The following is a 57,671-nucleotide window of genomic DNA, read 5'->3' as shown; positions in this document are numbered from 1 at the left end:
ACTCCTCGTCGTGCCCCTCGGCGCGCAGGCTCCGGGCGGTCTCCTCCGGGCTGAGCCGGACCACCGCGACCTCCCGGCCGATCGCGGTGGACAGCCGCTCGGCCTGCTCGGCGGGGGTCAGGGGCTCCGGGCCGCTGATCGGGTACGACCGCCCGCCGTGGCCGTCCTCGGTGAGGGCGCTGACCGCCACCGAGGCGATGTCGGCCTCGTGCACCATGGCGCTCGGCTGGTCGCGGGACACCCGCATCAGGCCCTCGGCGCGGATCTCCTCGGCGTACGCGAGGAGGTTGGACATGAACTCGACCGGGTTGAGGAAGGTCCAGGCGAGCGTGCTCCCGCGCAGGGCCTCCTGGACGCCGCCCTCGTGGAAGTCGGACAGCACCGTCACCCGGCGCACGCCCGCGGACGCGGCCAGTTCGACCAGGCGCGGCCCGGTCTCCAGCGCCGCGTAGTCGTCGCCGCCGAAGGTGATGAGGTGCAGGCCCTCGACGCCCCTGAGGTGGGGCACGAGCGAGTCGGGGTCGGTGAGGTCGCCCCGGACCGCCTCGGCTCCCTCGGGCAGTGCTCCCCGCGCGCGTTCGGGGTCACGGGTCAGGGCGCGCACGGGGTGTCCGGCGGCGACGAGCTGCCGGACGATCTCGCGGCCGACGGTGCCGGTGGCCCCGGCGATGAGAAAGGTCAAGACGCATCCTTCCGTAGTGCGTACAGTACATCGTACGGTAAGGATCAGGCGGGCTTGGCCGGGCAGTCCCGGAGGTGGTCGTCGACCACGCCGGTGGCCTGGAGATAGGAGTACACGATGGTGCTGCCCACGAAGTTGAAGCCGCGCTTCCTGAGGTCCCGGCTGATCCGGTCGGACAGGTCGGTGGTCACCGGTACCTCCTCCGGGACGGACCAGTGGTTGACCACCGGTTCGCCCTCGACCCAGCCCCAGAGGTAGGGGTCGAAGCCGCCGAACTCCTCCCGGACCCGCTGGAAGGCCTGGGCGTTGCGCACGGCGGAGGCGACCTTGAGGCGGTTGCGGACGATGCCGGGGTCGGAGAGGAGCCGGTCCGTCTCGGTCGGTCCGTAGGCCGCCACCCGCTCGAAGTCGAAGCCGTCCATGGCGTTCCGGTAGTTCTCCCGCTTGTTCAGCACCGTCGACCAGGACAGACCCGCCTGGGCGCCCTCCAGGACGAGCATCTCGAACAGGTAGCCGTCGTCGTGCGAGGGGCGCCCCCACTCGTGGTCGTGGTACTCGGTCATGAGCTCGGAGGCGTTCCGGGCCCAGGCGCAGCGGCGGGTGTCGGTCATGGGTGCTCCTCGAAGGGGTGGTGCGGACGGGCACCCATCGTCGCGGAGACCGGTGACGGTCGGCGGGAACCGGGTGCCCAGGGGCGTGGAAAAGGAGAAACACGTTGTGCGGACGGTGCGCCCGGGAAAGGATGGAACGGTGACAGACGCGCCGAGTACCCCACCGTCCCGCTCCACCGCCCCCAGGGTGCGGCTGGTGGAGATGACCGAGCCCGTGCTCGCCGCGCTGGCCGAGGGGGACACGGTGACGGCCAGCACCCACGTGGGCGTCGGACTCGGAGAGCACTTCGCCACCGAGGAGATGCGCTGGCTGAGCCGGTACCGCCTCGGGCAGCTCCAGGCGGTCCCCGACCGGGCGGGGTGGCTGACCAGCGTGGTCGTGGACGACGACCACGGTTGGGCGGTGGGCCACGCCGGGTTCCACGGTCCGCCGGACGAACGCCGGATGGTCGAGATCGGGTACTCCGTGGTGCCGGAACTGCGGCGCCGGGGCTACGCGCGGGCCATCCTGGTCGAACTGCTCCGCCGGGCCGACGCGGAGCCGGAGGTCGCCGTGGTGCGGGCCTCGATCCGGCCGGACAACGCGGCCTCGAACGCCACCATCGCCGGGTTCGGCTTCGAGCACGTGGGCGAGCAGTGGGACGACGTCGACGGCCTGGAGTACATCCACGAACGCCCCTCCCCGCGCCCGGATCCCGCTCCTTAGCGGACCCGACAGCGACATCCTGAGGACGGCTCGTTCCGAGTCCCGGCCGGACGCCGTGGAGGTGCCTTCGGGTACGTCCCCGCAGAGGCCCGGTCCCGGACACGGGAGACCCCACCGCGACGAGCTGAGGCCCCGCCCGCGAGCCCCGCCCGCGAGCCCCGCCCGCGAGCCCCGCCCGCGAGCCCCGCCCGCGAGCCCCGCCCGCGAGCCCCGGCCGGAGACCGGGGAGGCGCCCTTCGCTACCGTCTGAACCGTGCCCTTCCCCCACGGCACGCCCCTGCCCCCGGCTGCCCGCTCCGACCATGACACCCCCATCTCCTCGGAGGAGCCAGCAGCACGTGAGTGCTCTTGAGATCACCGGCCTCAGACGTGTCTACCAGCGCAAGGGGCGTGATCCCCTGGAGGCGCTGCGCGGGATCGAGCTGTCCGTTCCCGAAGGGGAGGTCCACGGGCTGCTCGGCCCCAACGGCGCGGGCAAGACCACCCTGTGCAAGATCATCTCCACCGTCCTGCTGCCCACCTCCGGCACCGTCCGGGTCCTCGGGCACGACGTGGTCACCGGCACCGCCGAGGTCAGGAGCTCCCTCGGGATCGTCTTCGGCGGGGACAAGGGTGCCTACGACCGGCTCACCGCACGGCAGAACCTCGCCTTCTGGGCCTCGATCTACGGCCTGAGCGGGGCCCGGCGCCGTCGCAGGGTCGAGGAACTCCTCGAACGCGTGGGCCTGGCCGACCGGGCCAAGGACCGGGTCGGCGGGTTCTCCCGGGGCATGAAGCAGCGTCTCCACCTGGCCCGGGGCCTGGTCTCCGACCCCGGCGTGCTCATCCTGGACGAGCCCACCGTGGGCATGGACCCGGTGGCCGCCCGCGACTTCCGCGCCCTGGTGGGTGAGCTGCGCAGCGGCGGCACCACCATCCTGCTGACCACGCACGACATGGCCGAGGCGGCGGCCCTCAGCGACCGGGTCTCCCTCATCGACCAGGGAGCGTTGGTGATGACCGAGACCCCGCGGACCGTCGGTGACCTGGTCTCCGCCTATGAACGCGTGGACGCGCGCGACGTGCCCGAGCCGCTCCGACGACGGCTGGCCGCGCTGCCGGGCGTGGTCTCGGTGACCGACACCGAGGAAGGACTGACCCGGGTGGAGACCGAGACCCCTCAGGCCACCCTGTCCGTGCAGCGCGCTCTGGTCGACGCGGAGATCCGCGACGTGTCCCTCAGCCGCCCCAGCCTGGAAGAGGTGTACCTGCACCTGGTGGGCGACCGTGGGATGGCGGTGGAGTCGTGAGGCGGCCGCTGACCTCCTTCACCCTGGGTTTCGGATTCCAGACCCGGGCCATGTCACGCAGCGCCGACACGTACTTCTCCCTGGTCGGGACCCCGTTCACCACGGCGGTCCTGATGTCCATGGTCCTGTACTCCGGCCGCTCGGACCTGGCCGCGTACGCGGTGGTCGCCCCCACCCTGATGTCCCTGTGGACCGCCGCCCTGATGTTCTCCGGCGAGATGATCAGCGAGGACCGCGAGAACGGTCGGCTGGAGCCGCTGGTGGCCTCCCCGGCCTCCCTGCCGTCGCTGGTCTTCGGTCGCCTGTGCGGGGCGATGCTCGTCTCCCTGCCCGCGTTCGCCCTGGCCATCGCCGTCGCCGGGCTGGGTTTCGGCCACTGGATCACCGTGCACCACCCGGTGGTGTTCGTCCTGGCCATCGTGGCCACCGCCCTGGGCACCGCCGCGACCGCCACCGCGCTGTCGGCGCTGTTCATCGCCGCACCCAACGCCAGGATCGTGCAGAACACCCTGTCCATGCCCGTGTTCCTGCTGGCCGGTGTGATGGTTCCGGTGGCGCTCTACCCCGGTTGGGTGGAGGGGATCAGCCGGGTGCTGTACCTGTCCTGGGCCGCGGACCTGTTCCGCGACTCCCTGCTGCCCGGGCCGGTCGAGGCGGTCGTCCCCCGGTTGGCCGCCGTGCTCGGCCTGGGCGGAGCCGCCCTGGCGGTGGGCTCGTTCACCCTGGTCCGCTTCCTGCGGCGCGCCCGCGCCGAGGGCACCCTGTCCCGCGTCTGAAGAGGGGAAGAACAGTGATCTCACCCGTCCAGGCCGTGCGCACGGTGCGCCACAGCGCGGTCATCGCCCGGGCCGACCTCCGGAACACCTACACCTGGAGGACCTGGCTGTTCGGCTGGCTGGTCCGGCTCCTGTGCCAGGTCGTCTTCTACACCGCGATCGGCCTGCTGGTCGGCGATCCGGAGTACACCCGGTACGTCGTGCTCGGCGCCGCGCTCCTGACCTGCGTGGCCGAGACGACCATGGCGGTGGCCTCCACCTGCTGGGACCGCCATGCGGGGACGATGGGTCTGCTGGCCGCGTCCCCGGTCGAACCCGGGCTGCACTTCTTCGGCCGCAGCCTCCAGATGCCGGGTTCCGCGGTGGCCACCACCTCGATCGCGGTCCTCGCCCTGCCGCCCCTGTTCGGGATCGTCTGGACGGGGTGGCAGGTACCCGTGCTGGTCGGAGTCGTGGCGCTCACGGTGCTGGGCACCTACTGCCTCACCCTGCTCCTCGGCGCGGCGGCCCTGCTGTTCACCGAGGCCCGCAACGTCATCAGCGCGATCACGGTGCTGTGCACGACCGCGATCTGCGGCGCGATGGTTCCGGTGGAGTTCTGGCCGGTCCCGCTCCAGTGGGTCGCCCAGACCCTCCCGGTCACCCACGGTCTGGCCGCCGTGCGGGCGGTCGAGTCGGGCGCTCCGGCCGTGACGGTGCTGGGCTCCGTGGGACTGGTGCTCCTGACCGCCGTCTGTTGGCTGGCCCTCGCCTTGGCGGCCTTCCGCCAGGTCTTCGCGCGGGCCCGTACCGGGAACGGCGTGCTGGACTGAACTGAACCGGCCCCCGCCCCGTCCCGCTCCTGGCACGGCACCGTCAGTCGGTGCCGTGCCAGGAGCTCCACAGGGCCGCGTAGGCGCCGCCCGCCGCGATGAGCTCCTCGTGCGAGCCCAGCTCCGTGACGCGCCCGTCCTCGACCACGGCCACCCGGTCGGCGTCGTGCGCCGTGTGCAGCCGGTGTGCGATCGCGATCACCGTCCGGCCCTCCAGCACCGCGGCCAGCGACCGCTCCGTGTGCCGCGCCGTCCTCGGGTCCAGCAGCGAGGTGGCCTCGTCCAGCACCACCGTGTGCGGGTCCAGCAGCACCACGCGGGCCAGCGCCACCTGCTGCGCCCGGGCCGGGGGCAGGGCCTCGCCGCCCGAACCCACCCGGGTGTCCAGGCCGTCCGCGAGCCCCCGCACCCAGTCGGCGTCCACCGCGTCCAGGGCGCTCAGCAGGGTGCCGTCGTCCACGTCGGCGCCCTCGGCGGCGGCGATGGCCAGGTTCTCCCGCAGGGTCCCGGCGAACACGTGGTGCTCCTGGTTGACCAGGACGATCCGCTCACGCAGCACCTCGGGGGCGAGCTCGGCCACGGGCACCCCGCCCAGCGACACGTGCCCGGAGCCCGGTACGTCCGCCCCGGACAGCAGACGGCCGAGCGTGGTCTTGCCCGCCCCTGACGGCCCCACCACGGCGAGCCGTTCCCCGGGGCGCACGCTGAGGTCGATCCCGCGCAGCACGTCGTGGCCGGGCACGTAGGCGTAGCGGACGCCGGACAGTTCGATCCGGTCGTCCGCCGGGACCAGGCCCGGGTCCGACGACTCCTCCGGCAGCCGCTGCACGCCCCGCAGACGCGCGAACGACGCCCCGGCCCGCTGGAGCTCCTCGATCCTCTGGGTGACGCCGATCGTCGGGTCCACCATCTGCTGCACGTACAGCAGGCAGGTCACCAGGGTGCCGAGGCCGATCCCGCCGTTCAGGTACAGCGCTCCGCCCACCAGCAGGGTGACGGAGACGGGCAGCACGAAGACGGACTCCGCGACGGGGAACAGCACCGACCGCAGCCGCAGACTGCCCCGGCGGGCCCGGTACAGGACGCCGACGTCCCGGTCGGTCACCGCCCGCCGGTCCTCCTCGATCCGCAGGGCCTCCACGGTGCGGCCGCCCTCGGCGGTGGCGGTGGTGCCCTCCAACGCGGTGGAGAGGGCCGTCCCCTCGGCCAGGTAGGTCTCGCGGGAACGCCTCAGGTACCAGCGCGCGGCGGGCCACACCAGGGGGAAGCCGAGGAGGGCGCACAGCCCCAGCAGCGGGTGCAGCCAGGTGATCGCCGCCACCAGCACCAGGATCTGGAGCAGGCCCATGCTGATCTCCGGCAGCGCGCCGCGCAGGCTGCCGCCCACGTTCCCCACGTCGGCGGAGACGCGTGTGGTGAGGTCGCCGGTGCCCGAGCGCTCCACCACACGGGTCGGCAGGGACAGCACACGGCCCACGAAGTCCTCGCGCAGGCGCCGCAGGACGTGCTCCCCGAACCGGTAGACGGCGCGGCGCGCGTACCGGGTGAGCAGGAGCTGCACGAACGCGGCGGCGAGCACACCGGCGGCCAGCCGGTCCACCGCGCCCAGGGTGGCGGTGCCCGCCTGCACCATGTCGACGATCCGGCCCAGGAGGTAGGGGCCGACCAGACCGGCGCCGGTGGCCAGGCAGGTCAGCAGGACCACCCGGGCCACCCGCCCGCGTTCGGAGCGCAGCAGCAGGAGGGTGTCCCGACGGACCTGGGCGCGGTCCGCGACGGGGAGTCGATGGCTCATTGAGGGGTCCCTTCGTCGGCGCCGACCCGGCCGTTCTCCTCGTCGGAGGCCCCACGGAAGACCAGCGTCCGGTAGTCCGGTCGGTCGAGCAGTTCACCGTGGGTGCCGACCGCCGCGGCCCGCCCGTCCACGAGCAGGACCACCCGGTCCGCCCGGTCCAACAGGAGCGGTGAGGTCCCCGCGACCACGGTGGTGCGTCCGGAGCGGGCCTCGTGCAGCCGCTCGGCCACGGTGGACTCGGTGTGCGCGTCCACGGCCGAGGTCGGTTCGACCAGCAGCAGCACCTCGGGGTCGCAGAGCAGCGCCCGGGCCAGCCGGACCCGCTGGCGCTGACCGCCGGAGAGGTTGCGGCCCTGCGGTTCGACGGCGGAGTCCAGTCCGTCCGGCATGGAGGTGACCACGTCGTCGGCGCCCGCCACGTGCAGGGCGGCCTCGATCGCCGTGTCCGCGTGGGTGCCGTGCGGGTCCAGGACCTCGCGCAGCGAACCGGCGAACAGGTGGGACTCGTTGTCGGACACCAGCAGGCGCCGACGCACCTCCCCGACCTCCACGTCGCGCAGCGGGATCCCGCCCCACAGGGTGTCGGAGGCCGTGTAGCGGCCGAGCCGGTCCACCACGGCGGCGGCTCCGGCGTCGGCCGACACGAGGGCGGTGGTCAGGCCCGGCGGGACGCGCACACCCGAGTCGGGTTCGACCAGCTCCGCGCCCTCCTCCGGGCCGGGCAGGTCCCGGCCGCTGCCGGTGGGCGGGGGGTCGAGGGTGAGCAGGTCGAGGGTCCGGCGCACGGACACCAGGCCCTCGATGATGGCGCCGGCCCCCTCGATGAGGAAGAACACCGGCAGGATGAGGATGGCGACGTAGGCGTAGACGGCGACGGTCTCACCCACGGTGATCTGCCCGTTCACCGCCAGGCGCGCGGCCACCCAGGTGACGGCCCCGAGGAAGACCACCGGCAGGCAGGCGCTCACCGCGTGGAACCAGCTGGTGGTCTCGCTGACCCGGTAGCCCTGGTGCAGCAGCTCCCGGGACCGGTCCTCGTAGCGGCGGGCGAAGTGCTCCCTGCCGCCGATCCCGCACAGGACCCGCAGGCCGGACACGATGTCGGCGGCCAGCGCGGTGGTGCGCCCCTGGTGTTCGCGGTAGACGGTCTGGTGTCCGTGCAGGCGTCCCATCAGCGGTCCGATGACGGCGGCCAGTACCGGCACGCCGAGTACGACGATGGCGGCGAGCAGCGGCGAGATGGTGAACAGCAGGACCGAGACGCCCGCGTAGGCGACGACCGCGCCCACTCCGGGGCCGGTCAGGGTGAGGATCTGGGCGATGTGCAGGACGTCCGAGGCCTGCACCGTGGAGAGCTCACCGGAGGAGACCCGGCGGGACAGGGACGCGCCCAGCACGGTGGAGTGGCGGGTGATCACGCGCATGGTCCGGTGCGCGGCGTCCGTCCTGACCAGGGACATCGTCCGGTGCCGCAGGATCGACACGGTCGCGGTGGCCACCGCCACCAGGGCGCCGGTCCCGGCCCACAGGACGAGGACGCGGGGATCCTCGGCGCGCAGCCCGTCGTCGATGGCGCGGGCGAGCAGGTACGGCGGGAACACCAGCCCCACCATCCACAGGGTGCCGTAGAAGGAGCCGCGCAGCACCCGCCACGGCTGGGAGGAGATCAGCCACCACACGTAGCGGAGGGGGCCGCGCAGGTCGGGATCACCGGTGGGGGGAAGGGCCGAGCGGGGGAGCGGGCGGCTGCCCCAGGGGCCGGGGACGCCCGTGGTCTCGGGCAACTGACACCTCCGTGTGCGCTGGATCACGCCCATCAAACCAGGGTGCGGGGCCGTGCCAGGGACGAACCCCGTAGGGACCCGCGCGGCCCTGGTCGGAACCGTCCCGAGGAGGGCCGGACCCGGCCTCGGTGACCGGACGTCACCCCTGGGTAAGGGGATGACAGGTGGTCGGCGGCACGGTAGAACGGCACGAGCGTCCCACCCTCAAAGAACCGAGGAGCACCACCCCTTGACCGCCAATCCGTTCCTGTCGCCCAGCGAACTGCCCTACCGTCTTCCCGACTTCGCGGCGGTCCGCGAGGAGCACTTCCTGCCCGCCTTCGAACAGGGCGTGGCCGAACACCTCGCGGAGGTCGACGCGATCGCCCGCGACCCGGAGCCCGCGACCTTCGACAACACCATCGCCGCGCTGGAGCGCTCCGGCGCGACCCTCATGCGGGTGGAGGTCGTGCTCAACACGCTGACCGGCTCCGACGCCACCGACGGCATCCGTGAGATCGAGAAGCAGGTCGCCCCCCGTGCCACCCGGCACCGGGACGCCATCTCCCTCAACCGCGACCTGTGGGCGCGCATCCAGCAGGTGAGCACGGACGACCCCCAGGAGGCCTGGCTGCTGGAGCGGTACCGCCTCGACTTCGTCAACGCCGGAGCCGACCTCGGTGAGGACGAGCAGGAGCGGCTGCGGGAGCTCAACGCGCGCCTGGCCGAGCTCGGCACCGAGTTCTCCCGCAACGTCGTCCGGGCCACCGGCGAGTCTGCCCTGGTCACCGCCGACGTCTCCGACCTCGACGGCCTGGACGAGGCGCGGATCAGCGCGATCCGGCAGGGCGACGAGTACGTCCTCCCGCTGCTGAACACCACCGTGCAGCCCGCGCTGGCCCAGCTCACCAACCGCGCCACCCGCGAGCGCCTGTACACGCTCAGCGCCGAGCGGGCCCCGGAGAACCTGGAGATCGGCGCCCGCATGGCCGAGCTGCGCGCCGAGCGCGCCCGGCTGCTGGGCTACCCCGACCACGCCGCCTACAAGGTCGCGGACCAGACGGCGAAGACCGTCGAGGCGGTCGAGGAGCGGCTCGGCCAGCTGGTCGGCCCGGCCCTGCGCAACGTCGAGAAGGAGGCCGAGGCGCTCGCCGAGCACGCCGGTCACGACATCGAGCCGTGGGACTGGCCGTACTACACGGAGCAGGTCCGCAAGGCCCGCTACGACTTCGACGAGAGCGTGCTGCGGCCCTACTTCGAGCTCGGCCGGGTGATCGAGGACGGCGTCCTGCACGCGGCGACCCTGCTCTACGGCGTCACGTTCACCGAGCGCCCGGACCTCGCGGGCTACCACCCCGACATGCGCACGTGGGAGGTGTTCGACGGCGACGGAACCGCGCTGGGCCTGTTCCTGCTGGACCCCTACGCGCGTCCGACCAAGCGCGGCGGCGCGTGGATGCACAACCTGGTCGACCAGTCGTACCTGCTGGACGAGCGGCCGGTGGTGGTGAACAACCTCAACATCGCCAAGCCCGTCTCCGGGCCCACCCTGCTCACGTTCGACGAGGTCGAGACGGCCTTCCACGAGTTCGGCCACGCCCTGCACGGCCTGCTGTCGGCGGTCCGGTTCCCCCGGGTCGAGGGCACCAGCGTGCCGCGCGACTTCGTGGAGTTCCCCTCCCAGGTCAACGAGATGTGGGCGCTGTGGCCGGAGGTCCTGTCCCACTACGCGCGCCACCACGAGACCGGTGAGCCCGTGCCCGCCGAACTCGTGGAGCGGCTGACCGCCGCCAGCCAGTTCAACCAGGGGTTCGGCACCTTCGAGTACCTGGGCGCGGCGCTGCTCGACTGGGCCTGGCACCGCCTGGCCCCCGGCGAGACCGTCGAGGACCCGGCGGCCTTCGAGGCGCGCGCCCTGGAGGCGGCTGGCGTCCTGCACCCGCTGGTGCGCCCCCGCTACCGGAGCGCGTACTTCCAGCACATCTTCTCCGACGACGGCTACAGCGCGGGCTACTACTCCTACGTGTGGAGCGAGGTGCTGGACGCCGAGAGCGTCGAGTGGTTCAAGGAGCACGGCGGACTCACCCGCGCGGGCGGCGACAGCTTCCGGGAGAAGGTGCTCTCCAAGGGCGGGAGCGTCGACCCGATGGCGGCGGTCACCGACTTCCTCGGCCGTGAGCCCGGTATGGGCCCCCTCCTCACCCGCAAGGGCCTGAACTAGGGAGCGTCCCCCCGCGGCCCGCCCACCACGGCGGGCCGCAGGGGGCGGGGGGCGTGATCAGCCCTTCGGCGCGCGGGGCTCACCCAGCCCGGCGCGCTTCCGCGCTCGACGGCCGACCCCCTCCACCGCGCGCAGCGCGTCCCGCACGTCCCGGTGGGACGGGGTGAACGGCAGGTTGTGGATGGTCTCCTCCGGGGCCGTCGCGGCCGCGACCACCCGGTCCAGCAGCGCGTCGTCGGCGTTGCCCAGCCCGGCCTCGGTGAGGGTGGTGGGCAGACCCGCCCTGGCGGTGAACTCCGCGAACTCCTCCACCTCGGAGGTGGGGGCGCCCTCCAGCAGCAGCTGGGTGAGGGAGCCGATGTTGACCTTCTCGCCGTGCGCGAGGTGGTGGGTCTCGTCGACCGCCGTGAGGCCGTCGTGCACCGCGTGTGCGGCGGCGAGGCCGCCCGACTCGAACCCGAGGCCGGAGAGCAGGGTGGTGGCCTCCACCACCGCCTCCACGTCCGGGGTGACGAGGTCGCGGTCCACGGCGTCCAGCGCGGGGAGCGCGGACTCCCACAGGATGTCCCAGGAGAGCCGGGCCAGGGCGGTGCCCGCGCGGGTGGGGCGTCCCCCCACCATGTTCGTGGCGTCGGAGCCCCGCAGGGCCCGGGCCTCGATCCAGGTCGCCAGGGCGTCGCCCACCCCGGCGGCCAGGAACCGCGTGGGCGCCTGGGCCACCAGCTGGGTGTCGACCACCACCAGAGCCGGGTTGCGGTCGTAGAAGCGGTAGGACTCGAAGGCGCCCTTCTCGGTGTAGACCACGGAGAGGGCGGAGGTCGGGGCGTCGGTGGAGGCCACCGTGGCGGCGCTCACCCAGGGGACCCCGGCGTTGGCGCCCGCGGCCTTGGCGGCGTCGATCGCCGCGCCGCCGCCCAGGCCGACGATCACGTCGTGGTCCTGTGACCCGATGACCTCACCGACCCGCTCGGACTCGGTTCTGGTGGGTATGCCGCCGAAGCGCTCGAAGGTGAGCGGGACCCCGGCCTCCGCGAAGGAGCGCTCCAGGGTCGCGCCGACCAGCCCCCGCACGACGTCGTCGGCGAGCACCAGCGGTCTGCTTCCCACGCCTCCGACCAGGGTGCCGAGCCGCTCCATCGCGCCCCGGCCCTGGACGTAGCGGCCGGGCGAGGCGAAGACGCGCAGGGACGGAGTGTTCTGGGCCATGGGAGTTCCCCCTGTGGTTGGTGGTTCTCCTCCCGGCCTGGCCGGTGGACGGGCCACCCAAACGTCATGCACCACAGGTTGCCCCGTTCTTTGCCCCACCCTCTCCGGCCGGGTTCGGGGACCCGGCCCGAGTGCCCCGCGCACGAGGCCCCCGGACGCTGAGCCCCCTTCCCCGCTGAAAGCGCGGGTCTGGGTCCCACGGGAGCGAGTGGGGCCACCCACGTCGACGTTCACACGTGCTGGACTCCCTCGCCTCGGGTTGCGAGCCGGGCGATCGCGTCGGCGCTCGGGCTGCCGGGGTCCGGAGTGTACATCACCAGTTGCAGTTCGGTGCCGGGTAGCAGCAGGATCTGGTGCTCCAGCTCCAGCTCACCCACCTGGGGGTGGCACAGGCGTTTGCGCAGCGTCGGCAACGGGCGCACGTCGTGGTCGCGCCAGCTGGCGGCGAAGTCCGCGCTGAGCGCGGCGAACTCGTTGACCCGCTCACTGAGGGCACTGTCGGCGGGGTGACGGGCGCTGGAGGCGCGCAGCTGGGCCGCGGACCGCCGGATGAACTCGCCTTCCGTGCTCGCTGGTGCCGAGCAGAGGGTGCCCCGAAGCCGAAGGGCCAGTTGCACGACGTTGCGTTCCTCGGTGGGCAGGAGCCCGAAGTCGGTGATCAACGCGGCTGCGGTGGCGTTCCAGGCCACTATGTCCTGACGCTGGTCGACCAGGTAGGCGGGTATCGGGCCGAGCCGCCCCAACAGCCGTCGGGCGTCGGCGGGCACCGGCTCCCGATCAGTGTTCGTGCCGACGGGGATCTGACCGGCCAGCCGCGCCAGGTGTTCACGCTCCGCGACGGTGAGCCGCAGTGCCGCGCTCAGCGCCGTCAACACCTCCGGGGAGGGACGCGAGGCGCGGGCCTGCTCCAGGCGTTCGTAGTAGTTGACCGAAACACCGGCCGCTTCGGCGACCTCCTCGCGGCGCAGCCCCGGAGCGCGCCGGGCGCGTCGTCCTGGCGGGTGGGCCGTCGACACCTGCTCCGGACGTAGCGAGTCCCGCCGACGGCGCAGGAAATCGCCCAGGTCATCTCTGCTCACCCGGTTCATGGTGGCACGGGGCGCCCGGTCCATCCACGGACTGCTGGTCCGGGGCTCAGCCGTCCGTTCCCCGACTGCGGGTTCGCGTCCAGTGTGGTCTTCACAGCCCGTTGAACACTGGGGGAGACCATGCCTCACACCTGCGAGGAAACGATGTACCGAGTGCCGGATCCGGTGCTGGCCATGGCTACGGACACCGCTGTCCCGTGGACGAAGGACGGCACCGCCGTGCCCCTGTCCGCCGCCGGGGCCTCGCTGCGCTCGGGAGCTGCCCGGTGACCGGCGTCCTGGTGACGGGCGGCACTGGGAAGACGGGTGGCGCGCTGGTGGGACTACTGCGCGGCGACGGCGTACCGGTGCGGGTGGCCAGCCGCCACCCGTCCGCCGACGACCCCGACGCGGTCCGGTTCGACTGGGCGGACCCGACCACCCACCCTGCCGCACTGCGCGGGATGGACCGGATCTTCCTTGTCCCTCCGGTGAACTCCGTGGACCCGATGCTGTCGGTCGGTCCGTTCCTGGCCGAGGCGCGACGCCTCGGCGTGCGCCGGGTGGTACTCCTCGGCTCCGCCATCGTGCTGCCGAACGCTCCCGGTGCTGTGGAGATGGCCGAGCGGGTGCGGGCCCAGCCAGGTGGGGTCGTGCTGCGCGCGTCCGGGTTCATGCAGAACTTCCTGAGCCCCCATCCGGTGGGCGAGCGGATCCTGCGCCACGGTGAGGTGCACACTGCCGCCGGTGAAGGCGCGGTGGGTTGGATCGACGCGAGGGACGTCGCGGCCGCCGCCTCCGCCCTGCTGGCCGATCCCGGCGTCGAGCCCGACAGCCAGCGTGACTACCTGCTCACCGGGCCGAAGGCCCTGAGTTACCGGGACGCGGCGGCGATCATCACCGCCCGCACCGGTCGGGCGGTCCGGGTGGTGACGGTCGGGACCGACGAGCAGGCCTCCGCCTACCGGGCCGCGGGAATGTCCGCCGAGTTCTCCGCCGCCATCGCCGCCGTGGAGGACGGCATCAGGAGCGGTCTGCACGACCAGGTCAGCACAGCGGTGTTGGACCTGACCGGCCGTCCGCCCCGCACCTTCGACGAATTCGTCCAGGAGCACGAGACCAGGTGGTGGGACAACGGGGGTCCGACCACTGATCGGCGGAGGGCAGAGGGAGGGCGGCCCCTGCCCGTCCCCGTAGCGCGCCCACCGCCCTCTCCGGCGGCCACAGCGGACGATCCCGCCCCCCGGAGAGGTACCCACGCGGCATGGCGACCAACGTGGGGGTCGGACTGGCGCGTCGGCCCCGTCACCGGACCATGGCGCAGGTCACGGCTCTACCGCCGAATCCCCTGGTAGTCCTCCTCGCCCCCTGTCCACCCCTGTTGGCGTCGAACCCGCGCCGACCGGTTCCGGCTCGGGGCCTCGCCCGGCCGGTCCGGTCGCGGCTCCGGAGGCCGCACGGCTCGTGCGTCCCTTGGCCTTCTGCCGCCTGGCCAGCGGTTTCAGAGTGCGCTGGACGATGAAGTACTCCGCCACGAGCACGTTCACCAAGAAGGAGGCCCAGGCACTCGCGTGGTAGATGTCGTCGAAGGTCAGGGACGGGAAGAACCTCTCCTGGAGCGCCAGGCCGGTCATCAGATAGATCCGCAGGCTCACCGCGGCGAAGGTGAGCGCGTAGTTGCGGATCATCCAGACACGGTGCAGTCGGACCTCACCGCGGCGGATGGTGGTGTAGGCCTGGTAGAGGGTGTAGAGCCAGGCCGCGGCGAGGATGTAGAAGGCCACCTGTACCGAGAACCCGCTGACCGAGTAGGTCGCGGCGAACAGGGCCGCGATCGAACCCAGGACGATGGAGACCATGTAGATCTGCCCGGCGGTCCGGTGCGCCTTCGGGTAACGGACGCGAACCCGGGTGAGGAACTGGAACGGGCCGATGAGCAGCGCCAGCGAGCTCGGGACCGCGTGCACCGCGATGGTCACGTAGTGCGAGGCGAACAGGTCGTTGAGCGGGATCTGGTTGCGTTCCACGCCACCGACCAGATAGGTCTGCGCCGAGTAGACGGCGATACCGACCGCGGACGTGGCCAGAAGACCCCACAGGGCCCACCACCATCGTCGGCGCGTCGACTTGGTCATGCTGGTCAAGGTCTCCCCCACGTAGGAGTAGCAGGCGGCTGTCACCGACATGCTGCTGCGTGGGCGGGTTCGTTCGCGTCGGTGATCGTCGCCTAATCGACCGATTCCAACGGTTGATCCAGTTCGGGCAGGTCCTTGAGCTGCCTGCGGGAGGTGATGTCGAGCTTGCGGAAGATCCTGCGCAGGTGGGCGTCGATGGTCCGCGGGCTCAGGAACAGCCGCGCGGCGACCTCTTTGGAGGTGGCGCCCGCCGCCACGTACCGAGCGACGTGGACCTCCTGCATGGTCAGGCGGTCCAGGGGCCGCTCGGAGCGCTGGCCCACTACCTCACCGGTCGCCCGGAGCTCGTTGGCCGCCCGGTGGGCGAAGGCCTCCATCCCCAGATCGGAGAGCATCCGGTGTGCGGTGCGCAGCTGCTCTCGTGCGTCGCGGCGGCGGTTGCGGCGGCGCAGCCATTCCCCGTAGCGCAGGTGTGACCTGGCCAGTCCGGGTATGGCGGGGCTGCGTTCCAGCTCTTCGATGCCCTTGCGGTGGTCGGCCTCCGCTTCGGTGACCAGAGCCCGGGTGCTTGCCAGAACGCCCTGGGCCCAGCTGGTCTCCACCGGCTCGGTCCGCTCGGCCAGGGACTCCAGTGCGTCGACGGCCAGGCTCTCGTGCCCGCATCGGGCTGCGGCCTCCACCAGTTCGGGAAGAATGATCCCGGGTAGGAACAGCCCCGCGCCCTGCGTCCCGCTCACGGCCGCGTCCAGCGCGCGCGAGTAGTCTCCGAGTCCGTTGTTGAGCACGGCCCTGGCCCAGTGCATGTTGGCCGGGAGCTGCCCCCGGCCTCGGCGCTGCGCCTCCTCCAGGAGTCGGAACGCCTCCTTGTCGCGGCCGCGTATCGCGGCCAGGTGGAGGCGCGGGTACATCTTCGGTGCGTCTTCGAGGGCGTCGGCGATCGCCTCCTCCTCGGCGATGGCGGCGTCGGCCCGCCGGAAGTCGCCGGTGAGCACCGCGGAGATGGCCGTCTGCGCGAGGGCGAGCCTGGTCAGGGTCAGCGATCCGCTCTGCCGTCCGGTGCGCGTCATCCACTCGGTGATGCTGGTGTGCACGCTGTGGTCCCACAGATCGGCGGAGAGCAGGCTGGCCAGCCCCGGGTGGTGGGCCCACGCGGCGGCCTCCCCGGTGAGCACACGGCGGACCGTCGGCACGCCTTCCCGGTAACGCCCGGAGGCGAGCAGGCTCAACGCGTCCAGGAGGTCGGGGGCCCGGTTGGTCGAGGGGGCGGTGTGCGCGGCTTCGAGGACCTGCTCCATCACCCCGGCGGGTCGGCCGGTCAGTAGTGCCGTTTCCAGGGCGCTCACCAGGGAGGAGCGAGTCAGCTCCGGGTCGGTGGCGGCCAGGCGGCGGGCCGCTCGCAGGAGGAGGCGCGGCCCGTCCTGGGCCTCCTGTCCGCCCCTGAGGAGGGCGAGCTTGCCGCGCAGCAGGTCGACCGAGGCTCGCAGGGGTGCGTCCAGGGTGTCGGTGTCGACGCTGTTGAGCAGGTTCGCCGCGGTGTCCGCCGTGCCCGCGTCGAGGGCTGCCCGGGCCGCCGCGAGTGTGCGTTGAACGCGTGGTCCGGGGGCCAGGGACAGGGCCGCCGCGCGTTCGAGGAAGGCGGACGCGGCCGCCACACCTCCGCGCGCCTGGGCGCGTGCGGCCGCCGATTCGAGCTCGGTGGCCACCTCCTCGTCCGGTGCGCTGCTCGCCTGGGCCCGGTGCCAGGCCCGTCGGTCCGGAGCGGTGACCGGGTCGGTGACCTCGGCCAGGGCTCGGTGTGCGGCCTGGCGGCGCTCCAACCCGACCCCCCAGTACACGGAGGAGCGAGCCAGGGGATGGCAGAAGCGGACGCGTGTGCCGAACTCGACCAGTTCGGAGGCCTCAGCGGCGGGTGCGGCCTCTGCCACGTCGATGCCCGACCGTCGGGCCGCGGCCCAGAGCAGGTGCGGGTCTCCAGTGGGTTCGGCTCCGGCCAGGGTCAGAAGTCGCCGCGCGGGTTCGGAGAGCCCCCCGAACCTGGTGTGGAAGCTCTGCTGTACGCGTTGCGCGACCGGGGAGGGGGTGGGCGGGACGAAACCGCCGGCCTTGGGCAGCTCGATCAGGGCGAGCGGGTTGCCCCGGGCTTCGCTGAGGAGGCGTTCGCGTACCTGTGTGTCGAGTGTGGTGGTCTTCTCCGCGCTCAGAAGAGAGCGGGCGTCGGTGTTGTCCAGACCGCCCAGGGTGAGACCTGGCAGCTCGTGCAGGCGGGGTTCGGCGGTCCGGGTCGCGAACACCATGGCGAGGGGTTCGGCGGTGATACGCCTGCCCAGGAACACCAGTGCCCGGGCCGATGCGTGGTCCAGCCAGTGTGCGTCGTCGATGACGCACAGCACTGGTTGTTCCCGGGCGGCGGTGGAGAGCAGGTCCAGAGCCGCGAGGCCGACGCGGTGCGGAGCGGGGTCACCACCGGTCAGGCCGAACGCCACCTGGAGGATGTCACGGTGGTCGGTGGGGAGCTGGTCCAGGTGGGTCAGGACCGGCGTGCACAGTTGGTGGAGCCCGGAGAAGGGCAGTTCCTTCTCGAACTCTGATCCGGTGCCGTGGAGGATCCGGAATCGCGGCGCGGCGATGTGCGCCGCGTGGTCCAGCAGCGCGCTCTTGCCGATACCCGGTTCGCCGCGCAGGACGAGAACGCCTCCCCGGCCCCGTTCGGTGGCGTCGAGCAGGGTTCTCAGGCGGCCGGTCTCGACGAGCCTGCCGACAAGAGGCCGGGGAGGGGCAGTAGGCATACGCAGAACGATAGTGACCTGGAACGTGGGGTCTGGTCCGTGCTCTGTCCCTGTGGGGGTGTGACGACGGAGTACCCGAACGTGCTGCTCGCCATCCAACGCGACCCCGGGTTTCCACTCACCCGGAGCGGACCTCAAACGGCCGCGGCGGCCTCGGCCTTGGCCTTGCGGCGGCGGACGGCGGCGGCTCCGACCGCACAGATCAACACCAGCAGGGCCGTCCCGCCGACCACGGCCATGACACGGCCACGCGTGGGCTCCATCGGCATGTCCAGGGCGAACTGCTCGGCCTCGGCCCCGCCCCCCGACCGCGGACCCATCTCCCTGGTCAGCGCTCCCACCGGGTCGAGGAACCCCGTCCCGAAGGCGGCACCGGCGTCCGGGTAGGCCGACATCACCAGGCGCTCCGCGGTCTGCGCCGCGCTCAGCCCGGGGTCGTGGGAGCGCAGCAGAGCGGCCACACCGGCCACGAACGCCGCCGCGACCGCGTCCCCCTCCGCGACGGCGTGCCCGTCCCCGCCCGGGGCCAGGCTCATCACGGACTGGCCGGGCGCGCTGAGGTCGGGCGCCGAGATCCGACCGTCCGCCGTGGCGGGCGGCGGCGTCAGCGGGGCGCCCTCCGTGCCGGTCGCCGTCACCCCCAGCACCTCGCCCCTGGTCGCCGGGACCGCCGCGTAGGCGTCCCGCTGGACCATGGCCGTGGACGGCGCCACCACCAGGACGTCCTCCTCGACGGCGGTGTCCACCGCCGCCTCGAGCCCGGAACTGCCCAGGGGGACGGCGACACCCACCAGCACGACGTCCGCTCCGCCGGAGACCGCGTCGTTGATGCCGTCCGCGACCGCGTCGGCGTCGGCGCCGCCCCAGTCGTCGGTGACGGGCACCGACAGCACACGGGCCTCCGGGGCCACCCCGACGAGACCGCTGTCCGGCTGGGGCCGCGCGGCGACGATCCCGGCCAGGAAGGTCCCGAACCCGGTGCAGTCCTCACCGGCCCCCTCCACCGCCCCCTTGAGCGCGGCGGAGGAGTCGTCCACGGGCGAACCCACGACGGCCACGGTCGTTCCGGCCCCGGAGGAGGTGGACCGCGCCCGGGGGAGCCCCAGGGCGTTCTCGGTCCACAGCTCCTGGTCCACCGTCTCCTCGGAGGACGGCACACACTCGTCCCCCGCCAGTTCGGGCGCCACCTGCGGCAGCGCGGGCGCGGCCTGGTCCGCCGCCGCTGGCGCGGTCGCCACCAGGAAGAGCGCGGCCGTCAGGCACACCCCGGCCCCGAACCGAAGCCGCTTCCGTTCCGCTCCGTTCGACACGGGGCCTCCCGTTCCTCTCCACCGACCGCGGGGCGGTCGCTACCTTGTCGGGCCACTCCTCGGACGCCCGTCAGTCGCGGGCGGCCGCCTCCTCCGTCTCGGGGTCGAGCGCCAGCTGCACCTTGACCGGGTCGCGCCGGTCGAAGCGCAGCGCACGGCCCGGAGGCATACGCTGCGGGCGCAGCGATCCGAACAGCACGCCCTCGGAGGGCGGGCAGGACAGCACCATGCTGGGGGTGTTCGCGTCGATGAGCATCCGCAGCGCGGGCTCGCCCATGGCACGGCTGAAGCCACCGGCACCGCGCGCCAGGATCAGGTGGAACCCGATGTCGGCGCCGTGGGGCAGCATCTCCATGAGCGGGGACAGCGGACCGCCACCGCCCGCCGAACTCAGCAGGTCGTAGTCGTCGATGACCACGAACAGCTCCGGGCCGGTCCACCACGAGCGCTCGCGCAACTGCTCCGGAGTGACCTCGGGGCCGGGCAGCCGGGGCTTGAGCGCCTGGGCCGCCGCCATCATCATCTCCCGGGCGCTCTCACCGGTCACCGCGTAGCCGAGGCGCTGTTCCTCGGGGATCGCGTTGAACAGGCCGCGCCGGGGGTCCACCACGACCACGCGGGCGTCGGTGGGGCTGTACCGCTCCCGGATGGTGCGGGTGATCAGACGCAGCAGGTTGGTCTTGCCGCTCTCGTTGTCCCCGACCACCAGCAGGTGCGGCAGCACGGAGAAGTCGTGCCACAGCGGCTCCAGGCGGCGTTCCTCCAGACCCAGCGCGATCTTCGGTCCGTCCTGGGGCGGAGGCAGGTCCGACGCGGGAAGCGACAGGGGAAGCAGACGCACCTGGGGAGCGGACGGACCGTCCCACCGCTGCTTGACCGCCTCCACGACACCGGCCACGGAGGCCTCCGGCCCCTCCTCCATCTGGGGGAGCGCGGACAGGAAGTGCTTGTACTCGGCGGTGAGGCCGCGACCGGGGATCCGGGGCACCTTCTCCGCCTGGCGCATGTTGATCGCGGAGTCCACCGCGTCGCCCAGACGGAGCTCGAACCGGGTGACCAGCAGGTCGCGCAGGCTGGACTGCACGTCGGCCCAGCGCGGGGAGGCCACGATCAGGTGGATGCCGTAGTTGAGGCCGCGCTGGGCGATCTGCGTGATCTCCGCGATGAGGTCGATCATGTCCGCACGCACCGTGGCCCAGCCGTCGATGACCAGGAAGACGTCACCGTAGGGCTGGTCGGAGAACTCCCCGGCCGCCCGGCGCCGACGGTAGGCGCCGATCGAGTCGACGCCGTGCTCCGCGAAGAACTGCTCGCGGCGCCCCAGCAGCGCCGTCATCTCCGCGACGGTACGGGTGACGCGTTCGAGGTCCATGCGCCCGCAGATACCGCCCACGTGCGGCAGGTCCGCCACACCGCGCAGCGTGCCGCCGCCGAAGTCCAGGATGTAGAACTGCACCTGCTCCGGGGTGTTGGTGAGCGCCAGCGCGGAGATCAGCGAGACCAGGAGGGTGCTCTTGCCGCTCTGCGGACCACCGATGACGGCGGTGTGCCCGCCCGCGCCGCGCAGGTCCGCGGTGAGCGGGGTGCGCAGCTGCTCGAAGGGGCGGTCCACCAGGCCCACCGGCACGGTCAGCACCGGGTCGGAGCCCCACGCGGGCAGCGAGGGCGCGCCCTCCGACCGCAGCATCTCCGCCACGGTGGGGGCCTGGTCCAGGGGAGGCAGCCACACCTGCCGTGCGGGCGGACCGACGTCGCGGACCGCGTCCAGCGCGGTCTCCAGCAGACTCGTGTCCGACTCCTCCACCGGTTCCGGCTCGGGCACCACGACCGAGGCGGGCGGCCCGGCCACGTACCCGGGCAGGAAGGGGGTGATCTCGCGGGCGGCGGTCGACGCCCGCGCCGCGCGGCGCTTGGCGCGGTAGGGGCCCGAGACGTACGCGGCCTTGAACCGCGTCAGCTCCTCGGTGTCGGACTTGAGGTAACCCGATCCCGGTGCCGGGGGGAGCTGGTGGGCGTCGGCCACACCGAGCACGCCCCGGCTCTCCATGGCGGAGAACGTGCGCAGCGCGATCCGGTAGGAGAGGTGGCTCTCCAGCTGGTGCATGCGGCCCTCGTCCAGCCGCTGGGAGGCCAGCAGCAGGTGCACGCCCAGGCTTCGGCCCAGGCGGCCGATCATGACGAACAGCTCCATGAAGTCCCGGTGGGCCGCGAGCAGCTCACTGAACTCGTCCACGATCACGAAGAGCGTGGGCATGGGCTCCATGGTCGGGTCGCTCCGGCGGCCCTTCTCGTACTCGTGGACCGAGCTGAAGTTGCCCGCCGAGCGCAGGAGTTCCTGGCGGCGGATCAGCTCGCCGTGCAGCGCGTCCTGCATGCGTTCCACGAGGGAGGTCTCGTCGGCCAGGTTGGTGATCAGCGCCGAGGTGTGGGTCAGCCCGTCCAGGCCGATGAACGTGGCACCGCCCTTGAAGTCCACCAGGACGAAGTTGAGCTTCTCGGAGGAGTGGGTGAGCGCCAGGGACAGCACGAGCGTGCGCAGCAGCTCGCTCTTGCCGGAACCGGTGGCGCCGATCAGCATCCCGTGCGGGCCCATCCCGCCCAGCGCCGACTCCTTGAGGTCGAGTTCCAGGGGGGCGCCCGAGGCCGCGATGCCGATGGGCACCCGCAGGCGGCTCTCCGGGCGCTCGCGCTCCCACTCGCGGGCGGCGTCCCAGGTGTGCAGATTCGGGATGCCCAGCAGGGTGGTGAGGTCGAAGTCGGTGGTCAGGGGTTCCACCACGTCGGCGGCGACGCTGACGCGGTAGGGGGCCATCATGCGGGCCAGGGAACGGGCCCGGGGGAGGTCCAGGGAGTCGGGCCGACCGAGGTGGGAGAAGGATTCCCGCCCGGAACGGTCCAGCTCACACATCTCCATGGAATCCTTTTCGACCCTCAGCGAGAGTGTGTGGGGTGCTCCGTCCCACATGCGCTCGGTGCCCACTTCGATCACGATCGCGTTGCGGAAGCCCCCGCTGAGCAATCTCGAACCTTGCGGCACGGATCCGCCGTCGACGATGATGACGGTGAACGGCTCGTCACGCCCGGGCACCGCCTGCGGGTCGAAGGGCGGCCGGTCCGCCAGCGCGGGACCGACGAGTCTTTCCAGCTCAATGGCGTCGGAGGCGATCAGACGGACGGGGCCCGCTCCGTCCCGCTCCGTCGGGTGCATGCAATGCGGAAGCCATTTCATCCATTCCCAGTCCGCCATTCGCTCATCGTTCACACAGGCGACCACACGCAATTCATCCGGCGCGTGAAAAACTGTGACCTGTCCCACGAGTGCGCGCACCATTGCACGGATGGATTCGGTTTCCCCGCGCAGTCCCAGATGTGCGAATCCCCGCAGATAAAGCGAGACCGGCAAGTCCGCGACGGTGCCGTAGGCGTTGATGAAACGGCGTAGCGCGTGCGCGCAGAGCGGTTCCAGGTCCTCCACCGGCTTGGTCGACAGCGGGGCGATGCGGGTCTGGAGGGGCTGCTCGCCCACGGCGATCCTGACCTCCGCGAAGTCGTCGTGCGCCCCGCGCCGCTCCCAGAGCCTGCTCGTGCGCACCAGCGACCACAGGGCGTCGGGGTCGGGTCCGTTCCACGCGCGGGCCTCACGCTGGGCCACCACGACCTCCCGCACCCGGCCGCGCATCTGACCGAGATAGCGCAGGTAGTCACGTCGGTCGCCGGAGAGGCGGCGGCTGCGTTCGATCCGTACGCGCAGGATCTGGCCGCCGACCATCGCCACCGCTCCGACGAGCATCATCCCGCCCGCGATGAAGGGCATCGCCGTGCCCAGGGCACCCGCCCCGCTGGGGCGGATGAACATCATCACCATCGCGAGCGAGCTCAGCGCCATCGGGAGGTACATGAAGACCCCCGAGATGCCGTTCTCCTCCTCGGGGAGGACAGGGGGCTCCTGGAGGGAGAGCTCGCCCTCGGGCGGCTCGGGGCCGGGTCGACGCGCCGGCCTGCGGACGAGGATGGTGCTGATCAGCGTATCCCTTCTCTTTCCCCTGGTCAGCTGGCATTCGCAGCAGGGGCGCCGGGCGTGTACCGGCCCGGGGTAATTCCGACGGGGCCGAATGGGGGAACCCCAGAACCGGATTCGGTGACCGGGGATGGGGGCGGGTGCTCAAATGAGCAACGGTATCCCCGGGCCAGAGTTTTCCGAAACGTCATGACCGGAATTCCGGAAGTGGTGCTAGTCTAGCCCAGCATTTCGAGAACGGGCGCGCCGTCCCCTGCCCCAGGCGTTCCGCAGAGGAATGGCGTACCCCGGCCTCGTCCCCCTCCCCGGGTGTCTTTATCCCCCACCCGTAAACCGACCCAGTCACTGTCGTCCAGCGAGGAGGACCGATGTCGGACGTCGTCTCCGCCGATCTCTGCCGCCTGGTCGTGCGCGCACCCAACGCCTCCTTCGAGATCGCCGTCCCGTGCGACCTGCCGCTCGCCGAGCTGCTGCCCACGTTCCTGCTCTACGCCGAGAACGAGAACGAGGACCTCGACGAGAGCGGACTCGAACACGGCGGATGGGTGCTCCAGCGCCTGGGCTCACCACCACTGGACGAGTCCGAGACCGCCGAGTCGCTCGGCCTCACCGACGGCGAGACGCTCTACCTGCGCGAGCGCGCCGACCAGATGCCGGAGATCCACTTCGACGACCTCGTCGACGGCGTGGCCGACACGCTGTCCGAGCGCTCCGACGGATGGGGCGCGCGCGTCGCCAGGCGCTCGCTGACCGGCACCGCCGCAGTGGGCTTCGCCGGCGCCCTCGCCCTGCTGACACTGCTCGGCCCCACCTGGATCGCGGGCGCCACCGCCGCCGCCACCGGGCTTCTCCTGCTGCTCGCCGCCGGTGCGGCAGCCCGTGCCTTCGACGCCCCCATCGCCGCCGCCGTAACGGGCGGCGCGGCCGTGCTGTTCATGGCCTTCGCCGGGGCCACGCTCCCGGGCGGCGACCCCAGCAACGCCCTCATCGGGGCGCGGATGCTCTCGGGCGCCTCCACGGCGACCGGCGCCGCGGTCCTGGCGATCGCCGCCGTCGCCGCCTGCCTGCCGTTCTTCACGGCCATCATCGGCACGGCCCTGTTCACCGCCGCGGCCGGTGCCCTGCTCATGTTCTGGGACAACGCCCCGCCGCAGGGGGTGGCCGTCTCGGCCGCCGCCCTGGTGCTGCTGCTCTGCTCGTTCGCTCCGGCCCTGGCCTTCCGCCTGGCGGGCATGCGCCTGCCCCCGCTGCCTGGCGGGGTCACCCAGCTCGGTGAGTACATCGACCCCCACCCGGCCCGCGACGTGCGCACACGCACCAAGCGCGCGGACCACTACCTCGGCGCCCTCCTGGCCATCGTGGCCGTGGTGTGCGCCGCCTCGATGACCGTGCTGGCCGCCCACCCGGGCGGACTGGCCTCCACCGCGGGCGTCTGCGTCGCGCTGATCCTGCTGCTCCAGTCACGCGGGCTCAGCGGCGTGTGGCACCGCGTGTGCCTGCTGGGTTCCGGCGTGTACGGGCTGGTGGCCATGGCCGTGGGCGGCGGCCTCGTGGGCGGCGACACCGCCCGCATGGTCCTGTTCGGGCTGCTGCTGGTCGCGGCGCTCGGCCTGCTCCTGGCCGCCTGGTCCGTGCCGGGCAACCGCCCCATCCCGCACTGGGGCCGGGCGGGGGAACTCATCCAGAGCCTCGCGGCGATAGTCCTGGTGTGCCTGATCCCGGGGAACCTCGGGTTGCTGGCGTTGATGAGGGGGATCGGCGGATGACGCGCACCGGAAAGCGGGTGGTCTGATGCAGACCCGTCGCGACCAGGTACAGGCGCACTCGTTCATGGTGCGCCGACTCTCCACGGCCATGGCCGCCGCCGACCCGGACGCCGCCGAGGCGCCCCTGCGCCGCACCCGTAACGGCGCGTTCATCGGGCTCGTCCTCGCGGTGCTGCTGTGCGTGGGGTTCCTCGTCTTCGGCCTGATCTTCCCGGGCGGCGCCACCTCCTGGCGCAACGAGGGGACCCTCGTCGCCGTCAAGGGCGGCGCCGGCCGGTACGTCTTCTCGGACGGTGTCCTCTGGCCGGTGTCCAACCAGACCTCCGCGCTGCTGCTGGCGTCCAACCCCAAACCGGTCCAGGTCGCCGCCGACTCCCTGGAGGGCACCCCCGTCGGGTCCCCGCTGGGCATCGCCGGAGCCCCCGACGGGCTCCCCGCCGCCGACGCGGAGGGCTCCATGGTCTGGCAGGTGTGCGCCACCACCGTCGACACCGGTGACGGCGTCGAGACCCTCACCTCGCTCACCCTGGGCCGGTCGCCCTTCGGCTCCCCGGTCGGGGAGGACGACGGTGTCCTGGTCCGGGACCCCGCGGGCGGGGTCCACCTGTTGTGGAAGGGCAACCGCCTGGCCATCGACGAGGAGAACGGCGCCCTGGAGTCCCTGGGGTACGGCACCGCGGTACCCCACCCCGTCGCGGCCGCCGTCCTGGACGGCGTGCCCGCCGGACCCGCGCTCTCCGCGCTCGACGTCGAGGGCCGGGGCGAGGACGGTCCGCGCGTCGGCGGCGCGGACACCCGCGTCGGACAGGTCTTCAGCGTCCCCGCCGCTGAGGGTGGCCCCGAGCAGTTCTACGTGCTCACCCGGGACGGTCTGACCCCCACCGACGCCACCCACGCCCGCCTGCTGCTGGGCCACCCGCTCACGGCCGAGGAGGCCTACGGGGGCGGCGAGGCGGCGCCGGTCGAGCTGAGCGTCAACGAACTGCGCGCGCACCTGTCGGGCGAGGAGACGGTGACCGGTGACGGCCTTCCCGCCACACCGCCGCCGCTGACCGATCCCCAGGGCGCGGCGCTGTGCGTCGTCGACCAGGGGGACGGCGCCCTCGCGCTCTCGCTCACCTCCCCGGCGGACATCGGCGGCCGGGCCGCGCGGCCCCCGGTGGGCAGCAGGGCGGCCTGCACGGCCCCCGACCTCATCGACATCCCGTCCGGCGAGGGCGGCCTGGTCAGGGCGGCCCCGGCCGGAGGCGCTGCGCTCCGCGGCTCCTACTTCCTCGTCACCGACGCCGGGGCCAAGTACCCGGTGCCCGACGCCAAGGCCGCCGAGACGCTGGGCTACACCCCCGGCGGGGCCTCCGCGGTCTCCACCGCCCTGTTGGACCTGCTGCCCACCGGGCCCGACCTGACCCCGCAGGCCGCCGCGGAACCCGTCGGCGCTCTCGCGGAACCGGGGGAACCCCGGTGCCTTTCCGACTGACGCCCAACAGAACCAGGAGACTCCCATGTCGATGATGCGCAGTACCGACCAGGCGATGCGGACCGGCCGCGACGCCATGGAGACCGCCCACACCACCTGCAACGGCGTCTACACCAGCGTGGACGGCGTGCGGGACCTGCTCGGCGGCAACTGGCAGGGCGGCGCGGCCACCCAGTACGACACCGCGCTGGTCAAGTGGCTCGAAGAGCTGCGTCTGATCACCAACGACATGAACGACATGATCGGCATCCTCGGCGGCACCGAGCGCAACTTCCACGCCATGGAGGACGAGAACATGCTGTCCGCCAACTGGATCACCCAGCTCAACCCGAACCAGGGCGACGTCGCTCGCTGACCCTGACCTGATCCGACCGACCCGATCCGCCTGCCTCCACGACCGGGGGCGCACCATCGAGAGAAACCGGAGCCATACCCATGGACGGATTCGAGATCAAGTACAGCGGTGCTGACGACGCGGGCATCGACCTGCGGAAGCAGACCGACATCATCGAGCAGGCCATCAACGAGCTCGACGCCAAGGTCCAGGCGGTCAAGTCCGACTGGGTCGGTGAGGCCGCCGAGCAGTACGACCAGCGACTCCTGTCCTGGCGGCGCAACGTCGCGGACATGCGCGCGCTGCTGGGCCACGCGCAGGTCTCCCTCGGCGACATCACCGAGCGCTACCGCCGCGGTGACCTCCAGGAAGCCGGGAACTGGAACGCCCGCCGCTGACCGCCACCCCTCGGCCGCTGCGGCGGCCCGAACGGACCGCCGCAGCGGCCGAGGGACACCGCACCCACCGTTGACGCCGCGCGGCGGCTTGATGAAGAGCTGGACAGGAGAGGACGGGGCAGGACGTGTCAGAGGAAAAGACCAAGGTCACGCTGGAATACCTCAAGACGTTGCGGACGGCGCACATCGATCCGCTTCGGGAGAAGGTCTCGAAGACGAAGACTGAGGCGTCCACGCACTACGCGGGCGGTGAGGACGCGTCCGCACCCAACGTGCCCTTCGGCAACCCCGCCCTCCTCCCCATCGCCGGTGAGCTCTCCAAGGAGGTCGGTGCCGTGCTGACGCAGTTCACCACCTCGATCACCGACCTGGAGACGCGCCTGGTCGCGATGTCCGCCGGCATCCGGGACAGTGCGATCACCTACGAGGAGCTGGAGTCCGACGCCGAGTTGGACGCCACCCAGATCGGCCAGATCATGTCCAACGGCGCGCCCACGGGCGGTGGCGGCGGCGGTGGTGGCGGCGGTGGCGGCAACGGACCCAACGACACACCCAACGAGACCCCTGAATCGTCCTGAGCCGACGCCTTTCGGCGCAGTGTCTTCGCCGCTCCGGCTCCCCCCAGTACCCCTTCGCCCCACGAATCGCCCCTGAGGAACTTCCATGGCTGACGAGGACCTTCCCGAGAAGGAGGGGACCGACCCCGCGGCACCCGAGTCCGGGGGCGCCGTCGAGAGCGAGGAGTTGGCCCACGCCATCAACGTCTTCGCCGACAAGGACGACAAGGGTTCGGCTCCCCCGATGGGTACGGCGCAGGCGGTGAAGGACACCAACTGGCTCAGTAACTACTTCTGGAACGTCAACAACCCCAAGGACGCGGACGAGTGGTTCGGTTTCGACAGCCGGGCCTCTGACGCCGAACAGCTCGGCGGATACGAGTGGGGGTTCGCGGTCTACTCCGGCATCCACGTCAACGACGCCATCAAGGACACCGAAGGCACGGTGTGGGGCAACTTCATTGACCGGATGCGCGACATTCTCAACGCCGCCTCCACCTCCAGCGTGGGCACCAGCTCCTTCAACAGCGGTGTCCTCAGCCGCATCGAGACCGATCTCGGTGACTTCCGCGACTTCGCGAACGCCCGCTACGACGAGATGTGGGCCCTGTCCGAGGAGATGAAGCCGGGAAACGAGAAGTTCGAGGGCGCGGGAGCCGAGGCCCTGCGCGGATACCTGAGGAAACTGGCCCTTGAGTTCCAGAACCTCGCCAACTACATCGACCCGGCCGTCGACGCCGTGAACACGGCGCGCGTCGCCGCCAACCCCACCTACCTCCAAGCGGTGATCAGTGCCTTCAACACGTGGCACAGCAGTGAGAACCGCAGTCCCCGCGCGACCATCCGCAACTGGTGGGAGGAGCAGCGGGACAAGGTCACCTGGGAGGACGGCATCATCAAGATCCGCGGCATGCGGACTGATGAGAAGGCCACCTGGGAGACGTTCGAGACGGAGATCAAGGACCGCTGGTGGGACAACCTGGCGAACCTGCGCACGGCAGCCACGGAGGGCATCTCCACGGTCTCCACGACCTACGGCACCTCCTCCGCGGAGATCCTGCCCTTCGTCCCCGTCGCGACCACCCCGCCCGGCGGTGGTGGAGGCGGCGGTGGCGGTGGGGGTGACGGTGAGGGCGGCGGCAACGGCCCCTCGCTTGAGGAGATCCTCAACGGGCTGTTCGGTGACGGTGAGGGCGACGGTGAGGGCGGCGGCGGTGGGGGTGACGGCGACGGTGACGGCGACAACCGCTCCATCCAGGACATCATCGACGAGTATCTCAACGGTGGCAGCGGCGAGGGCGGCGGCGGTGGCGGTGGTGGCGGCGACGGCACTGGTGGTGGCGGTGGTAACGGCCCCCTGGGCGACGGCCGCACCATCGACGAGATCGTCAACGACTACCTGAACGATCAGGGCCCCAACAGCGGAGGGTCGGACATCCCCGAGGGCGGCGGTCCCGTACCCGGTGGCTCGGGTGACCTGGGCGGTGGCCCGGAAGGTTCCGGTTCGGGGAACCCCGACGGTCCGCCGATCTCCTCCGGTGGTTCCGGTGGTCTCGATGGTCCGGGTGGCCAGGGCCTGGGCGGTCCCGGTTCAGGTGGCGAGGGGATCGGCGGCGACCCCAACTCCTCGGGCGGAGGCCCGGGCGGGTTCTTCCCGCCGCCGGTGGCCCCGGGCATGGGGGGTATGGGCGGCGGCGGTACCGGTGGCGGCCCGAACAACACGGGGCGTCGGGAGCAGGGGACCCCGCTTCCCGACGGGAGCAGCATGCTTCCGGACGGCAGTACGCGCCTCCCGGACGGCACGGTCCTGAACCCGGACGGCAGCACGCGCCCCCCGGACGGCAGCGGGCAGCTCCCGGAGGGGAGCACGCCGCTCCCGGAGGGGAGCGCCCGGCTCTCCGACGGCAGCATTCGGCTTCCCGACGGGAGCATCCTGAACCCCGACGGCTCGCGCACCGACGGTGGCAGCGGTGATCCGTCCTCCATCGGTGGCCCGCCACGCGGCGGCTTCGGGGACCTCGACCTCTCCTCCTCCACAGGTGGCGCGGGGGGCGGCAGCGTGCCGCCGCCCCCGGGTCGCGTTTCCACCGAGGGCGACCTGGACCTCTCCTCGGGTGGTTCGGGCGTGGACGGGAACGGCTCCCCGATCCCCGGCGGCTCCAACGGCATCGGCGGTCCGGGCGAGGTCAACCGCCCCGGTCTTCCGGACGCCCCGGAGCTCGGCGGCTCCGGTGGCAACGGCAACGGATCGGGTTCCCCCGTTCCGGGCGGTTCGGGTGATTTGGGTGGTCCGGGTGGTGCGGATCGGCCTGGGTTGCCGGATGCGCCGATCATGGGCGGGTCCGGTGGCAGCGGCAACGGGTCCGGCTCGCCGATACCTGGCGGATCGGGCGAGATCGGTGGCGGCTCGAACCGCCCCGAGATCCCGGATCCCCCCGTTCCCGGCGGATCCGGAGGCAGTGGCAGCGGGTACCCGACGCCTGGCGGCATCGGTGGGCCCGGTGACCTGAGTTCCTCCTCGGGTTCGGGTTCTGGTCCGGGCGGTATCGGCGGCGGAGGTTCCTCCTTCCCGGGGGGCTCCGGCGGCATCGGCGGTCCGGGTGACCCCAACTCCTCGTCCGGCCCCGGCTCGGGCGGCGGTGGCATGAGCCCCCGCTCGGACTCGGGCTCCGTGGGCGGCGGCTCCGACGGCAGGGGGAACGGGCCCGGCGGGACCAGTCCACAGGGCGGCTTCGGCGGCGGCCAGGGGACGGACGGCTCCTCCACCGGAGGAGGACCGGGCACCCCCGGGACACCCGGTACGCCGGGCACCCCCGGTATGCCCATGATGCCCCCGGGCGGAATGGGCGGTGCCGGTGGCGGCGGCGGTGGCGGCGGGCAGGAACGCAGCCGCACCACCTGGCTGGCCGAGGACGAGAAGGTGTGGGGCACCACCGCACGGGGCGGCCCCGCCTCGTTGGGACGGCCCGGAACACGAAAAGACAAGGGAGTGAGCGGCGTTGGACATGTCCCTGCAGGGACAGATGGAGAGGTCCCTCGAACAACTTCGACAGACCCAGGAGCGCCTGGCGGAGGCAAGCGCAAACCTGGAGTCGGTTACCGCCGAAGCGATGTCCAAGGACCGGATGGTCAGCGCGACGGTGAACGCCAGAGGCGAGATCGCTGAGCTGAGGTTCCACACCGACAAGTACCGGATGATGGCGCCCGCCGAACTCGCCTCGGCCGTCGTCGAGGTCGTCGAACGGGCTCGGCGCGACGTCGCCCAACAGGTCTCCACCGCCATGGGCGGCCTGGTGCCCGGCGACACCTCGGCACGGGAGCAGGCGGTGGCGGGCGACCCCACCGCACTGCTGGAGGAACTGGGCCTGGGCAACGTGCACCCGCCCCGCTGATGACGACCGGGATGTGGGGGAGGGGCTGCCCTCCCCCACAACCCGGCCAGGTGACGGAGAACGAGGCAGGACGAGCAAGGAGGGGCCATGTCGGAACGCATCTCGATCGACCCTGAGGCGGTGGCCAGGGACGGTGCCGAGATCCACCAACTCGCCGCCGAGGTGCGTGCGATCGACCAGTGGTACACCACCTCGGCCGACGCCTTGGGCGAGTGCTGGGGTGAGGGTGACGCCGTCGCGAAGTCGTTCGAGAAGAACTACGTTCCGGCTCGCGACGGGTTCGCTGTCTTCCTGAAGACACTCGGGACCGCGTTCGAGGACACCGCCGAAGCCACCATCGAAACCGCGAGGCAGTTCGGCCGCTCCGAGCAGTACGGCATCGACACCGCGACGCGACTGGGAGGTCTCCAGGGCGGTACCGGTGGCACCAGCGGGAGGCACTGACCTCCATGGGAATGGAACTGCCCGCCGAACTCCGCAACCTGTTCTCGGTTCTGACAGGTTCGGAGTGGCCCACCGCCGACGAGACGCGGCTGTGGGAGCTCGCCCAGGTCTACGGCACCACCGCTGACCGGTTGGAGATCGAGCTCCCGCAGCTCGTCATCCGGATCAAGAACAAGGTGCGGGAGAACTTCGACGCCACGGCGGCGGACTTCTTCGATCAGTCGGTGGACGAGTTCACGGCGGGGCAGAACAACTACCTCGGTGAGGGCACGGCGGTCGCCCGGGGTCTCCAGGAGTACGTCCACAACGCGGGCACGCAGGTGCAGTACGCGAAGTGGATGATCATCGGCCAGCTGGTGCAGCTGGCCCTGGAGATCGCTTGGGCGATCGCCATGGCGCCGTACACCTTCGGTGCCTCCCTGGCCAAGATTCCCATCTTCCAGGCGATCGCCCGCACCGTCATCGGACGGGTCATGTTCCGGCTGCTCTCCACGCTGCTCCAGCAGATGGCGATCAGCCAGTTCTTCGCGCTGACGTTGGACGCGCTGATCCAGCGCATCCAGATCGACCAGGGCAACCGCGACGGGTGGGACAAGAAGCTCACCGAGGACGCGGCCAAGGGCGCCTTGCTGGACGGCCTGTTCGGCACCGCCGCCGCCTTCGGTGGAAGCGCGCTGTCGAACCAGTTCAACAAGCTGCTCGGCAACACCGCCGGACCCACCATCTCCAAACGCCTCGACGACAACTTCCCCATTGACAGCCTGGGCAAGGGCGGCAAGGACCTCCCCAACGGCATCGGTGACGTGATGGGGCGCAACACCGACGAGCTGCTGCGCGCGTACGGCATGGACAACCGTCCCGGGTGGAGCCGCCCGGTCGACGGCGAGCGCTTCCGCAACGACATGGGGGACAGGTTCTCCGACTCGTTGGGCGACTCGATGGGCCGGAACCAGGCCCGCGACTTCGGCAACGAGTACGCCGACGCCTTCTCCCGCAACTGGGGGAAGGAAGGCCTCGGCGACGCCCTGAACGACGTGGTGAACAAGTACGGGCGCAACCTGGACCCGGACCTGAAGGACTTCCTGACCAAGGGTGTGCCCACCGGTGTGCGCGACGGGCTCTCCGACGTCGGTACGCACTGGAAGAACTTCCTGGCGCAGCTCGGCGGCCAGGGCATCGCCAACGCGGCGCAGGGGATGCTCAGCGAGGGCTTCTTCAACCTGCTGTTCAGCGACGAGAAGACCTTCTCCATCACATGGCTGTCCGGTGTCTCGGGTTTCGTCTCCGGAGCGGTCCAGCAGAGCCTCACCCAGGGCGGTCTGGCGCTCCTCAACCAGCTCAACAACGCGGGCCTGCCCGAGGGTGTCCCGCCGCCCACACCCAACCCGCCCCCGACGGACGGTGGAGGCGACGACACCGGCAACAACTCGAACCAGAACGGCGGCCCGCCGGAATCGGGGTCGAACAACTCCTCGAACAACTCCTCCTCGAACTCCTCCACCTCGAACAACTCCTCCTCGAACAACTCCTCCTCAGAGGGGGAGGGCGGCGGCTCACGTGACGGGCAGACGCAGAACTCGACCAACGACTCCACACAGGACTCGACCCCGCCTCCGCCTCCGCCGCCCCAGCAGGTGACCACGGAGTCGTCCGACCAGAACGACCAGTCGGACGGCGGAGACAACCAGCCCGCGCCGCCCCAGCAGGTCACGACCGAGTCGTCCGACCAGAACGACCAGAACGACACCGGTCCCTCCCGGCCGGAGACGCCGTCCAACGAGAACGACGGTGCCAACGAGTCCACGACGGAGGACACCCCCGGGCAGGGCTCCGAGGAGCCGGTCAACACCCCGAACGGGAACGAGGACGGTGGCGACACCGACCACCTGAACCGGGGCGACCCGGACGAGACCGCCTCGGAGAACGACGAGACCGGCGACGCTCCGGTCGTCGGTGGTCAGGATCAGTCCACCGAGGAGACCGGAGACCAGAACCAGCCTGTCCAGGAGCAGCCCGTTCAGGAGACTCCTGTCCAGGAGACTCCGGTCCAGGAGCAGCCGGTTCAGGAGTCCCCGAACGAGGACGACCGGCCGGTTCAGGAGTCTCCTGTTCAGGAGGAGTCGACCGGTGGTGGTGTGGTGCAGGAGCCTGGTGGTTCCGAGCACCGCAACGGGCCGGAGGAAACGTCCCAGAACGAGCAGGTCCAGGACCCGCCGGTTCAGGAGACGCCGGTTCAGGAGACGCCGGTGCAGGAGTCCCCGGTCCAGGATCAGCCTGTCCAGGAGACGCCGAACCAGGATGACCGGCCGGTTCAGGAGACGCCGATCCAGGACCAGCCGGTTCAGGAGTCTCCTGTTCAGGAGGAGTCGACTGGTGATGGTGTGATTCAGGAGCCCGGCGGTTCGGACCTCCGGGACGGGTCGGAGGAGACGTCCCAGAACGAGCAGGTCCAGGACCAGCCGGTTCAGGAGACGCCGGTCCAGGAGCAGCCGGTTCAGGAGTCCCCGAACGAGGACGACCGGCCGGTGCAGGAGTCTCCTGTTCAGGAGGAGTCGACCGGTGGTGGTGTGGTGCAGGAGCCCGGTGGTTCCGAGCACCGCAACGGGTCCGAGGACACGCCCGTCCGGGAGACACCCAACCAGGAGCAGCCCGTTCAGGAGACCCCGAACCCGGAGTCGCCGGTCCAGGAGGACTCTCCGGTTCAGGAACAGCCCGTTCAGGAGTCTCCGAACCAGGACGACCAGCCGGTGCAGGAGTCTCCGGTTCAGGAGTCCGGGGACGACACCGACGGCAACCCCCAGGGGCCGCCCGCCTCGACTCCGAACGCGAACCCGAACGCGGGCGGACAGGGTTCGAGCGACGGCAACACGAACACGCACCGCCCGAACGGCCCTGGGCGCGACGGCGATGCCGAGACGGTCGTGGAGAACGAGTCCGGGAACACCGACACCCAGCTCTTCCAGGACGACACCGGTCGCGACGACGCCCGCATCCAGGACGAGGCGACCGGCGGGCAGGACACCGGCGCGAACGTGCACCAGAACGGTGACCAGCAGGGTCCGCTGAACGAAAGCGACTCGCGGGAGTCCACACCTGACGAGGACGGATCGGGCACCCCCGTGCGCCAGGACGACGCCTCGAACGAGACGGCCGCGCACCCCGACGCCACACCCGTGCCCGTCGTGATGGCCCCGCTGCACAACCCCGCGCAGGGCGGTCAGGAGTCCACGGGCGACGGACGCCGCCAGACCCCGCCCGGCAACCAGACCAACACCCCACCGGTGTCTCGGCCGCGCCCCGACCCCGACGCTCCCGCCCCCGTATCGGACCGGCTGCGTCCGCCCACGGAGTGGCAGAACGCCCGGGACGACATCGAACCCAGGCGGGTGGGAGCCAACCGGGACCGTTCAGGTGTCGACACCGACGGCATCGAGATCCTGCACGGGTCCAGCAAGGACAACCCGATCAGCTCGATCGCGGAACGCGGCTTCGACGTGCGCCGTATCCCCCTGCCGAACCCCGAGCCGGACGGCCCGACGCACGTCACCGAGCTGACGTTCCGGGTCAACTTCGGTACCGGCCCCGGGGTCAGTCGCGGAGACGCCAACACGGCCCAGCAGATCTTCCAGGACCGGTTGAACGACGTCGTCAACGAGCGCTACCGGCTGCCCGACAGCGGGGACCAGTTCCACGTCCGGGTGGAGGAGGTCGGCCCGGACGGCCGTCCGCACGCCGACATCACCTGGGTGCGCGACAACCCCGACCTGCCGGGACGCAGCGACACCGCCAACTGGCGCCTGGACGACGGAGCCGACGTCTGGCTGCACGAGACCCTGCACCGGCTAGGCCTCAACGACGAGTCCCAGGACCGTTCCGAGGACGGCTCCGGTCGGCCGCGCGCCGTTCTCCGGGACTCTCCGGACTCCACCGCCGTCCACGAGGCCGGCGGCTACATGGACTCCCCGGGCGGGCGCGACAACCGCCCTCCGGAGATCCTCAACCACTACCTGGAGCAGATCGAGAACCAGGCGAACGGGGCGTCGCGCTACGACCCGCCGACCCGGGTGGGTGACCTCCCCGACTCCGTGCACCAGGACCTGACCCAGATCCTCGACCCGGAGGGGAGCAGGTCCCAGGACGACACCATCGCGCTGTTGGGCGCCGCCTACGACAGCCGTGAACGCGGTCGCGGCGACGACCAGGTCCTCGCTGACCTCCCGCCCCGGCTGAAGGACGACTTCGGCCGAACGCTCAGGGAGTGGATCTCGGACGGGCGCCTGGACGGCGCCCTCGATCGGGCGCGTGAGGCGGGTCTGGACTCGCCGCTGTCCCAGATGCCGAGCGGACCCACGCCGGTGACCACCGAGGGCGGCGGGAACCACCGCGCCGCCTCGCCCTGGACAAAGCTGTTCAGGCCCAGGGGCGGGGGTGACGACAGCAACGGTCACCAGATGCAGGATCTTTCTGGGAACAACCGGGACCGCGACACGAACGACGGGAACAGGCGCAACGACGACAACACTGGTGGGGAGTCCTCGCGTCCCCCGCGCAGGACACCGACCACGACGGAGGAGACACCGCCTCAGCAACCGGTCCGGGACGAGAGCGGGCAGCAGGACCTGACCCAGGATCAGACTCAGCAGGACCAGACCCAAACTCAGCAGGACCAGACCCAGACCCAGCAGGACCAGACTCAGGTCCAGACTCAGGACCAGACGCAGCAGGACCAGACCCAGACCCAGCAGAACCAGACTCAGGACCAGACCCAGCAGAACCAGACGCAGCAGAACCAGACTCAGGACGAGACCCAGGTCCAGACTCAGCAGGACCAGACCCAGCAGGTCCAGGACGAGACCACCCAGCAGGACCCGCCCAGGCCGGTCGACGCCGACACGAGGCAGATCCTCGACCTGCTCACCGACATCGGCCCCGCCAACAACGGGGACGGGTACTCGGGTGTGCACATCAACCCGGACGCCGACGTCCAGGGGCTGGGGCAGCGCCTGACCGACCAGCTCGCGCGGAACGGTATGGAGCCGGACGCCAAGGCGTTCAAGGACGCGCTCGACCGCATCGGTGACGGACGGGCCCGTGCGGGGGAGACGTTCGACATCCCCGTTCACGACGTCGGCGCCGACCGTCGCACCGGTGACGACGGCACCGACAACACCGGCCGTGAGAACACCCCTCCGCCCGTGCGGGGCAACGTGCAGTTGACCGTGGACCGCACCTGGCGCGACACGACCGCCTCGCCCGACCGGAAGGCTAACGCCGGGAACTCGACCGAGAACCGGGCCAAGCAGGTCAGCACCGGAGCCCAGCAGGGACGCAAGGGCTTCAGCCCCCTGCTCCCGGTCACCATCATCGGCAGTCTGGCCGCCAAGACCGCGTTGATCAGCACGCGCTTCAAGGGGTCCTTCTCGGTCCGCCAGCGCGGCACCGACTTCCAGGTCAGCTCGGAAAACCGCCACAAGCGCAAGGTGGACGTCGACGGGGACGATCCGTCCCGTTTCACCGGTGATCTCACCGTGTCGGCCGCCCTGGAGGTGGCGCCCGCCCCGTTGCCGCCAGCGACCACACCCGAGCAGCAGGGATCGGGCGACCAACGGCCACCGGCCGGGCCGCCCATGCGGATCGAGTTCTCCGACAGGTTGAACGACGCCGTCGACGTGGTCCTCGCGGGCCACGTACGTAACGACGGCAACGAAAACCAGACCTCGACCGAGGGCCAGACTTCCGCTGAGGGGCAGACCTCGACCGAGGGGCAGACTTCCACCGACGCGCAACCCACCCCCGAGCGCCAGGAGGCCCCGGAGAACTTCCGCACCGACCGCGACGGCACCCCGATCCGCGCCCCCCGATTCTCGCGCACACTGGGCGTCCTCGACGGGGGCCTGCCCAAGGACTTCCCGGTCGACATGGGGACGTTGCGCGACAACCTCGGTAAGGCGGACCAGGGGAAGGTCCTGCGTTTCCCTTACACGGACGACTCCGGAAACGCGCAGTACCTGGAGATCAGCGGAGGTCCGGTCTCCTACGAGCGGATCGGACCGGAGATGAAGGACTCGTCCTTCTCCGACACCGACAAGTTCTCCGACAACGCCCAGACCAGCGCGGGCCGTACCAACAAGCAGGAGGGCCGGGTGGGGGTCGGCTTCCTGGGCACGATCCCCGGGATGGATTCGACGCCGGTGGTCATTCGGATGGGGCCCGAGGCGAGCGGCGGCATCAAGGGCACCCAGAAGCACTCGCGCAGCACCGAACACGGCAGCGAGCGCACGTACGGGCCCGGTAGCAAGGGCGACTCCGCCTTCTACCGGGTGAACCGGACCTACACGGTCACGACCACCGAACAGCAACCCCCCGCCGCCTCGAACAACACCACCAACACCGGGAACACGGGGAACACCACCAACACCGGGAACACCACCAACTCGGGCAACACGGGGAACACCGATAACACGGGGAACACGGGGAACACCAACACCGGGAACACGGGCGACAACAACACCAACAGCAGCGGTGACTCGCCCAGGCACCAGCCCACCGTCCGCCCGGGCACGTTCGACCTGACCACCTTCGACCAGGTGTCGACCCGCGACGCCCTGGCCATGGCCTCAGACGGAACGAACCAGGACACCCCGGCCGCCCCCAACGTCCCAGGCCTCCACAACGACCGTGTGGACAACCTGGGTGAGGCCGTTCCGGTGCGATCGGAGTGGAACGACCGCAGTCTGCGCGACACCAACGGTGACTCGCCCATGACGGTCGCGGCCAGGAACATCCACACCAACGTCTTCCAGAGCCATCCCGAACTGGTGACCGACCCCTCCGGGCCCAGGGGCGACCGCCGAGGGTTCTGGAGAACCCTCTGGCAGGGGCAGGACCTGCGTGTCGAGAACACGTTGAAGATCTACGACATGGTCGGCGGGGCGATCGACGAGTCCGGCAACCTGACCGGGAAGGGCGTGGAGATCCCCCTGCGCACCGGCGGTCTGGGCAACGCCCTCACTCCCGCGCCCGGGCGGATCCGTTCGATCATCGGCTCGATTCCCGGGATGTCGTCCGTGCGCGACGACAACCGGGACGGCGCCGACTTCATCACGATCCTCCTGAACGGTTCGTTGAGCGACGGCCGGTTCGAGGGTTCCCGGAGCGATGGTTCCCTGAGCACCAGCCTCAACGCTTCGACATCGCAGGGTTCGGGCAAGCAGAACTCGACCGCCTACGGCGGGGACCTGGGCGCGTCGGTGCAGGTTCGCGTCGGCTCGACGAGCGCCGGTATGCCCAAGGGAATCGTCGACGTGGGCGGCACCTACGCCTACGAACGTGAGAACGCCAACCCCCTGTCCGGCAGCCGCAAGGCCGGTGTCGAGGCCGCCACCAGTGCCAAGGGGGACCTGGAGTCGTGGTCCTATGCGCTTCAGCTGGACATGAGGCTCGGCAGCGACGCGGTCATCGACGTGACCCCGCAGAGCGGCGACGGCGAGACCCCGCAGGGCCCCCGGGTCGTGGTGGAGGGCGCCAAGACGGTGCCCGTGCCCGGAGAGCTCGGCCCCGCCACCCCCGAGACCGACCGCGGCGCGGAGGCGACACGGGCCCAGAACGCCGCCCAACAGGCACTCGACGCGGTGCAACAGGCCCGCCAGGCGACGGACGAGGCTCGTGACGAACTGAACCGCCTGACCGCGCTCGCTGACCAGCTCGAAAACCGGGATATCCACCTCGCGAAGGCCGAGGCGACGGCGAATTCCAGGAACGAGGCAGCAGAGCGGGCGGACCAGCTCGCGCACAAGCAGGAGGACACGGCCACCAAGGCCGAGACCCAGGCCGACGACGCCCGGGCGCGGGCGGTTCAGGAGCGTGTGGACGCCGCCCGGGACCTGCGGGACGCGGCCGACCGGAGAAGGGAGGCGATCGAGCAGACATGGGCCTACGTCGACGCCCTCCAGACGGAGACGGACGCGCGGGGCCGCCCCGAGGGGGGAGAGGGCCAGCCGTCGGGGGACCGGCGCACCCCGTCCACCCCGCTGCCGGATCTCCTCGACACCGGGCTGGACAACCTCGGTGAATCGCCCGACCAGACCGCCGCCGACCAGGCCTGGAACACGGCACTCAACAACTGGAACGCGCTGGCCGACGCGGAGCGGGCGGCGGGCGACGCGAGGGCGGAGGCCGAGTCAGCCTTCAACGAGTCTGCCGGGCCGCCGTCCACGGAGGGTGACTCCTCCGGTGCCCAGCCGCGGCCGACCCCGTCGCCCGAGGTCCAGGACCTGGGCGCGGGCGCGCAGCGGGCGACGGATGACGCGGGGAACCTCAAGTCCCAGGCCGACACGCGGGACACGAAGGCCACCGAGGCGGAGGGCACGGCCAGCAAGAAGGAGTCGGACGCCGCCGACCTGCGTCAGCAGGCCGGAGAGTCGCGGAACCAGGCCAACGAGTCCGCAGAGAACGCGCGGCAGGCGGACCAGGACGCGGAGACGGCCCGCGGACTGCGGGAGGAGTCGGCGGGTGCGGCGCGCGACATCCCCGGAGCCGAGCAGGTTCTCAACCAGGCGCTGGACCTGGAACAGCGCAGGCACGAGGAGGCCGCCGGGGCGCGGGGACGCGGGGAGGACCACCGGTTCGCGCAGGAGCGGGACGCCCGGTTGCGCCCTCCGCCTGCACCGACTCCGCAGCAGGACCAGACCCAGCCGACGCAGGACAACCAGCAGACCCAGACGCAGACCCAGGACAACCAGAACCAGCAGAACCAGACCCAGGACAACCAGACTCAGCAGAACCAGCAGGACCAGCAGGACCAGACCCAGACCCAGGACCAGAACCAGAACCAGCAGACTCAGGACAACCAGAACCAGCAGGACCAGCAGGACCAGACCCAGACCCAGGACCAGAACCAGAACCAGCAGACTCAGGACAACCAGAACCAGCAGGACCAGACTCAGCAGACTCAGGACAACCAGAACCAGCAGGACCAGACCCAGGACAACCAGACCACCGAGAACCGGGGCGGGCACCGCGCTCGGCCCGACCTCGACCTCGACAGCATGCCGCACGCGCCCAAGCACTCCGAGTCGCCCGGGCTCTGGAACCGCGTCGAGAACTCCATCAAGTCCGCTCCCGGCTACTCCGAGGCCTCGCGCTCCGGAGAGGCCGTCATCGGCCAGATGCGCGTCCTCAGTTCGCCCAAGGCCCTCGCCGCCCACTCGATGGACGTCCACGACAGCGGGCTCGACATCCAGGGGCAGTTCGAGGACGGCGTGATCCACCGCTCCAACGTCGACATCAACATCAGCGCCGAGCGCACGTCGATGCAGACGTCCGGGGCCGTGCTCGACGGCGGCGTCGACCTCACCTACAAGTCCGAGTCGGACAGGGTCACCGGCACCAGCAAGAACACCTCGCACACCTGGACGATCGGTGTGAAGGGCGAGGGGGCGCCCAACCAGACCGACACCAGGAACAACCGCGTGCGCTTCACCGCGGGGGTCGTCCCCTACGCCTCCAAGCAGACGACGACGGAGGGCGACTCCACCTCGTTCGGGGAGGAGACCAAGGTCTCCTTCCCCGGAAGCACCGTCAAGGTGACGACCAACGACGAGTTCAGCGTGAACACCAAGACGAGCACGCAGTGGAACGCCTTCGTCTCGGTGCCGATCAAGACCAGGACCGTGGGGGACGGATCGGTCCCGCCGCCGACCTCCGACAACGGCAACGGCCGTAACGGTGAGAACACCGAGAACGCGCGGCACACCGAGAGCGGGACCACCGAGTCGCGCCACCGCGTTCTCGAACTCACCCAGAAGAACGCCCTGCCGGGGACCGCGGGGCTCGACGGCGCACTGACGAACGCCCGTGGCGTCCCGGACGGAATCGGGTTCGTCCCCGGCCGCGAGACCTCCGGGTACGCCCTCAACGGCGTCGACACCGACGCGGCCGTGGACAGCATCTCCCGGCAGGTGCGCGACTACGGGGTCGAGCTGAGCGACCAGAGCAAGCACGACATCCGGGTGGCCCTGTCGGCGACCAACAGCCGGGGTGACAACCTCAGGCTCCAGACGGGCGGGGTGGTCCTGCCGATCCGGGTGCGCGAGATCAACTTCGGTGACCAGCGCTTCAGCAGCGGCGGCTGGCTGCGCCTGGGACTGGGGCGCGACGGCACGCCCGTCTTCGGCCAGGTCGAGTCGGGGATGTCCACGGAGCACTCGGCCTCGGCGTCCTCCGAGCACAACGACTCCAAGGGAAAGCAGAAGAAGCAGGGCGTGACAGCGGGTCTGGACGGCGGCTTCAACCCCGTCCCGGCGACCGGAACCGACAGCAGCGGCGCCCCCACCTTCCCCAAGGACCGCTACCACACCAACACGGCGAGCGCGGGCACCGGTTGGGACAGCGCCACCACCACGACGAAGCTGTCCTCCGACACCGAGACGAACACGACCTCACGCGCGATCAAGGCTCCCGGGGTCAACGTCACCACGCAGATGAAAATCGACTTCACGCTGTCCCTGGACCGCTGGTACGGGAGCGGCTCGCGAGGCGAGGCCTTCTCGTCGTCCGTCGACGTGGGGCCCCGCACCGAGGTCTACCAGGCGGGGTCCTTCCAACCCGTGCCCCCGCAGACGACCCAGCAGGCGCCTCCGGCTCCGACGCCCGTGACCCCGCAGCCGTTCGTCCCCGACAGGACCGTCGTGAACGACATCGACGCCTTCGCCGGCGACTGGCGCGGCAGGATCGACGGCGACCAGACCTTCCTTCCTCCGGTGGACTCGGTGGGGCGGGACACCATCGCGGACGCCGCCCTGATCGCCCAGGCCCGGGCGAAGGGCTGGCAGCCCGACCCCGACAACCGGAACGTGACCGACGCCGTCGACCATCTTCGCCGGAACGGGGCCGGGTCCCGCGCGCCCGTGCTCGGGGCCGCCGTGGACCAGCAGGTACTGCGCGGGCTGTTCGGCGCCTCCTCCGGTGACGGTGCCACCCTCGTGGGCAAGGACCCGCAGGGGCCCTTCGCCGTTCCCGGTCTGGAGACGAAGCTGTTCACCCACGTCGACCGGGCGGGCGGTGAGATCATCGGCGCGACCAGCGAGATGACCACCGGAAAGGAGGGCTCGCAGACGCACCGCGACGAGCACTCCGTGTCCCACTCCGGATCGACCGCGCTCACCAACGCCCTCGACCTCGCGGGCATGAAGGGCGTGGACCAGCCGGCCTCCGACTTCCAGGAGTCCTCCGCCCTGGTCGGCGGTGGAACGAGCGGCGCGGGGGCGAGCAGCTCCGCCGCAGGCGGCAACAAGCAGTCGTCCTCCGCCGTCCACGTGGACGCCGACGCCTCCCAGAAGGGGCGCGGATACCTGGTGCGCTTCCCCGTCGACGCGCTGCTCGTCGCCCAGGACACCTCGACGGGTTCCCGACCGACCGCGGAGTCGACCCAGTCCACCGTCGACGTCTGGCTGACCCCGGAACAGGTCCGGGAGATCGCCACCGGGGTGAGCGAAGAATCCATCAACGCGTGGAACACGGTCGCCGATCGCCAGGACTCCGCGTCCGACTCCGAGAAGGCCCTCAACACGGCGCTCAACGACGCCCTGGGCCTGACCCTGTCGGACGACGCCCGAGCGCAGGCCCGCGCCGCCTCCGACATGCTGGCCCTGGGGCCGGAACTGGACCCGAGGTCCTGGTCAGCGGAGACCTCCGCCGGGGTCCAGGCCGTTCGCGAGTACCTTGGCTCCACGGCCCAGGACCGGGGGTGGGGCCGTTCGGAGGCCGACACCGCGACGGCGCACACCGAAGCGCTGAGGGGACTGAACGATCTCAGGGCGGGCGTGGGGACGCCTGGCGGGCTCACCCGGGAGAGGGTGGACGCCCTGGAGGGCCTGGTCCAGCGCCGCAACGATCTGAACACCAAGCTGCGCGAGCACCGCGATGCCCTGGACGCCTCCTTCACGGCCCTGGAGAATGCCTTCCCGACCCCTCCACCACCTTCCCCACCTCCCCCTCCGCCACCACCCGTTCCCGTCACCACGGGGGTCAACCCGGTGATGCAGGCGGACTTCATGACCGCCCTCAACCCGACCGGCTGACGGGCACACAGACCATCTCCACCCGTGCCGCTTTTCGCGGCCGCCCCCGATACGCCGGAGGAACCTCCGGTTTCCGAAAGGAAGAACGAAGAATGACGGACAACACCGAGGCACCGCGCGGTCCCCACCGCACGGGGCCCGTGCTGAGCTCGACGGGGGAGGTGCCCTCGGCCACGGCCAGGGACGCCATCGGGGCCCCGTCCGAGCGAGGCCCAGGCCAGACCGCCCCCAACCCAGCCCCCGTACCCGCCCCCGCTCCGGCCGCGGCCCCCTCCGCCGCGACCGAGGCGAAGGCCGACGGCAACGAACGCGGGCGCCACGCCCTGCTCGCGGCGCTGACGCTGCGAGGCGGCGCGGCCGCCCGGGCCGCAGAGGGCACCGACAAGGCCGAGGAGCGCTACCGGCCGGGCCGTCCGACCCTCGCGGTCGCGGCCATCGCCGGTCTGATGCTCGTGGCCGCACCCTTCGGCCTGTCCGCGGCCAAGGAACACCAGACCGGGACACCGCTCCAGACGGATCTCGCCTCCGGCAGCTTCGCGGACCCGTCCGGCGGCTCCGCGTCCGCCTCCGCCTCGGGGACGGGCGTCCAGGGGTTCGTCCCCGAGGTGCAGCCCAACGCCCCCGTCCTGCCCGGAGCGGACACCGGGGCCGAACCCGGATCCGTCCCGGACCCCGCGTCGGCGGGGACGGGCGGCGGCGGAGGCCCGGCTGGCGGAGGCCTGCCCGAACGCCCCGTGGACCCCTCGACCGGCGCCCCGCTCGCCGGAGGGACCGAGGATGACGACGAGGACGGCGACGACGGCGGCGACGGCACCGGAGGGGGCGGCGACGGTGTCGGCGAACCCCAGGGCGTGACCGTGGAGAAGGGCTCGCTGCTGGACACGCTCCTGAACGAGCGCAACGGCGACAAGAAGGAGGAGTCCGAGGAGTCCGAGAAGCCCGGTTCCGACAAGGGCAAGGGCTCGGAGGAGGACTCCGAGGGCGACACCGGCGAAGGCGACGCCACCGAGGGCTCCGCCGACGGCGGGACCCCCGATGGTGTCGTGGCCTCGCCGCTCACCGCCCGTGAGGGTCAGAAGTCCGAGCCGGGCGAGGAGGGTGTCGAGCCCGAGGAGCAGCAGTCCGAGCGGCAGTCCGAGCAGCAGCCCGAGCCGGAACCCAAGTCCGAGCCGGAGCCCGAGCCTGAGCCGGAGCCCCAGCCCGAGCCGGAACCCGAGCCGGAGTCCTTCTTCGCCGTCTCGGGCCCGGGTTGCAGCAACGAGGGCGCTCGTTACCGGGTGCACGGCGACGGTGTCTGGCGCTCGGGCCCCTCCGGCTACACCGAGAGGGGATGCGTCGACGGCTACGATGTCATGGCCGTGAGCGGCGACCCCGACGGCGGCGGAACCGCCGCGGAGTGGACGTTCTGGCCCAACCGGCCCGGTTCCACCTGCACGGTCAAGATCCTCGTGCAGAACGGCCCCGAGCCCCTGTGGGCCAACGGCGTCCCGATGCACTACGAGCTGTTCGACGGTGACAACGCCGGAGACGGCTTCCGTGGCGGTTTCGAGGTCACCAAGCCCGACGACGGCCGGTACTGGGCTCTGACCGAGTTCAAGCCCGAGGGGAACTCGTTCACGCTGCGCGCGCGCAACAGGGGCCCCATCCCCGAAGGCGGCGAGGCCCCGCAGCTCCCCATCTCGGTGGTCGAGACCGAGTGCCGCTGACGGGAGAGTAGTCGCCGGTAACCCCGTACCGGCGGAGTAGGACAAGCCCGCGGGCCTCACCGGCCCGCGGGCACAGAAAGGAAGACGACAGGCGATGAACCGTCACGTGCGCGCGGTCGACCCCACCGGCGGAGCCGAGTTCCGCACCATCGGCGAAGCCCTCGCCGGCGCCAGTGACGGCGCCGTACTGTCACTGGCCCCCGGCCGCTACGACGAACAACTCGTGCTCTCGCGCGTGGTCACCCTGATGGCGGCCGAGGGCCCCGGGACCGTCGAGATCCTGTGTTCCTCCGGCACCGCCGTCACCTCGGTCGCCGAGGCGGTCAAGCTCACCGGCCTCGTCCTGCGCGGCCGCGACTCCGAGGCGCCGGTGGTGGACGCCGCCGCCGGGCAGGTCGAACTGGCCGACTGCGAGGTTGAGGGGGCCGCCTGGGCGGCCGTCCTCGCCCGGGGCGAGGGCGCCCTGGCCCTCCGGGGCTGCACCGTGCGGTGCAGCGCGGGGGCGGGCATCGTCGTCACCTCTCCCCAGACCAGCGTCATCGAGGACTGCGTCATCGAGGACGTCGGCACCAGCGGTGTCGTCATCAACGACAAGGGTGCCCCCGAGGTACGCCGGTGCACCATCCGCGACGCGGGCGCCAACGGCGTCTACGCGGCGGGCAGCGGCGCCGGGCACATCAGCGACTGCACGGTCTCGGGCACCACCAAGGCCGCCGTGGTGATCGACGAGCACGCGGCCACGGGCCTGAGCGACCTGCGCGTGAGCGGGGTCGCCGACGACGGCGTCGTGATCTCGACCCGGTCCCCCGTGACGGTCAGCGACCTCGTCGTCGAGAAGGCGGCGGGCCGCGGCCTGGTCCTGCGCGCCGGGACCGACCCCCGCGTGGAGCGGGTCCGCGTCACCGGCAGCGGCGGCGTGGGCATCCTGGCCGAGGACAAGGCCAAGGGCCACCTCCGCGACTGCGAGGTCCGGGACGCGGGCGCGGAGGGTGTCAGCGTCACCGGCCGCTCCTCCACCACCTTCAGCGGTCTGACCGTGCACGGCACGGAGGCCGCCGGAATCCACGTCACCGAGGACTCCACCGCCGAGTTCGACCGCGTCAACGTGGGACGTACGGCGGGGCCCGGTGTCGAGATCCTCTCCGGGGCGGCGCCCTTCCTCCGCAACGGGACCGTCACCGGGGCCCGGAGCCACGGCGTGCGCTGGGAGGGCGGCGGCGGACGCGTGGAGGACTTCGAGGTCACCCGCGCCCGCCGGACGGGCGTGTACGCGGCGGCCGGAGCCCGGGCCTCCCTGAGCGGGGTGCGGGTCATCGGCGCCCGGGAGAACGGGCTCGCCGCCACCGGCGGCGCCGTGCTCGACCTGCGCGACAGCGAGGCCTCCGAGTGCGGCGGCGACGGCGTGGCCGTGCACTCCGAAGGCGAGATCATCGCGCTCCGCGTGCGCTCGCACGAGAACACCCGCAACGGTGTCCTGGTGGCGGCGGGCGCCCGCGCGGTCCTGCGCAGCTGCGAACTGGTCGGCAACGGCGGTGACGGCGTGCTCGTCGGCAGCGGGGAGGACGTCGTCCTCGAAGGCTGCACCGTGCGCGCCAACGGCCGGGCGGGGCTGCGTCAGACCGTCGCCGGAGACCGGGTCCAGGCCACCTCCCTGGTCAGTGAGGACAACAAGGCGGAGGACAGCTACGGTCCCGACGCCGTCCCCGTCGACACCAACCCGGGAACGTCCGCCGAGGACGAGGAGGACGACGACGAGGAGCGTGGCCCGCTGGCCGAACTCCAGGCCCTCATCGGCCTGGAGAGCGTCAAGGACGAGGTCACGACCCTCATCAACCGCAACAAGATGGCCCGGCACCGCGCCGAGATGGGCCTGCCCTCTCCGCCCGTCGCCCGGCACCTGGTCTTCGCCGGTCCTCCCGGAACCGGCAAGACGACCGTGGCCCGGCTCTACGGCCGGGTCCTGGCCGACCTCGACGTCCTGCGCTACGGACACGTCGTCGAGGCCGCCCGCGCGGACCTGGTCGGCCAGTACGTCGGCGCCACCGCCATCAAGACCACCGAGATCTTCGAGAGGGCCCGGGGCGGGGTGCTGTTCGTCGACGAGGCCTACACGCTCTCGTCCGAGGACAACGGCGGTTTCGGTCAGGAGGCCATCGACACCCTGGTCAAGCTGATGGAGGACCACCGCGACGAGGTGGTCGTGATCGTCGCCGGGTACGCGGCGGAGATGGAGGGCTTCCTGTCCTCCAACCCCGGTCTGGCCTCGCGCTTCGCTCGGACCGTCACCTTCCCCAACTACCAGGCCGAGGAGCTGGTGAGCATCGTCGAGCGCCTCGGCTCCGTCCACCAGTACACGCTCGCCCCGGACCTGCGCCCGCTGCTGCTCCAGCACTTCGAGGCGCTGCCCAAGGGCCCGGCGTTCGGCAACGGACGCGAGGCGCGCAAGGTCTTCGAGGAGATGGTGGACCGCCAGGCGCACAGACTCGGGGAGGACCCGCCCGCCGACCCCTCCGAGCTCACCGTGCTCACCGCCGACGACCTGGGCGTCGTCGCCGGACAGTCGACCGGGCCCGGCGGGGACGACGTCGCGGGCCTGCGCGCCCAGCTCGACGCCCTGACCGGCCTGTCCGAGGTCAAGTCCACCGTCAACGACCTGGTCAACGTGCTGGTCGCCGCCGAGCGGCGGCGTGCGATCGGGATGCCCGCGCCCACCCTCAGCCACCACCTGGTCTTCGCGGGACCGCCCGGTACCGGTAAGACCACCGTCGCCCGGCTCTACGGCCAGCTGCTGCGCGCCCTGGGCGTGCTCCCCACCGGCCACACCGTGGAGGCGGCCCGACAGGACCTGGTCGGACGCTACATCGGCCACACCGCGCAGCTCACCCTGGAGACCTTCGAGAAGGCGCGCGGCGGGGTGCTGTTCATCGACGAGGCGTACACCCTCACCCCCTCCGGGGCCGCCAACGGCGACTTCGGCCAGGAGGCCGTGGACACCCTGGTCAAGCTGATGGAGGACCACCGCGACGAGGTGGTCGTGATCGTCGCCGGGTACAACGCGGAGATGCAGCGCTTCCTCGACTCCAACCCGGGTCTGGCCTCGCGTTTCTCCCACAACGTGCAGTTCGCGGACTACTCCGACGACGAGCTGGTCGCCATCGTGGACCGGATGGCCTCCGACGGCGGGTTCACCGTGCCGGAGGAGACCGCCGCCGCGCTCGGGGCGCACTTCGCCGGGGTGCCGCGCACGGAGTCCTTCGGCAACGCCCGCTACGCGCGGCAGGTCCTGGAGCGGATGATCACCCGTCAGGCGGGGCGCACCATCGCCCTGCCCGACCCCACCCGCGAGGACCTGACCCTGCTGACCCCGGCCGACGTGCCCTGACGCGTCACTGCGCCCACCCGGCCGGTCGTGCACCGGCCGGGTGGGCACCACGTTCCTCTAGGTGCGCACCAGCTCCACGACGCTGACCCCGGGCCCCGGGACGACGCGGTTCAGCCGCAGACCGGCGCGCTCGGCCACCTCCGCGAACTCGGCCCGGGTCCGCTGCTTGCCGTCGCAGTGGACCAGCATGCTGAGGTCCATGAACTTGGCGGTCCGCGCGGGCTCGGGGCCGTCCGGTACCAGCACCTCCGCGAGCAGGACCCGCCCGCCCGGCGCCATGGCCTCGCGGCAGTGGGTGAGGACCCGGACGGTGTCGCCGTCGTTCCAGTTGTGGATCACGCTGGCGAGCAGGTAGGCGTCGCCCCCCTCGGGCACGGAGTCGAGGAAGCTCCCGGACTCGACACGGCAGCGCTCCGCGACGCCCTCCCGGGTGAGCGCGGGCTCGACCCGGGAGACCACCTCGGGCCGGTCGTAGAGCACGCCCCGCAGGTGCGGGTGGGCCTCAAGGATCAGGGACAGCAGCCGTCCCCGGCCGCCGCCGACGTCGACCAGGCACTCGGTACCGGCGAAGTCGTACCCGTCCACCAGTGAGCGGGTGAGCTGCGAGGAGATGTCGGTCATGCCCTGGTCGAACACCGAGGCGGTCTCCGGGTGGGCGCTCATGTAGTCCCAGACCGGGGTGCCGTGGACGGCCTCGAACACCGGGCCGCCCACGCGCACCGCGTCGGCCAGGTGGGCCATCGTGGAGCGCTCCGCCGGGCTGCCCAGCCAGCGGGCGAACCCCCGCATGGAGTCGGGGGCGTCCGAACGCAGGGCGCGGCCGAGCCCGGTGAGCGCGTAGTTCCGCCCCGGCAGCTCCTCGACGATCCCCAGGTCGGCGCAGGCGCGCAGCAGTCGGTGGAGGGCCTCGGCGTCGGCCCCGACCTGCTTCGCGATCTCGTCGACGGGTGTGGGGGTTTCGGACATCGCGTCGGCGACACCGAGTTCGGCGGCGGCGCTGACCGCGGCCGCCACCCAGCTGTTCGTGATCAGCTCGAAGAGGCGGACGGCGGAACCGCTCAGCGGCTTCGGATCGCCCTGCACCGGGGAGAGGGGAGGAGTGGACACAGGTGTCTGGGACCTTTCGACGACTGCCCTCGGCCGGCGGTCGGCCGGTGGACCCAACGGGCCTCCGAAAGGCCAGTCAACACGCTATATTACTCCCTGGATTTTAACCAATACAGAGAGTTGGTGTGGCTGTGGCGGTCGAAGCACCCGGGAACCCCGCCGAAGGCCGGGCCTCACAGACGCTCCACGACCTGACCACGCGGCGGGCCGTCCGGTCCTTCAGTGACAGACCCGTGGACGACGACCTCCTGGAACCCCTCCTGGAGGCCATGCTCGCGGCACCCTCCGCCTCCAACAAGCAGGCGTGGGCCTTCGTCACCGTCCGCCGTCCGCGCACCCTGAAACTGGTGCACGCCTTCTCGCCGGGCATCATCGAGCGCCCTCCCCTGGTCGTGGCCGCCTGTTTCGACCGCTCACGGTCGGTGGGCGGCGGCGCCTGGGACGAGGGCATGCTCTGTGTGTCGATGGCGGTGCAGAACCTGCTGGTCGCGGCGCACGCCCTCGGTCTGGGGGGCTGTCCCTCCGCCTCCTTCCGTAAGGGCCCCGTGAGCAGGTTCCTCGGGCTTCCCGAACATCTCCAACCACTGCTCCTGGTGTCGATCGGGCACCCGGACCGAACCCCCGAGACTGCGCCTAGGCGCGATCGGAACGAGGTGATCAGCCATGAGTGCTGGGGTGAATGACGACCGCGTCGGAGAGGAACTGGTGCTGTTCGCGGCGTACCTGCTGAGCAGCGGCCGAGGGCTGCTGGAGGAACCGGCGGCCTACGGACCGCTCCGCTGCCTGGACGCCGCCCGCCGCGTCCTCTCCCTGCGGTCCGGGTTCGGCTTCCCCGACAGCCCGGAGCTCACCGCCCTGCGCGCGCGCATGGACGACGTCATGTGCGGGGCGATGTCCGACCGGGAACTGGACGTGCTGCTGGACGAGATGTGTGACCGGCTCGCCGTCGCCCTGGAGGAGCCCGGTGCCGTATCCGCCTGAGACAAAGCCGCCGGAACCCGGTCCCGGTCGGGAGGTCCGTTCGTCGGAGGCGGCCGGGGACGAGTTCGACGCGAGCCCCTTCACCCCGACCTGTCAACTCCTCGTGGAGCGCGGCGACCACGCCCTCATCGGGATCAGCGCCGGGAACAGCTACTTCAGCCAGCAGCGGCTCACCCAGCTCCTGACCTGGACGGGGCGGCGGTTCGCCGCCGTGGACCTCCTCTACGCCGACCTGCACCTCGACACCATGTACCTGGCGTCGGGCGACGACGAGGCGCGGGCCGCGCGGAGGACCACCCGCGCGCTCCGCGACGTGCGGCGCCGCGTGCGGCGCGCGATGGAGGCGGCCCCCCGCGTAACCGCCAGGGTCCGGTCCCTGGCCCTGTCGGAGACGGTCGACCTGCCGGGGTACCGGTCGGCCCTGGAGCGGATCGACCGGGACCTCAGGGAGGACCCGAGGGTGCGGCGGGCGTGCGAGGAGCACGTCCGGCAGACCCTCGGCTGCGGGACAGGGGCACCGGACGCCCGCTTCGCGGCGGGGATGTCCTACCTGCGCGCCGAACTGCCCTTCCTGCTCAGCACCCCCGAGGTGCTGTCGGTGCCCTCGTCGGTGTGCTGCTACCACGAACTGCTGCCGCTCCTCGTCGAGCTGGAGGGGGACGCGTCCTGCCTCCAGCCGGGGCAGGGGCACCTCGTCCTCCGGCCGAGATAGCTGCGTGGGGCGGGGACGGCCCCCGCCCCACCGGTCACAGGGGGCGCACGTCCATCACCGACTCCCCGTCCGGTACCCGGTGGACCGAGTGCAGGGCCAGGCCCACCTCCGCGAAGAGCTCCTCGTACTCCTCCGCCGAGCGCAGCGCCGCCCCGTAGAGCACGAACATGCTCAGGCTGATGGCCTCGACGAACGCGCTCGGCCGGTCCCGTTCCGGGAGGTGGCCCACGATCAGCAGCCGCGAGCCCGCCGTCATCGCCGCCCGGACGTTGGCCAGGATGCGGACCGCGTCGCGGTCGGACCAGTTCTGCATCACCCGCGCCATCACGTAGACGTCCGCTCCCTCGGGGACCCCCTCGAAGAAGCTGCCGCCCACGACCGCACACCGGTCGTCGACCCCCGCCTCGCTCAGCAGCGCCGGGGCTCCCGCCACCACCTCCGGCAGGTCGAAGAGGGTCCCCGTCGCCCCGGGGCAGGCCCGCAGGACGGCGGCGAGCGTGGCGCCCTCCCCGCCGCCGAGGTCCACCACCGTCCCGGCGCCGTCCAGGTCGGCCGCGCCCAGCAGGGTCGCCGCGGGAGTGGAGGCGTTCATGGCCCGGTTGAACACCTCCGCCGCGTCCTGGTTCTGCCCCAGGTACTCGAAGAGCGCGCTGCCGGTGTGGATCTCGAACGCGGTGCGTCCCGTGCCCACCGACCGGCCCAGCCGGGTCCACGCCTGGAAGAGGTCCCCGTACGTGCACATGAGGAACAGGTCGCGCAGCCCCAGGGGGGCGTCGGTGCGCAGGTGGCTCCCGGCGGGGCTCAGCCCGAACACCCCGGGCGCGGTCTGCTCCACGAGCTCGGCCGCCGTCACCGCGCGCAGGACCACGAGCAGCCGCTCCTCGGGGACCCCGACCTCCCGTGCCAGGTCGGAGACGGGGCGCGGCCCGTCCGCCATCCGTTCCACGACGCCCAGTTCGATCATCGCGGAGACCGCGTGGAGCAGCATGGCCGAGGAGACGATCCTCGAAAGGGGCGCCTCCGTACGCTGTCCCGGGGTCGGAGACCCGTTCATCCGTCCCACACTGACCGCGACGCTGTCACCCTCACTCACCGCGACACCTCTCCCCTTGTCGATCGTCAGTCACCAGAAGTGACGATGCCAGGTGACAGGGGTGGCCGGTGGGGTTTTCGGGGAGCCGCGCGGGGCCGAGCCCCTCAGCGCCCGGCGGCGGGTTATCCGGTCGGCATCACGGTGATGAGCTTCTTGTTGACGAACTCCTGGATGCCCGCCGCGGAGAGCTCCTCCCCGTAGCCGGACCGCTTGGTGCCGCCGAACGGGAGCTCCGGGCGGGTCCAGACGGGGTGGTTCACGAAGACCATGCCGGTGTCGATGCGCCGGGCCACGTCCGCTCCGTGGGCGACGTCCTCGGTGAACACCGAGCCGCCCAGTCCGAAGGTGGAGTCGTTGGCGACCCGCACCGCGTCCTCCTCGTCCTCCGCCCGGAAGAAGAGGGCGACGGGTCCGAAGAACTCCTTGTCGTACACCGGATTGTCCCGGGTGAGGCCGGTGATGATCCTCGGCTGCGCGAACGCGCCCTGCTCGGGCACGGGGTCGCCCGGGGTGATCACCGTCGCGCCGTGCGCCTCGGCCTCGTCCACGAGTTCCTGGAGGTCGTCGGCGGCGCTCTGCGACGAGAGCGGCGGCAGGGTCGTCCCGGAGTCGAACGGGTCGCCCGCCCTCAGCCGGGCGAGCCCCTCACCGAACCGGCGCAGGAACTCGTCCGCCACCTCCTCGACGACGATGATCCTCTTCGCGGCGACGCAGCTCTGCCCGGCGTTGTTGAGCCTGCCCCAGAGCGCGCGCTCGACGCTGAGGCCGAGGTCGGCGTCGGCCAGCACGATGAGGGCGTCGCTACCCCCGAGTTCGAGGGTGCTCTTCTTCAGTTCCTCACCCGCGTGGGCCGCGACGCTGGCGCCAGCGCCCTCGCTCCCGGTGAGGGCGACGCCGCGCACGCGCGGGTCCCTGATGGCCCGGGTGACCTGGTCCTTGCTGGCGTAGACGTTGGTGTAGGCGCCCGCAGGAGCTCCGGCCTCCCTGAACAGCGACTCGAAGGCCGCCGCCGACTGCGGGACGATCGAGGCGTGCTTGACCATGACGACGTTCCCGGCCATGAGGTTGGGGCCCGCGAACCGCGCCAGTTGGTAGTAGGGGAAGTTCCACGGCTGGACGCCGAACAGCACCCCGATCGGGTCGCTGACGACCACCGCCTCGCCCGCCTCGGGGGCGTCGGTCGCCACCCTCTCGGGGGCGAGGAACTCCTCGGCGTTCTCCGCGTAGTAGTCCAGGATCGAGGCGGCCAGTTCCACCTCGCCCCGGCTCTCCTCGAACAGCTTGCCCATCTCCAGGGTGAGGAGTCGCGCGAAGTCGTCGGGGCGCTCGCGCAGGATCCGGGCCGCGCGTCCCACGACCTCCCCGCGCTCGTCGAAGGACCTGGTGCGCCACGACTCGAAGGTGTTCTGGGCGGTGCCGAGGGCACGTTCCAGCTCCTCGTCTCCGATCTCCGCGAACGTCGCCAGGGTCTCGTTCGTGTAGGGGTTCGTGGTCGCGTAGGCCATGGTGGTCCCTCCGTCCGTGGTCCCCGCCGGAGGCGGGGGCAGGGCCTTCGAGGAGCGCCCGCGCCGTCCGTGCGGGTTCGGTCTCGTAGAGGAACCTGCTCACTCGGAGGGGAGACCGAAACATGCCTTTTGTTGCTTTAAGACGGTTTTGCGAGCCTGTGCGTCGTCGTCGACGCGCGTCCAGGCCGCTTCGGGTCCGCCGAACGAACCGAAGGGGCGGTCCGCGTGCTCACCACCCGGTGAGGAGTAGGTGGTTGACCAGAAGGGCCGTGGCCGCCTGCACGGCGAGCCAGGCCCTCCGGTGGCCGGTCGGCAGGAGGGCGACGGCGGGCACGATCCACAGCACGAACGGCAGCCAGATGCGTTCGGTCTCGCCCTTGCTCATCCCGGAGAGGGTCGCGGCGGCGACCGCGCAGAGCGCGGCGGCCACCAGCAGAGCCACCGTCGTGTCCTCCCGGGAGGGAGCCCGGCGCAGGCCCCGCACGGCGCCCGGCACCCCCGCCAGGGCCCTGCGCGCACCCGCCACGGCCGCCAGCCCGGCCGTCACGCACACGGTCGCCAGGTTCGCCCAGACCCAGTAGCCGTAGGGGCGGACCGCCGCCACCCCCTGGTAGTAGCGCTCCACGAGCAGCTGATACCCCTCCCACCACCAGAAACCGGCGGCGGCGAAGGCGGCGGCTACCGCGAGGGCCCCCGCCAGCGCGTAGGGGAGGGGGCGCGCGTTCCGCGCGCACAGGAGCACGGCCACGGCCAGGAAGCCGATCAGCACCAGTCCGTACGACAGGTACACCGACCACCCCAGCAGAACCCCCGCCGCCAGCGCGGCCGAGCGCGGCGCACGCGCCCCGGGGGCCGCCGCCACGGCGAGCAGGGCCAGCCCCCACGCGGTGACCGCCGCGAAGTAGCCGTCCGCCGAGACCCCCACCCAGACGGCGGCGGGCACCAGCACCAGGAACGGGGCCGCCCGGCGGGCCGACCCCTCGGCGCCGAGCGCGCGCAGCGCCACCAGGACCGCCGCCGAGGCGGAGGCACCGACCACGACGCACCAGATCCCGGCCCACGCCCCACCGCCCATGCCGACCCGGTCCAGGGCGACGAACGTCAGGACCGCGCCCGGCGGGTGCCCGGCCACGTGCGTGGGCCAGTTGTCCGGCTGCCCCACCAGGATGTGCTGGGAGAACGTGCTCAGGGCGGCGCCCACGTCGTGGAAGCGGTCGACCGACGCCAGGTACTCGTGGGGGGAGAGGAGGCGGTCGGCGATCCCGCGCCGCCAGCCGTCCACGAGCGCGAGGGCGGTGGTCCACAGGACGGAGGCGCCCCAGACGGACCACACGAGGGGGCGCCAGGGCAACGCCCGAGCCACCGGGGCCCCGTACAGGACCACCGCCGCCGCCAGGACGAGGGCGGGGACCGTGCCGGGACCGGCGTGGGGGAGCCAGGACGCGTACAGAGGGGGCCAGGCCACGTACAGGACACCGTGGGCGTCCTGGATCCGGGTGCCGACCACGGCGGCGGTCGCGAAGAGGAGCACGGCCAGGGCGGCCACGAGCAGGTCGGCGCGGAACGGGGCGCGGTCCGTGTCGGCCGCGCCCCGGACCCTCCTGTGGAGTTCGGGCTGCGTCACGCCGTCACCGTAGGTCAGGTACGCCCTGGTGACCGGGGGGACACACCGTGGGGTCGGCGTTGCGCCCCCGCCGTGTGAGCGCGGCCTAGCATGACCGCGAGCCCGCCCGTCGGACCGAGAGGCGACCGATCGCGTGAACGAGGACGACCAGGGCGGGAAGACGCCTCCGATGACCCGGGGTGAGCGGCTGAGGGGACTGCTGAGGGACGGGCCTCCCTTCGGACCCACCCGGCCGGGCTTCTGGCGCAGCCCCTCACGCGGACCGTGGCTGACGTCGCTGCTGGGGTCGGTCCTGCTCGTCGGGATCCCGGTCCTGTTCGTCACCGGCCTGCTCTCCTACGCGGCCTACAACCCCGACCTGGCGTCCAACGACAAGACCCCCGACCGGGGCCTGCTCGGGTTCTACCTCTTCCCCTGGCCCACCGACCCCCCGTGGCTCTACCGGCTCACCCAGGGCGTGCACGTCACGCTCGGGATCGCGCTGGTCCCCGTGCTCCTGGCCAAACTGTGGTCGGTCGTGCCGCTCCTCTTCCGCTGGCCGCCGGTCGCCTCCGCCGCCCAGGCACTGGAGCGCCTGACCGTCCTGTTCCTGGTGGGCGGCGCGCTGTTCGTCTTCGCGACCGGAATCCTCAACGTCCAGCTGGAGTACGTCTTCCCCGGCTCCTTCTATCCCCTGCACCTCTACGGCGCCTGGGTGTTCGTCGCCGCCCTGTTCTCCCACGTCGTGCTGAAGCTGCCGACCGCGGTGCGGGAACTGCGCGCACGCGGGTTCCGCGAGGCCCTGGGCGACCGGGGCCGATACGGCGACCGGGGCCGACGCGGGGAGCGGGGCGATCTGGTCGCGCCGGACCCCGACCCGGCGGCGGCGTCGCGCCGCACACTGCTGGGCGCGGTGGGGCTGGGATCGCTGGCGCTCCTGCTGACGACCGTCGGGCAGAGCCTCGGGGGCGCGCTGAGGCCGACGGCGGTCCTGGCGCCGCACGGAAGGCTGCCCGGTGCGGGGGCCGACGGGTTCCCGGTGAACACGACCGCCGCCTACGCGGGCGTCACCGAGGCCGACACGGGCCCCGACTGGCGGCTGACCGTACGCGGAGGAGGGCGGGAGGTCGTCCTCACCCGTCAGGAACTGCTCGACCTGCCCCAGCACCGGTCCGCGCTGCCCATCGCCTGCGTGGAGGGGTGGTCCACCCGGAACCTCGACTGGGAGGGGGTGCGCCTGGCGGACCTCGCCGCACTGGTCGGAGCCGAGGGGCCGCCGGGGGTCTTCGTGGAGTCGGCGCAGACCTCCGGGTCGTTCGCCAGCGCCGCGCTCCGCGACAACCAGGTCGCGGACCCCCGCTCGCTGCTGGCCCTGCGCGTCAACGGGGCGGACCTGTCGGTCGACCACGGCTACCCGGCCCGGGTGATCGTGCCCGCCTGTCCGGGCGTGCACAACACCAAGTGGGTCACCCGGCTCAGCTTCGGTGCGGTGTGACGGCGCTCGCGCGCCGCGTGTACGGCGCCTCACCCTGGCACCTGCTCCTGATGGTCGGCGTGCTGGCCCTCATCGCCTACGCGGGCGCGCGCCTGCTCGGCGGGGGAGACCCGTGGCGGATCGTGGTCTGGTTCGTGGGCGCCGCCCTGCTGCACGACCTCGTCCTCGTCCCGGCCTACACGCTGGTGGGCCGCGCCCTCCGGCTCGTCGGACGGGCCAGGCACCTCGTGCTGGTCCCCGCGGTCGCCTCCGGACTCCTGCTCCTCGTCTACCTCCCGCTGATCCTCGGTCCCTCCCACGCCTACGTCACCAAGACCGGGCTGACCGGGGAACCGTTCGCCGCGCGGTGGCTCCTGGTCAGCGCCGCGCTCTTCGCGGTCTCGGCGGTGGTGGGAGCGGTCCGGTACCGGAGGGCCGCGCGCCGGGAGCGCGCGGCCTGACGGCGGCCCCGGACCGGTTCAC

37 protein-coding genes (2 of these 37 cut by a window edge) are annotated in these 57,671 nt (G+C 71.8%); 22 read left to right on the top strand and 15 right to left on the bottom strand.

Annotation, left to right across the window (positions count from 1 at the left end; translation table 11 throughout):
* Together AC0VYL_RS26990 and AC0VYL_RS26985 are read right to left on the bottom strand one after the other, a co-directional pair.
* A protein-coding gene (locus AC0VYL_RS26990) for an NAD(P)H-binding protein (protein WP_475481841.1) crosses the window boundary here: on the bottom strand, positions 1-682 show its 5' portion. The gene continues 143 nt to the left of window position 1, outside the view; 682 of the gene's 825 nt are visible here — the first part of the coding sequence; the start codon lies at positions 680-682; its stop codon lies off the left edge, out of view.
* 44 nt (positions 683-726) lie between these two features.
* Positions 727-1,293, bottom strand: coding sequence for a DNA-3-methyladenine glycosylase I (locus tag AC0VYL_RS26985; protein WP_475481840.1), 567 nt, complete (start codon positions 1,291-1,293; stop codon positions 727-729).
* Between the two features lie 139 nt (positions 1,294-1,432).
* Here AC0VYL_RS26985 and AC0VYL_RS26980 point away from each other — a divergent pair, with 139 nt between their 5' ends.
* The 4 genes from AC0VYL_RS26980 to AC0VYL_RS26965 all read left to right on the top strand — a co-directional run bounded on the left by AC0VYL_RS26980 (position 1,433) and on the right by AC0VYL_RS26965 (position 4,876).
* Positions 1,433-1,999 (top strand): GNAT family N-acetyltransferase, encoded by a 567-nt coding sequence (locus AC0VYL_RS26980; protein WP_475481839.1) that lies wholly within the window; start codon positions 1,433-1,435, stop codon positions 1,997-1,999.
* 338 nt (positions 2,000-2,337) lie between these two features.
* Complete coding sequence (locus tag AC0VYL_RS26975) at positions 2,338-3,288, top strand: ABC transporter ATP-binding protein (protein ID WP_475481838.1); 951 nt, start codon at positions 2,338-2,340, stop codon at positions 3,286-3,288.
* Between the two features lie 50 nt (positions 3,289-3,338).
* A complete protein-coding gene (locus tag AC0VYL_RS26970; protein WP_475481837.1) occupies positions 3,339-4,064 on the top strand; it encodes an ABC transporter permease in 726 nt (241 codons plus the stop codon).
* A gap of 14 nt (positions 4,065-4,078) precedes the next feature.
* Complete coding sequence (locus AC0VYL_RS26965) at positions 4,079-4,876, top strand: ABC transporter permease (RefSeq protein WP_475481836.1); 798 nt, start codon at positions 4,079-4,081, stop codon at positions 4,874-4,876.
* Between the two features lie 43 nt (positions 4,877-4,919).
* Here AC0VYL_RS26965 and AC0VYL_RS26960 read toward each other — a convergent pair whose 3' ends face one another.
* Positions 4,920-6,671 carry an ABC transporter ATP-binding protein gene (locus AC0VYL_RS26960; protein ID WP_475481835.1) on the bottom strand — a complete coding sequence of 584 codons (1,752 nt, stop codon included), beginning with the start codon at positions 6,669-6,671 and terminating at the stop codon, positions 4,920-4,922.
* Positions 6,668-8,455: an ABC transporter ATP-binding protein gene (locus AC0VYL_RS26955; RefSeq protein ID WP_475481834.1), complete on the bottom strand. Its 1,788-nt coding sequence runs from the start codon at positions 8,453-8,455 to the stop codon at positions 6,668-6,670. The genes AC0VYL_RS26960 and AC0VYL_RS26955 overlap by 4 nt, the downstream gene beginning before the upstream one ends.
* 229 nt (positions 8,456-8,684) lie before the next feature.
* Between AC0VYL_RS26955 and AC0VYL_RS26950 the strand changes: the two genes are divergently transcribed.
* The gene (locus tag AC0VYL_RS26950; RefSeq protein WP_475481833.1) at positions 8,685-10,655 is read left to right on the top strand and encodes a M3 family metallopeptidase; all 1,971 of its coding nucleotides are present in this window, start codon (positions 8,685-8,687) and stop codon (positions 10,653-10,655) included.
* Positions 10,656-10,712: 57 nt separating this feature from the next.
* On the opposite strand, the gene AC0VYL_RS26945 is transcribed toward AC0VYL_RS26950, so the two are convergent.
* A complete protein-coding gene (locus tag AC0VYL_RS26945; RefSeq protein ID WP_475457161.1) occupies positions 10,713-11,861 on the bottom strand; it encodes a glycerol dehydrogenase in 1,149 nt (382 codons plus the stop codon).
* Positions 11,862-12,091: 230 nt separating this feature from the next.
* Positions 12,092-12,940: a helix-turn-helix transcriptional regulator gene (locus AC0VYL_RS26940; RefSeq protein ID WP_475481832.1), complete on the bottom strand. Its 849-nt coding sequence runs from the start codon at positions 12,938-12,940 to the stop codon at positions 12,092-12,094.
* Positions 12,941-13,215: 275 nt separating this feature from the next.
* Between AC0VYL_RS26940 and AC0VYL_RS26935 the strand changes: the two genes are divergently transcribed.
* Entirely contained in the window at positions 13,216-14,283 is a 1,068-nt protein-coding gene (locus AC0VYL_RS26935; RefSeq protein ID WP_475481831.1) for a Rossmann-fold NAD(P)-binding domain-containing protein, read from the top strand.
* Here AC0VYL_RS26935 and AC0VYL_RS26930 read toward each other — a convergent pair.
* The 4 genes from AC0VYL_RS26930 to eccCa form a co-directional block, all read right to left on the bottom strand.
* A complete protein-coding gene (locus tag AC0VYL_RS26930; RefSeq protein WP_475481830.1) occupies positions 14,254-15,063 on the bottom strand; it encodes a DUF2306 domain-containing protein in 810 nt (269 codons plus the stop codon). The genes AC0VYL_RS26935 and AC0VYL_RS26930 overlap by 30 nt on opposite strands.
* 92 nt (positions 15,064-15,155) lie before the next feature.
* Complete coding sequence (locus tag AC0VYL_RS26925; protein ID WP_475481829.1) at positions 15,156-17,849, bottom strand: ATP-binding protein; 2,694 nt, start codon at positions 17,847-17,849, stop codon at positions 15,156-15,158.
* Positions 17,850-17,983: 134 nt separating this feature from the next.
* The gene (locus tag AC0VYL_RS26920; protein ID WP_475481828.1) at positions 17,984-19,159 is read right to left on the bottom strand and encodes a S8 family serine peptidase; all 1,176 of its coding nucleotides are present in this window, start codon (positions 19,157-19,159) and stop codon (positions 17,984-17,986) included.
* Between the two features lie 70 nt (positions 19,160-19,229).
* On the bottom strand, positions 19,230-23,180 hold the full coding sequence (gene eccCa / locus AC0VYL_RS26915; RefSeq protein ID WP_475463280.1) for a type VII secretion protein EccCa: 3,951 nt from the start codon (positions 23,178-23,180) through the stop codon (positions 19,230-19,232).
* A 365-nt stretch (positions 23,181-23,545) separates the two neighbouring features.
* Here eccCa and eccD point away from each other — a divergent pair, with 365 nt between their 5' ends.
* The 11 genes from eccD to AC0VYL_RS26860 all read left to right on the top strand — a co-directional run bounded on the left by eccD (position 23,546) and on the right by AC0VYL_RS26860 (position 48,713).
* Positions 23,546-24,943, top strand: a complete 1,398-nt coding sequence (gene eccD, locus AC0VYL_RS26910; RefSeq protein WP_475457147.1) for a type VII secretion integral membrane protein EccD — start codon at positions 23,546-23,548, stop codon at positions 24,941-24,943.
* A 25-nt stretch (positions 24,944-24,968) separates the two neighbouring features.
* On the top strand, positions 24,969-26,420 hold the full coding sequence (gene eccB, locus AC0VYL_RS26905; RefSeq protein ID WP_475481827.1) for a type VII secretion protein EccB: 1,452 nt from the start codon (positions 24,969-24,971) through the stop codon (positions 26,418-26,420).
* A gap of 25 nt (positions 26,421-26,445) precedes the next feature.
* Positions 26,446-26,775 (top strand): WXG100 family type VII secretion target, encoded by a 330-nt coding sequence (locus tag AC0VYL_RS26900; RefSeq protein WP_110050566.1) that lies wholly within the window; start codon positions 26,446-26,448, stop codon positions 26,773-26,775.
* 80 nt (positions 26,776-26,855) lie between these two features.
* Positions 26,856-27,152, top strand: a complete 297-nt coding sequence (locus AC0VYL_RS26895; protein ID WP_475481826.1) for a WXG100 family type VII secretion target — start codon at positions 26,856-26,858, stop codon at positions 27,150-27,152.
* A 125-nt stretch (positions 27,153-27,277) separates the two neighbouring features.
* Entirely contained in the window at positions 27,278-27,730 is a 453-nt protein-coding gene (locus tag AC0VYL_RS26890) for a hypothetical protein (RefSeq protein WP_475457141.1), read from the top strand.
* A gap of 85 nt (positions 27,731-27,815) precedes the next feature.
* Positions 27,816-30,875, top strand: coding sequence for a hypothetical protein (locus AC0VYL_RS26885; protein ID WP_475481825.1), 3,060 nt, complete (start codon positions 27,816-27,818; stop codon positions 30,873-30,875).
* Positions 30,775-31,101, top strand: coding sequence for a YbaB/EbfC family nucleoid-associated protein (locus AC0VYL_RS26880; RefSeq protein WP_475463278.1), 327 nt, complete (start codon positions 30,775-30,777; stop codon positions 31,099-31,101). Before AC0VYL_RS26885 ends, AC0VYL_RS26880 begins: the two co-directional genes overlap by 101 nt.
* Before the next feature lie 87 nt (positions 31,102-31,188).
* On the top strand, positions 31,189-31,545 hold the full coding sequence (locus tag AC0VYL_RS26875; RefSeq protein ID WP_475457137.1) for a hypothetical protein: 357 nt from the start codon (positions 31,189-31,191) through the stop codon (positions 31,543-31,545).
* 5 nt (positions 31,546-31,550) lie between these two features.
* Positions 31,551-43,625, top strand: coding sequence for a WXG100-like domain-containing protein (locus AC0VYL_RS26870; protein WP_475481824.1), 12,075 nt, complete (start codon positions 31,551-31,553; stop codon positions 43,623-43,625).
* Between the two features lie 92 nt (positions 43,626-43,717).
* Positions 43,718-45,331, top strand: coding sequence for a hypothetical protein (locus tag AC0VYL_RS26865; RefSeq protein WP_475481823.1), 1,614 nt, complete (start codon positions 43,718-43,720; stop codon positions 45,329-45,331).
* Positions 45,332-45,425: 94 nt separating this feature from the next.
* Complete coding sequence (locus AC0VYL_RS26860; RefSeq protein WP_475457131.1) at positions 45,426-48,713, top strand: right-handed parallel beta-helix repeat-containing protein; 3,288 nt, start codon at positions 45,426-45,428, stop codon at positions 48,711-48,713.
* Between the two features lie 57 nt (positions 48,714-48,770).
* On the opposite strand, the gene AC0VYL_RS26855 is transcribed toward AC0VYL_RS26860, so the two are convergent.
* Positions 48,771-49,820: a methyltransferase gene (locus AC0VYL_RS26855; RefSeq protein WP_475481822.1), complete on the bottom strand. Its 1,050-nt coding sequence runs from the start codon at positions 49,818-49,820 to the stop codon at positions 48,771-48,773.
* Positions 49,821-49,945: 125 nt separating this feature from the next.
* Here AC0VYL_RS26855 and AC0VYL_RS26850 point away from each other — a divergent pair, with 125 nt between their 5' ends.
* The 3 genes from AC0VYL_RS26850 to AC0VYL_RS26840 are packed head-to-tail and all read left to right on the top strand — an operon-like array spanning position 49,946 to position 51,513.
* Positions 49,946-50,503, top strand: a complete 558-nt coding sequence (locus AC0VYL_RS26850; protein WP_475457127.1) for a nitroreductase family protein — start codon at positions 49,946-49,948, stop codon at positions 50,501-50,503.
* Positions 50,484-50,801 carry a DUF6092 family protein gene (locus AC0VYL_RS26845; RefSeq protein ID WP_475457125.1) on the top strand — a complete coding sequence of 106 codons (318 nt, stop codon included), beginning with the start codon at positions 50,484-50,486 and terminating at the stop codon, positions 50,799-50,801. The genes AC0VYL_RS26850 and AC0VYL_RS26845 overlap by 20 nt, the downstream gene beginning before the upstream one ends.
* Positions 50,785-51,513, top strand: a complete 729-nt coding sequence (locus tag AC0VYL_RS26840) for a tRNA-dependent cyclodipeptide synthase (RefSeq protein WP_475481821.1) — start codon at positions 50,785-50,787, stop codon at positions 51,511-51,513. Before AC0VYL_RS26845 ends, AC0VYL_RS26840 begins: the two co-directional genes overlap by 17 nt.
* 34 nt (positions 51,514-51,547) lie before the next feature.
* On the opposite strand, the gene AC0VYL_RS26835 is transcribed toward AC0VYL_RS26840, so the two are convergent.
* From AC0VYL_RS26835 to AC0VYL_RS26825, 3 genes are all read right to left on the bottom strand, one after another.
* Positions 51,548-52,606: a methyltransferase gene (locus AC0VYL_RS26835; RefSeq protein ID WP_475481820.1), complete on the bottom strand. Its 1,059-nt coding sequence runs from the start codon at positions 52,604-52,606 to the stop codon at positions 51,548-51,550.
* A 122-nt stretch (positions 52,607-52,728) separates the two neighbouring features.
* Positions 52,729-54,111: an NAD-dependent succinate-semialdehyde dehydrogenase gene (locus AC0VYL_RS26830; RefSeq protein WP_475481819.1), complete on the bottom strand. Its 1,383-nt coding sequence runs from the start codon at positions 54,109-54,111 to the stop codon at positions 52,729-52,731.
* A 229-nt stretch (positions 54,112-54,340) separates the two neighbouring features.
* The gene (locus tag AC0VYL_RS26825; RefSeq protein WP_475481818.1) at positions 54,341-55,735 is read right to left on the bottom strand and encodes a hypothetical protein; all 1,395 of its coding nucleotides are present in this window, start codon (positions 55,733-55,735) and stop codon (positions 54,341-54,343) included.
* 133 nt (positions 55,736-55,868) lie between these two features.
* On the opposite strand from AC0VYL_RS26825, the gene AC0VYL_RS26820 reads away from it, so the two are divergent.
* Together AC0VYL_RS26820 and AC0VYL_RS26815 are read left to right on the top strand one after the other, a co-directional pair.
* Positions 55,869-57,209 (top strand): molybdopterin-dependent oxidoreductase, encoded by a 1,341-nt coding sequence (locus tag AC0VYL_RS26820; RefSeq protein ID WP_475481817.1) that lies wholly within the window; start codon positions 55,869-55,871, stop codon positions 57,207-57,209.
* Complete coding sequence (locus tag AC0VYL_RS26815) at positions 57,206-57,649, top strand: hypothetical protein (protein ID WP_475457115.1); 444 nt, start codon at positions 57,206-57,208, stop codon at positions 57,647-57,649. Before AC0VYL_RS26820 ends, AC0VYL_RS26815 begins: the two co-directional genes overlap by 4 nt.
* Before the next feature lie 18 nt (positions 57,650-57,667).
* Here AC0VYL_RS26815 and AC0VYL_RS26810 read toward each other — a convergent pair whose 3' ends face one another.
* Positions 57,668-57,671: the end of a class I SAM-dependent methyltransferase gene (locus AC0VYL_RS26810; RefSeq protein WP_475457113.1), read on the bottom strand. The gene runs 668 nt beyond the window's last position; the window shows 4 of its 672 coding nt (coding positions 669-672); its start codon lies off the right edge, out of view; the stop codon is at positions 57,668-57,670.

It is taken from the genome of Nocardiopsis sp. iso_238, assembly GCF_056173325.1.
The sequence above is the reverse complement of the archived record's forward strand: the minus strand, read 5'-3'. Positions and strand labels throughout refer to the sequence as shown.

Coding starts and splice junctions, on each gene's coding strand:
- AC0VYL_RS26985 (WP_475481840.1), bottom strand. CDS start 1,293: ATGACCGACACCCGCCGCTGCGCCTGGGCCCGGAACGCCTCCGAGCTC.
- AC0VYL_RS26970 (WP_475481837.1), top strand. CDS start 3,339: ATGTCACGCAGCGCCGACACGTACTTCTCCCTGGTCGGGACCCCGTTC.
- AC0VYL_RS26960 (WP_475481835.1), bottom strand. CDS start 6,671: ATGAGCCATCGACTCCCCGTCGCGGACCGCGCCCAGGTCCGTCGGGAC.
- AC0VYL_RS26945 (WP_475457161.1), bottom strand. CDS start 11,861: ATGGCCCAGAACACTCCGTCCCTGCGCGTCTTCGCCTCGCCCGGCCGC.
- AC0VYL_RS26930 (WP_475481830.1), bottom strand. CDS start 15,063: ATGACCAAGTCGACGCGCCGACGATGGTGGTGGGCCCTGTGGGGTCTT.
- AC0VYL_RS26925 (WP_475481829.1), bottom strand. CDS start 17,849: ATGCCTACTGCCCCTCCCCGGCCTCTTGTCGGCAGGCTCGTCGAGACC.
- eccD (WP_475457147.1), top strand. CDS start 23,546: ATGTCGGACGTCGTCTCCGCCGATCTCTGCCGCCTGGTCGTGCGCGCA.
- eccB (WP_475481827.1), top strand. CDS start 24,969: ATGCAGACCCGTCGCGACCAGGTACAGGCGCACTCGTTCATGGTGCGC.
- AC0VYL_RS26900 (WP_110050566.1), top strand. CDS start 26,446: ATGTCGATGATGCGCAGTACCGACCAGGCGATGCGGACCGGCCGCGAC.
- AC0VYL_RS26895 (WP_475481826.1), top strand. CDS start 26,856: ATGGACGGATTCGAGATCAAGTACAGCGGTGCTGACGACGCGGGCATC.
- AC0VYL_RS26885 (WP_475481825.1), top strand. CDS start 27,816: ATGGCTGACGAGGACCTTCCCGAGAAGGAGGGGACCGACCCCGCGGCA.
- AC0VYL_RS26875 (WP_475457137.1), top strand. CDS start 31,189: ATGTCGGAACGCATCTCGATCGACCCTGAGGCGGTGGCCAGGGACGGT.
- AC0VYL_RS26870 (WP_475481824.1), top strand. CDS start 31,551: ATGGGAATGGAACTGCCCGCCGAACTCCGCAACCTGTTCTCGGTTCTG.
- AC0VYL_RS26865 (WP_475481823.1), top strand. CDS start 43,718: ATGACGGACAACACCGAGGCACCGCGCGGTCCCCACCGCACGGGGCCC.
- AC0VYL_RS26860 (WP_475457131.1), top strand. CDS start 45,426: ATGAACCGTCACGTGCGCGCGGTCGACCCCACCGGCGGAGCCGAGTTC.
- AC0VYL_RS26845 (WP_475457125.1), top strand. CDS start 50,484: ATGAGTGCTGGGGTGAATGACGACCGCGTCGGAGAGGAACTGGTGCTG.
- AC0VYL_RS26830 (WP_475481819.1), bottom strand. CDS start 54,111: ATGGCCTACGCGACCACGAACCCCTACACGAACGAGACCCTGGCGACG.